Below are 57671 nucleotides of genomic sequence, written 5' to 3'. Positions count from 1 at the left end.
CAACTTGAAACCAATCGTAAGAAGAGGTGACAGAGTTGTTCCTGGACAAGTATTGTCTGAAGGATATGCTACTCAAAATGGAGAATTAGCTTTAGGTAGAAACTTAAAAGTTGCGTTCATGCCATGGAAAGGGTATAACTTCGAGGATGCGATTGTAATTTCTGAGAAAGTAGTTCGCGATGATATTTTTACTTCTATCCACGTTGATGATTATTCATTAGAGGTTAGAGATACTAAGTTAGGAAACGAAGAGTTAACAAACGATATTCCTAACGTTTCTGAAGAAGCTACTAAAGATTTAGATGAAAACGGTATGATCAGAATTGGAGCAGAGGTTAAACCTGGCGACATTTTGATCGGAAAAATTACACCAAAAGGAGAGTCAGATCCAACTCCAGAGGAGAAATTGCTTCGTGCAATCTTCGGAGATAAAGCTGGTGATGTAAAAGATGCTTCATTAAAAGCTTCTCCATCTTTACATGGTGTAGTTCTTGACAAAAAATTATTTGCAAGAGCCGTAAAAGATAAACGTAAACGTACTCAGGATAAAGATGCTTTAGGCGCTTTAGAAATGGAGTTCGAAACTAAATTTGTTGAATTAAAAGACAGATTGGTTGAGAAATTATTCTTGATCGTTAACGGAAAAACATCTCAAGGTGTAATGAATGATTTGGGTGAAGAAGTTTTACCAAAAGGTAAAAAATATACTCAAAAAATGCTTTACGCAGTAGAGGATTTTGCTCACTTAAGCAAAGGTCAGTGGGTTGCTGATGACGCTACTAATAAAATGGTTAATGATTTAATTCATAACTATAAAATTAAGCTGAATGACTTACAAGGAGCTTTAAGAAGAGAGAAATTCACTATTACAGTTGGAGATGAATTACCATCTGGAATCTTGAAATTGGCTAAAATCTACATCGCTAAAAAACGTAAGTTAAAAGTGGGTGATAAAATGGCGGGACGTCACGGTAACAAAGGTATTGTTGCTAGAATCGTTCGTCATGAAGATATGCCATTCTTAGAAGATGGAACACCAGTAGATATCGTATTGAATCCACTTGGGGTACCTTCACGTATGAACATTGGTCAGATTTATGAAACTGTATTAGGATGGGCTGGTATGAACTTGGGTAGAAAATTTGCTACTCCAATTTTTGACGGAGCTTCTCTTGATGAGATCAACGCTTTGACTGATGAGGCTGGAGTACCACGTTTTGGACATACTTACCTATTTGATGGTGGTACTGGAGAGCGTTTTGCACAAAAAGCGACTGTGGGTGTAATTTACATGCTTAAATTAGGACACATGGTTGATGATAAGATGCACGCACGTTCTATCGGACCATACTCATTGATTACGCAACAGCCACTTGGAGGTAAGGCTCAATTTGGAGGTCAGCGTTTTGGAGAGATGGAGGTTTGGGCACTTGAGGCTTATGGAGCTTCTAGTACTCTACGTGAGATCCTAACTGTTAAGTCTGATGACGTTATTGGTAGAGCTAAAACTTACGAGGCTATCGTTAAGGGGGAAACTATGCCAGAACCAGGTTTACCAGAATCATTCAATGTATTAATGCACGAATTGAAAGGTCTAGGATTAGATCTTCGTTTGGAAGAATAATAATAAAAAATGTAGAGACGCGATTAATCGCGTCTCTATATTCGTATTTATAATAAGTTTTTAAAGATTTATACCCGTAAACCGTTCCGATTTTTTATAATAATGCGAGGCATTTTATAACTAGCACTTCAAAATTCAGTTTTGAGGTTTAGAGAAGTAACCCGAGGTAGTAGCTGAATGATTAACTCTTTATTTTTAAAGAGTAGATTATAAATCTAAATTCAATTTTTTAATTGCAAAATAAATCAATAGTAAAAACTATGATGAATAACAGAAACAATAAAGACAAAAATCCAGTAAAAAGATTTAACAAAATCTCTATTGGATTGGCTTCACCAGAATCTATCTTGAAAGAATCAAGAGGAGAGGTTTTAAAGCCAGAAACAATCAACTATAGAACTCACAAACCAGAGCGTGACGGACTTTTCTGCGAAAGAATCTTTGGACCAGTAAAAGATTTCGAGTGTGCTTGTGGTAAGTATAAAAGAATTCGTTACAAAGGTATCATCTGTGACCGTTGTGGTGTTGAAGTTACGGAGAAAAAAGTGCGTCGTGATAGAGTAGGACACATCAACCTTGTTGTGCCAATTGCTCACATCTGGTACTTCCGTTCTCTTCCAAACAAAATTGGTTATATCCTTGGTCTTCCATCTAAGAAATTAGATATGATCATTTACTACGAAAGATACGTAGTAATTCAGCCAGGTATTGCTAAAAATGCAGATGGAGAATCATTACAAAGATTAGATTTCTTAACTGAAGAAGAATACTTAAACATTTTAGATACTCTTCCGCAAGAAAACCAATATTTAGACGATTTAGATCCTAATAAATTTGTTGCCAAAATGGGGGCAGAGTGTATTATGGATTTATTAGCTCGTATTGACCTAGATGCTTTATCTTATGAATTAAGACACAGTGCTAACAACGAGACTTCTAAACAAAGAAAAACTGAGGCTTTAAAAAGATTACAAGTTGTTGAATCTTTCCGTGAGTCTAACGAAAACCGCGAAAACCGTCCAGAATGGATGATCATGAAAGTGGTTCCAGTTATTCCACCAGAATTACGTCCGCTTGTGCCACTTGATGGAGGTCGTTTTGCAACTTCAGATTTGAACGATTTATATCGTCGTGTAATAATCCGTAACAACCGTTTGAAAAGATTAATGGAGATTAAAGCTCCTGAGGTTATCTTAAGAAACGAGAAACGTATGTTACAAGAATCTGTAGATTCATTATTTGATAACACACGTAAAGCTTCTGCTGTTAAAACAGAATCAAACAGACCATTAAAATCATTATCTGACTCATTAAAAGGTAAACAAGGACGTTTCCGTCAAAACCTTTTAGGAAAACGTGTGGATTATTCTGCTCGTTCGGTAATTGTTGTTGGTCCAGAGTTGAAATTATATGAGTGCGGATTGCCAAAAGATATGGCTTCTGAGTTATACAAACCATTCGTTATTCGTAAGTTGATCGAAAGAGGTATTGTAAAAACAGTAAAATCTGCTAAGAAAATCATTGATAAGAAAGAGCCTGTAGTTTGGGATATCCTTGAAAACGTAATTAAAGGACACCCAGTATTACTGAACCGTGCTCCTACTTTGCACAGACTTGGTATTCAAGCATTCCAACCAAAATTAATTGAAGGAAAAGCGATCCAGTTGCACCCATTAGTATGTACGGCATTCAACGCCGATTTCGATGGTGACCAGATGGCGGTTCACTTACCATTAGGACCAGAAGCTATTTTAGAGGCTCAATTATTAATGTTGGCTTCTCACAATATCTTGAACCCTGCAAATGGTGCTCCAATTACTGTACCTTCTCAGGACATGGTCTTGGGTCTATATTATATGACCAAAGAACGTATCTCAACAGAAGATCACAAAATTATCGGTCAGGATTTAACTTTCTATTCTGCTGAAGAAGTAAACATTGCATTAAACGAAGGAAGATTAGAATTGAATGCTCGTGTGAAAATCCGTGCAAAAGATTTTAATGATGCTGGAGAATTAGTGTACAAAATCATCCAAACAACTGCAGGACGTGTATTATTTAACGAAGTAGTACCTGAAGCAGCTGGATATATCAACGACGTATTGACTAAGAAAAACCTTAGAGATATTATCGGACACATTTTAAGTGTGACTGATGTACCAACAACGGCAGCTTTCTTGGATAATATGAAAGATATGGGGTATAAATTCGCATTTAGAGGAGGTTTATCATTCTCTTTAGGTGATATTAGAATTCCAGAACAAAAAACGAAGTTAATTGCAGATGCTAGAGAGCAAGTTGAAGGTATCTCAACTAACTATAACATGGGTCTTATCACAAATAACGAGCGTTACAACCAAGTTATTGACGTATGGACTTCAGCAAATGCTCAGTTAACAGAGTTAGCAATGAAAAATATTAGAGAAGACCAACAAGGTTTCAACTCTGTATATATGATGCTTGACTCTGGGGCGAGGGGTTCTAAGGAGCAGATTCGTCAGTTAACTGGTATGCGTGGTTTGATGGCTAAGCCTAAAAAATCTACTGCTGGTGGTGGTGAGATTATTGAAAACCCGATTCTTTCTAACTTTAAGGAAGGTCTTTCGATCCTTGAGTACTTCATTTCTACTCACGGTGCTCGTAAAGGTCTTGCGGATACGGCTCTTAAAACAGCCGATGCTGGTTACTTAACAAGAAGGCTTCACGACGTTTCTCAGGATGTTATTGTTAACATCGAGGATTGTGGAACTTTAAGAGGTGTTGAAGTTGCTGCTTTGAAGAAAAATGAGGAAATCGTTGAATCTTTAGGAGAGAGAATTTTAGGACGTGTTGCATTGCAAGACGTTATCAATCCTCTTACTAACGAAGTAATGGTTAAATCTGGAGAGCAAATTACGGAATCAATTATGAGAACTATCGAAGCTTCTCCAATTGAGAAAGTAGAAGTTAGATCTCCATTAACTTGTGAAGCTTTAAAAGGTATTTGTGCGAAATGTTATGGTAGAAACTTAGCTACTGGTAAGATGACACAAAGAGGTGAAGCTGTCGGAGTTATTGCAGCTCAGTCTATTGGAGAGCCAGGTACACAGTTAACACTTCGTACGTTCCACGTTGGAGGGGTTGCTGGAGGTATCTCTGAAGAGTCTAGTATTATTACAAGATTCAACGGTAGACTTGAAATTGAAGATTTAAAAACAGTTAAAGGTGAAGATAGTGAAGGTAACGAAGTTGATATCGTTGTATCACGTTCTACAGAGTTGAAATTAATTGACGAAGGAACCGGAATTGTTTTAAATACACATAACATTCCTTACGGATCTAGTATTTTTGTAAATGATGGAGATGTAGTTACTAAAGGAACTGTAATATGTAAGTGGGATCCATATAACGGTGTAATTGTTTCTGAATTTACTGGTAAGATTGCTTACGAAGATTTAGAACAAGGACAATCATATATGGTCGAAATCGATGAGCAGACTGGTTTCCAAGAAAAAGTAATTTCTGAGGCTAGAAACAAAAAATTAATCCCAACTTTATTAGTTTATGGTAAAGAAGGTGAATTGATTCGTTCATACAACTTACCAGTAGGTGCACACTTAATGGTTGAGAATGGTGAGAAAATTAAAGCAGGTAAAGTATTAGTAAAAATCCCTCGTCGTTCTTCTAAAGCGGGCGATATCACGGGAGGTTTACCAAGAATTACTGAGCTTCTAGAGGCTCGTAACCCTTCAAACCCAGCAGTTGTATCTGAAATTGATGGTGTTGTATCATTCGGTAAAATTAAGAGAGGTAACCGTGAGATTGTTATCGAATCTAAATTTGGTGAGGTTAAAAAGTATCTAGTGAAACTTTCAAGCCAAATCTTAGTACAAGAAAATGACTTCGTAAGAGCGGGAGTTCCATTGTCTGATGGTGCAATTACGCCAGATGATATCTTAAGAATTCAAGGTCCAGCTGCTGTTCAACAGTACTTGGTAAATGAAATCCAAGAGGTTTACCGTTTACAAGGGGTAAAAATCAATGACAAACACTTTGAGGTTGTAATTCGTCAAATGATGCGTAAAGTTAAAGTTGAAGATCCAGGAGATACTCTATTCTTAGAAGATCAATTAATCCACACTAAAGACTTTATTCTTCAAAATGATAAATTATATGGTATGAAAGTGGTTGAAGATGCTGGAGATTCTTCAGTATTGAAACCAGGTCAAATCATTACACCTCGTGAATTACGTGATGAAAATTCATTATTGAAACGTACAGATAAAAATCTTGTTGTAGCAAGAGATGTAATCACTGCAACTGCAACGCCAGTTCTACAAGGTATTACAAGAGCTTCGTTACAAACTAAATCATTCATTTCTGCGGCTTCATTCCAGGAGACAACGAAAGTACTTAACGAAGCTGCAGTAGCTGGTAAAGTAGATGATCTAGAAGGATTAAAAGAAAATGTAATTGTTGGACACAGAATTCCTGCGGGAACTGGTATGAGAGAATACGATAACACAATCGTAGGATCTAAAGACGATTACAACGAAATGATGGCTAATAAAGAAGAATACATTTATTAATTAGGAAACTATGAGTAATCCGAAACAACAACAAGAGCAAATTAACATTGAGTTAGACGAAACTATTGCAGAAGGAATTTATTCTAATCTAGCAATTATTAATCACTCATCGTCTGAGTTTGTTTTAGATTTTGTGAGTATTATGCCAGGTATTCCTAAAGCCAAGGTAAAGTCAAGAATTGTCTTGACACCACAACATGCTAAAAGATTATTGAGAGCAATAGGAGAAAATATCCATCGATTTGAAGCCGCTCACGGCGAAATCAAAGAAACGGAGCAAGCACCAATTCCGCTTAATTTTGGTCCAGCAGGACAAGCATAAATTTTAAAGCCCCTTTTTAAGGGGCTTTTTTTGGCTAATGAAAAAATGTAGTTTATCGGATTTAATTTACTTTAGTCGATAAAGTTTCTTTTTAGCTAAATGTATCATTAACTTGGTGTTGCCTAAAAAAGATTGAATTTTGAAATATAATGACTTAGTAAAGGTTAATTTAATTCAAATTATAAAAAAGCGCTAATTTAAAATTAGCGCTTTTTTTATTCTGATTTTTTTTATTCTTCTTCCCAACCTTTCGATGCAAAATGTACTCTATATAAGTAAAATAGTCTGTGAAAGATTTTAACTTAAAAAGATACATCATGAAAAAGAAATTCACCTTAGAGATAGCGACTCCTTGTTCTGAAAACTTTGATAAAATGATTCCAAATGAAAGAGGTTCATTTTGTAATTCCTGCATGAAAAATGTAATTGATTTAAGTAAAAAGACGAATTCTGAAGTTGCTAAATTCATTGCTGAAAATAAAGATCAATCGATTTGTGCCAGATTAAAAACAACTCAGTTGGCAGAAGAATTTCACTTTAATGAAACATCAAAAATCAATAACTTAAAATATGCAGCCGTGGCGGCGTCAATTTTGCTAGTATCAAATGTAACCGCACAAGAAAAAAACACAACTGAAAGTGAGATTAGGGCTCCAGAGCCAGTACATTATACAGTTGGAAAAGTTGCTTACGTTCAAAATACAGAAGAACAATCAATTTTTATAAAAGGAAAATTACTTGATGCCAAAACAAATAAACCTTTCGATAAAAAAATATATCAAAATCTAGCTATTGCTATTAATGGCTCAAAGAGTAATATAAAAATGAGTTCAAGAACAGGGGAGTTTTTAATTCCGATATTAATTGCGAAGGATTCTAAAGCATTTGAAGTCACAATCACGGCCAATGATTATTATCTTTCTAAAACAATTCCTTTTAATAGGAGTTCAGTGAAAGATAATGTATTACAGCAAAATATAATTATTTCAGCTGATGAACTTACTAGAATCTATATAGCAGGTGGCTTAGGTATTAATTATACCCGCTGATCATCAAATTTACATATTGGGGAATGTAAATTGAAAAGGCTGTCTAAATAAAATCGACAGCCTTTTATGTTTTAATCTAAAGTGAATTATTAATCGAACTCAGATGTAAAGTACAATTTCACAGTTGGATATTTACTTTGGGTCATTTGAATGGTAAAATCAGAATCTGCTAAGAATACTAATTGTCCGTATTTATCATGAGCCAAGAATTTTTGTTTGATACGTTTAAATTCTTTGAATTCTTCATTTTTAGCATCGTCTGGTTTTACCCAGCAAGCTTTATGAACAGGGAAGTTTTCATATGTACATTTAGCACCGTATTCGTGCTCCAAACGATATTGAATTACCTCATACTGAAGCGCTCCAACAGTTCCAATAACTTTACGGTTGTTCATTTCTAAAGTAAACAACTGAGCAACACCTTCGTCCATTAACTGATCAACTCCTTTTTCCAATTGCTTAGCTTTCATCGGATCGGCGTTGTTAATATATCTAAAGTGCTCTGGAGAGAAACTCGGAATTCCTTTAAAGCTCATGATTTCTCCTTCTGTTAAAGTATCTCCAATTTTAAAGTTTCCAGTATCGTGTAAACCAACAATATCGCCAGGATAAGAAATGTCTACGATTTCTTTTTTCTCAGCAAAGAAGGCATTTGGACTAGAGAATTTTAGATTTTTCTTTTGGCGAACATGGTAGTAAGGTTTATTTCTTTCGAAAGTTCCAGAAACGATTTTGATAAATGCTAAACGGTCGCGGTGTTTTGGATCCATATTGGCGTGGATTTTGAAAACAAATCCAGACATTTTTTCTTCTGTAGGCTCAACTGTACGAGTTTCAGAATCTTTTGCTCTTGGAGACGGAGCAATTGTGATGAAACAATCTAACAATTCGCGAACTCCAAAGTTATTCAAAGCAGAACCAAAGAATACTGGCTGGATTTTTCCATCCAAATAATCTTGGCGCTCAAATTTTGGGTAAACCTCATCAATCAACTCTAACTCTTCACGAAGTTTGTTAGCTGCTTTTTCTCCCACAATTTTATCTAGTTCTGGATTGTTTTGAACATCAGAAAAAGCAATGGTTTCTTCAATATTTTTACGGCTGTCTCCGCTGAAAAGGTTAATGTTTTCTTCCCATAAATTGTAAATTCCTTGGAAATCATAACCCATTCCGATTGGGAAACTTAGTGGTGTAACTTTCAATCCTAATTTTTGTTCTACCTCATCCATTAGATCGAAAGCATCTTTACCTTCACGGTCTAATTTGTTGATGAAAACAATCATCGGAATGTTACGCATTCTGCAAACAGCAACCAGTTTTTCTGTTTGTTCCTCAACTCCTTTTGCAACGTCAATTACAACAATTACGCTATCAACTGCGGTTAAAGTTCTAAAGGTGTCTTCGGCAAAATCCTTGTGTCCAGGAGTATCAAGGATATTGATTTTTTTGTCTTTATAATTAAAAGCAAGCACAGAAGTCGAAACCGAGATACCTCTCTGACGCTCGATTTCCATAAAGTCACTCGTTGCTCCTTTTTTAATTTTATTGTTTTTTACAGCTCCTGCTTCCTGAATAGCACCTCCAAACAACAATAATTTTTCAGTTAAAGTTGTTTTACCGGCATCAGGGTGCGAGATAATTCCAAATGTTCTTCTGCGTTGTATTTCTTTTAAAAAGCTCATATTTCGTATAAATAGGTTGCAAAAGTACTATTAAATACGGCTTTATAAAAATATTCAGTTCGTAAATTTGGAAGTCTTTATTTCTAAATGGATTTTAAAGAAAAAAATAAGGCTGTTTTGCAACAGCCTTAAATAGTCATTTTTAAAATTACTGATTAATTGACCAAATTGAATATCCTTTTGGAGGACATTGTATTTTTACCCATTTGTCTGCCTGAGTAGTTGGGTACCAAGATGAGTTTCCTGTGAAATCTTTAATTTGAGTATTAGCCCAATTCGTCTGAATCCATCTTTCTTGCCAAACATCTGAGTTATTGATGTAAACTACTAATCCAGGATTTCCGTTATAACCGTTTCTTCTTGCCACATATTCGTCATTATCAGAATATAAAATAGAAGTCGTTCCCGTTGCTTTATTATTGTGAATCCAAATCAGATTATTAAGTTTGTTTTTGTCCAGCCATTCTTCATAATCTCTGTAGAAAATTGTTGGATAACCTTCATGAGTTAATATATAAGAGTAAGCTAACATTTTGCTCCAGATTTCATCGGTATCATGATTGGTCACAAAAGTTACGGCTTTGTATGGATTGCGTTTCCACATCATATCATCATTCAAAAGAGCAAGATTGTTTCCGTCAAAAGCATCATTCATCTTGTAATAGCAGGCAAAATCAAAAACAGAACTGTTGGCAGCATTTGCCCAATCATTCAAGACGTTTACATTCGAATCCCATAATTCTCCAACAGAAAATCCACCAACATTAGCATTCCATGAATTCACAACCCAAGCACCAAAACCTTTTACGTAGTCAAATCTCCAGCCATCAAATTTCATAGTGTTTTTATAATATTTACCAACTCCGTCGGTTCTCAGCCACAACCAGTTTTGAACATTTGGTGCAGCGTGGCATAAATCTGGAAAGCCTCCAAAAGATCCTTCGTCATTGTTTCCGTAACTGTTTTTATAAAAATCATTATAGTTACGCGGAAATTTACCAGAAGCAACTCCTGTAAAATTTGTCCACGTATTTGTTCCTGTAAACGGATTTGCTTCAGATTGCCCGCCACTGTTATGGTTGATTACGATATCTGCGTAAACTTTGATATTTTCGTTGTGAGCAGCCGTAATTAAATTTACTAATTCAGTTTTTGATCCAAATCTGGTTTCAATGCTTCCGTTCTGATTGTAATCTCCAAAATCAAAGTAATCTGTTGGATCATATCCCATAGAAAAAGCTCCGTTTTGTGCTTTTGAAGCAGGCGGAAGCCAAATAGAACCAATCCCAGCGTTGCCCCATGCTGTAACTTTACTACTTACGGTATTCCACCAAGTTCCCCCTGCAGGAACATCCCAATAGAAAGCCTGCATCATAACACCGCCTCCTGGATTGTCTACATATTTTCCTGTTGTAGAACTAGAAGTACCAGTGCTAAAAGGTTTTCCGTCATGATGCGTAACATCAATAATCTTAAATTGTTTGCTTTCTGCTTTGGAATCTGATTCACTAATTTCATTTTGTGAGCACGAATAAAGTAGCGCTGAAAATGCCGTAATAAGACATAGTTTTAAAATAGGTTTTTTCATAATAGATGTGGTTAAGTTAAATAGTGAGTTTGTAATTATTTAATTTTAGGGCTTTAAAAAGTATAAAATGCTAATTTTTCATCCTCTAAAATGATAATTACGCATCTAAAGTAAATGATTTTTGATTTAATTTTAATTTGTAAGAAAACAACTCTTCACGAAAACGTTGTAGTGTTGAGAACTTTTTTTAGAGCGCTTATAATTAAGCGTTTATTTGCTATTAAAATTCAAATTTTAGAAGGATTTATAAAGATGCTTTTCTTTCTATTGAGAAAATTGAAATAACCGATTTGATATACTGCTATAGAACTATCCTATAATTTTTTGTTAATAGTATATCGGATAGTTGGATTATGTAATTGAATTGTTATTTTTGTTCGTTATAAGTTACGAATGAACTATACTTTAATTATTTATGTTTAAGTTCAACATCAATAATTTTAGAAGGATTATCTAAAACAGGCTTTACATTCAAATAAAAATTAAAATAATGTTATTAAAAAAATTACAGCTAAAAACAATTGATTTCAAGTTTGCACTAACAATTTGTTTTTTTCTTTTTTTAACTCCAATAATTACAGCGCAAGAAGTTATTCCTGATGTTGTTGCTCAAAAACCAATAGAAACTCCTTCTGGCGGAAAATTGAAAATTGATGGGATTATTGCGACAGTAGGAGATTATATTGTTTTAGATTCTGATATTGATAAAGGATTTTTAGAAATTACGGCACAAGGCGGATCTATAAAAGATATTACAAGATGCCAGATGCTTGGTAAACTTTTAGAAGACAAATTATATGCTCACCAAGCCATTCAAGATAGTATTATTGTGAGTGATGCCGAAGTTAGAAGCATGATGGAAGAGCGTCTAAACTACATGACACAGCAAGTTGGAGATATCAATAAAGTAGTTGAGTATTATAAAAAAGGCTCTGTAGAAGAATTTAAAACGTATTTTGCAGACATCTTAAAGGAGCAAAAATTGGCTTCGGAGATGAGGGATAAGATCGTTAAAGATGTTGAGATTACTCCAGAAGAGGTTCGTAATTTCTTTAAGAAAATTCCGAAAGATGAATTGCCGACTTTTGGAGCTGAAATGGAAGTAGCACAAATTGTGGTTGAGCCTAAAATTTCTAAAGAAGACAAACAAAAAGTAATTGATAGATTAAACGCTATAAGACAAGATGTTCTTGAAGGTTCTAGCTTTGCAACAAAAGCCGTTTTGTACTCTCAAGATCCGGGATCATCACCAAATGGAGGATATTACAAAATGACAAGAAAAACTCCTTTTGTAAAAGAGTTTAAGGATGTCGCTTTTAGTTTGCAAGCGGGAGAAATTTCGCAACCATTTGAAACAACTTTTGGATATCATATTATTATGGTAGAAAAAATTAAAGGACAGGAAGTTGAGTTGCGTCATATTTTGATTGCTCCAACAGTTTCAGAAGCAGCTCTAAAAGAAGCTAAAGAAAGAATTACGACTATCAGAAATAAAATTGTTAATAAAGAAGTAACTTTTGCAGAAGCTGCAAGAACAGAATCTGATGAAAAGGAAACTAGAACAAATGGTGGAACATTGGTAAACCCTACGACGCAAGATACTCGTTTTGAGTTAACTAAAATGGATCCAACTTTGTATAGCCAAGTTTCAAATTTAAAAGGAGATGAAGTTTCTCAACCACTTTTAAATACAGATGATAAGGGTAAAAAAACATATAAGTTAATTACAGTTACAAACAGAATTGACGAGCACACTGCAGATTATGCTAAAGATTATACTAAAATTAAAGAATTAGCATTAAAAGAAAAGCAGATTAATGCCATCGCAAAATGGTTTGATGCTAAAATTAAAGATACTTATATTAAAATTATTGGAGAGTATAAAGACTGTACTTTTGCTAATAACTGGTTGAAAAAATAAGTTTTAATAAATAAATAAAAAGAGTTAGTTTTATGATTTCATAGAATTAACTCTTTTTAATTTTAAATACATTCATAAATGTCTGACGTAACAGCAATTCACAATTTAGTTCAAAAAAGAAACGAATTAAAAAAAGAGATAGCGAAAATCATTGTAGGGCAGGACGCCGTTGTAGACCAAATTTTACTTTGTATATTTTCTGGAGGCCACGCGCTTTTAATTGGAGTTCCAGGCTTGGCAAAAACCTTAATGATAAATACTTTGTCTCAGGCTTTAGGGCTAGATTTTAAAAGAATTCAGTTTACGCCAGATTTGATGCCTTCTGATATTTTAGGAAGTGAAATTTTGGATGAAAATAGAAACTTCAAATTTATTAAAGGACCAATTTTCTCTAATATTATTCTAGCTGACGAGATAAACAGAACGCCACCAAAAACTCAAGCCGCGTTATTAGAAGCAATGCAAGAGAGATCGGTAACTATTGCAGGACAGCATCATAAATTAGATTTACCTTATTTTGTTTTGGCTACTCAAAATCCTATAGAGCAAGAAGGAACTTACCCGTTGCCAGAAGCTCAGTTAGACCGTTTTATGTTTGCGATTAAATTAGAATATCCAACTTTTGAAGAGGAAGTTCAAGTAGTAAAAAGAACTACTTCTGATGTTAAGACCGAAATTAATCCGCTGTTTAATGCGCAGGAAATTATCGATTTTCAGCATTTAATCCGTAGAATTCCAGTTGCAGATAATGTTATTGAGTATGCTGTAACATTAGTAAGCAAGACACGTCCAGACAATAGTTTGACTAATGATCTCGTAAAGAATTATTTAGACTGGGGGGCAGGGCCAAGAGCTTCGCAAAATTTAATTTTAGCTGCAAAAGCACATGCTGCATTCAACGGAAAATTTTCACCAGATATTGAAGATGTTCAAGCTGTTGCAACAGGTATCTTGAGGCATAGAATTATTAAAAATTATAAAGCTGATGCAGAAGGGATAACTGAAGAAGTTATTATTAAAAAACTAATGTAAGTTTCTAAAATTAGATATTAAAAAATCCTGATAGTAACTATCAGGATTTTTTGTTTTTGGCTAGAATTTAAAATCGATTGATGATCGTTCAAAAAGACATCAAAAAGATCAACTATAACGTTATAATTGCTTATTTAGAAAGGTTCTTCTTGAAAAAAGAGGTAAAAACTTACTTACTTTCTAACATCGAATTTCGACTTTGTTAAAGAAAAGATCTTTAAATGTTAATAATTCATTATTTTAATATAAAACTGATTTTTTGGCAAAAACAAGCAGTGAAAATCGTTTTTTAGCAATAATAATTTTTGAAAAGCCTTGTTCTATTAAATTTTTTTTAATTATCGTGTTTAATGCTTAAATTTGCCTCAAAAAAATAAATCCGCTTTTATTATGAATATTTATCAGGATTACCTTCAAGAAATTGAAGAAAGAAAAAATCAAGGGTTACACCCTAAACCAATCGATGGAGCTGAATTATTAAGCGAAATCATTGCCCAAATTAAAGATGTTGATAACGCATACCGCGAAGATTCTCTTAAGTTTTTTATTTACAATACTTTACCAGGTACTACAAGTGCTGCCGGTGAAAAAGCTAAGTTCCTAAAAGAAATTATTTTAGGTCAATCTGTAGTTAAAGAAATTACTCCAGTTTTTGCTTTTGAATTATTATCACACATGAAGGGTGGACCTTCAATTGAAGTGTTGTTAGATTTGGCTTTAGGAAATGATTCTGCAATTGCTAAACAAGCAGGAGATGTTCTTAAAACACAAGTTTTCCTTTACGATGCTGATACAGATCGTTTGAAAGAAGCTTTCAAAAATGATAATGCAATTGCTAAAGAAATTTTAGAAAGTTATGCGCAAGCTGAATTCTTTACTAAACTTCCAGAAGTAGCTGAAGAAATTAAAGTTGTTACTTATATTGCTGGAGAAGGTGATATCTCTACAGATTTATTATCTCCAGGAAATCAAGCTCACTCACGTTCAGATCGTGAGTTGCACGGAAAATGTATGATTACTCCAGAAGCGCAAAAGGAAATTCAAGCGCTTCAAGCAAAACATCCAGATGCTAGTGTGATGTTAATTGCTGAAAAAGGTACAATGGGAGTTGGTTCTTCTCGTATGTCAGGAGTGAACAACGTAGCACTCTGGACTGGAAAACAAGCTAGCCCATACGTTCCATTCGTAAATATTGCACCAATTGTTGGAGGTACAAATGGTATTTCTCCAATTTTCCTTACTACAGTTGATGTAACTGGAGGTATTGGAATTGACCTTAAAAACTGGGTTAAAAAATTAGATGCAGACGGAAAACCAGTATTGAATGAAAACAACGAGCCAATTCTTGAGCAAGCTTATTCGGTTGCTACAGGAACGGTTTTAACGATCAATACACAAACTAAAAAATTATACAACGGTGATGAGGAATTAATCGACATTTCTAGATCATTTACTCCTCAAAAGAAAGAATTTATTAGAGCTGGAGGATCGTATGCAATTGTATTCGGTAAAAAACTTCAGACTTTCGCAGCTAAAGTATTAGATATTCAAGCTCCTGCAGTATTTGCTCCATCTAAAGAAATTTCTAACGAGGGACAAGGTTTGACTGCAGTTGAAAAAATCTTCAACAAAAATGCTGTTGGTATTGCTCCAGGGAAAGTGTTGCATGCTGGATCTGATGTTCGTGTAGAAGTAAACATTGTAGGTTCTCAAGATACTACAGGTCTTATGACTGCTCAAGAGCTAGAGTCTATGGCGGCTACGGTTATTTCTCCAATTGTTGATGGTGCTTACCAATCTGGTTGTCATACTGCTTCTGTTTGGGATAAAAAAGCTCAGGCTAATATTCCTAAATTAATGAAGTTTATGAACAACTTTGGTCTTATCACGGCTCGTGACCCGAAAGGTGTTTATCACTCAATGACAGACGTAATTCATAAAGTACTTAATGATATTACTGTAGACGAATGGGCAATCATTATTGGTGGTGACTCTCATACAAGAATGTCTAAAGGTGTTGCATTTGGTGCTGACTCAGGAACTGTTGCTCTTGCATTGGCTACAGGAGAGGCATCTATGCCAATTCCGGAATCTGTAAAAGTGACTTTCAAAGGAGATATGAAAGGGTATATGGATTTCCGTGATGTGGTTCACGCTACTCAAGCTCAAATGCTTAAGCAATTTAATGGTGAGAACGTTTTCCAAGGAAGAATTATCGAGGTTCACATCGGAACTCTTACAGCTGACCAAGCGTTTACATTTACAGACTGGACTGCAGAGATGAAAGCTAAAGCTTCTATCTGTATTTCAGAAGACGACACTTTGATCGAATCATTGGAAATTGCTAAAGGCAGAATCCAGATCATGATTGATAAAGGAATGGACAACGAAAGACAAGTTCTTCAAGGATTAATCAATAAAGCAGATAAGAGAATTGCAGAAATTAAATCCGGCGAAAAACCAGCTTTAACTCCAGATGCAAATGCTAAATATTATGCTGAAGTTGTAGTTGACTTGGATCAAATTGCTGAGCCAATGATCGCTGACCCAGACGTTAATAATAAAGACGTTTCTAAACGTTATACTCACGATACTATTAGACCATTATCTTTCTATGGTGGAGAGAAAAAAGTAGATCTTGGATTTATTGGTTCTTGTATGGTTCACAAAGGAGATATGAAAATCTTGGCTCAAATGTTGAAAAACGTTGAAGCACAAACAGGAAAAGTGGAATTTAATGCACCTCTTGTAGTTGCTCCTCCAACTTACAACATTGTTGATGAATTAAAAGCTGAAGGTGACTGGGAAGTTTTACAAAAATACTCAGGTTTCGAATTTGACGATAATGCTCCTAAATCGGCAGCACGTACAGAGTACGAAAACATGTTGTACTTAGAGCGCCCAGGATGTAACCTTTGTATGGGTAACCAAGAAAAAGCTGCTAAAGGAGATACGGTAATGGCAACATCTACTCGTCTTTTCCAAGGTAGAGTTGTAGAAGATGCTGAAGGTAAAAAAGGAGAATCATTGCTTTCTTCTACTCCGGTTGTTGTTCTTTCAACAATCTTAGGTAGAACTCCGACAATTGAAGAATATACTGCAGCAGTAGATGGTATTAACTTAACTAAGTTTGCTCCATCTAACAAACAGTTAGTTATGTAATCAAACGATTATTTAATAATATTTTAAAAGCCTGAGTCATAAAACTCGGGCTTTTTTAGTAATAATTGTTCTATTTTTTGTAACTTGTCATGTTCAAAAAAGAATAATAAAAACAAAAAAATCTATGGCTTTTGATATCGAAATGATTAAAAAAGTGTACGAAAACATGCCGGCGCGAGTTGATAAAGCGCGTGAAATTGTTGGACGTCCGCTTACTTTAACAGAGAAAATTTTATACAATCACCTTTGGGATGGAAATCCCACTAAGGCGTTTGGAAGAGGAATTGATTATGTTGACTTTGCACCAGATCGCGTAGCGTGTCAAGATGCAACAGCGCAAATGGCCTTATTGCAGTTTATGCATGCAGGTAAATCTAAAGTGGCAGTACCTACAACGGTTCATTGTGATCATTTGATTCAGGCAAAAGTTGATGCTGCAACAGATTTGGCTAGAGCAAAAACTCAAAGTAATGAGGTTTTTGATTTCTTGTCGTCAGTTTCTAATAAATATGGAATTGGTTTCTGGAAACCAGGTGCTGGAATTATCCACCAAGTAGTGCTTGAAAATTATGCTTTCCCAGGTGGAATGATGATTGGTACCGATTCTCACACTGTAAATGCAGGTGGTTTAGGAATGGTCGCTATTGGTGTTGGTGGAGCAGATGCTGTAGATGTTATGTCTGGAATGGCTTGGGAACTTAAATTTCCTAAACTAATTGGAGTTAAATTAACTGGTAAATTATCAGGCTGGACAGCTCCAAAAGATGTTATTCTTAAAGTTGCTGGTATACTTACTGTAAAAGGTGGTACTGGAGCAATTGTAGAATATTTTGGGGAAGGTGCAAAAGCAATGTCTTGTACTGGTAAAGGTACTATTTGTAACATGGGAGCTGAAATTGGAGCTACAACTTCGACTTTTGGTTATGATGATTCAATGGGGCGTTACCTTCGTTCTACAAATAGAGCAGATGTTGCAGATGCAGCAGATAAAATCGCTCCTTACTTAACTGGAGATCCAGAAGTATATGCTAATCCAGAAAAATATTTTGATCAAGTAATTGAAATCAACTTATCTACTTTAGAGCCACATTTAAATGGTCCTTTTACACCAGATTTGGCTACTCCGATTTCTAAAATGAAAGAAGAAGCAATCAAAAATAACTGGCCATTACAAGTTCAGTATGGTTTGATCGGATCTTGTACAAACTCATCTTACGAGGATATTTCTCGTGCTGCTTCTTTGGCAAAACAAGTGGCTGCAAAAAACTTAAAAACGAAAGCGAAATTCACGATAACTCCAGGTTCTGAAGTAGTGCGTTCTACAATAGAAAGAGACGGATTTATCGATACTTTTAATAAAATCAATGCCACAGTATTTGCAAATGCATGCGGGCCATGTATTGGTATGTGGGATAGAGAAGGGGCAGAAAAAGAAGAAAGAAACACTATTGTGCACTCTTTCAACCGTAACTTCTCAAAACGTGCCGATGGTAACCCAAATACTTTAGCTTTTGTGGGTTCTCCTGAATTGGTGACGGCTTTGGCTATTGCAGGTGATTTAGGTTTTAATCCGTTAACAGATACATTAATCAACGAAGATGGTGAAGAGGTAATGCTTGAGGAGCCAACAGGTGATGAACTTCCTGCTAAAGGTTTCTACGCTGAAGATCCAGGATTCCAAGCTCCAGCTGAAGACGGATCAAATGTTCAAGTAGTGGTGAATCCAACTTCAGAGCGTTTACAGTTATTAGCTCCTTTTGATGCTTGGGATGGAAAAAATATTACAGGTGCTAAATTACTTATCAAGGCATTTGGTAAATGTACGACTGACCATATTTCTATGGCTGGACCTTGGTTGCGTTTCCGCGGACATTTAGATAACATTTCAAACAATATGCTGATAGGAGCTGTAAATGCTTACAACCAAAAAACAAACTCAGTTAAAAATCAATTGACGGGACAGTATGATGCTGTGCCAGCAGTTGCACGTGCTTACAAAGCAGCTGGAGTTCCATCTATTGTGGTGGGAGATCATAACTATGGTGAAGGTTCTTCTCGTGAGCATGCAGCTATGGAACCACGTTTCTTAGGTGTTAAAGCGGTATTGGTAAAATCTTTTGCTCGTATCCATGAAACGAACCTTAAAAAACAAGGTCTTTTAGGGTTGACTTTTGCAAATGAAGCAGATTATGATAAAATCCAAGAAGATGATACTATTAACTTCTTAGATTTAACAGAATTTGCTCCTGGCAAACCTCTAACATTAGAATTTGTTCACGCAGATGGTACAAAAGATATTATCTTGGCAAACCATACATACAACGAAGGTCAGATTGGTTGGTTTGTTGCAGGTTCTGCATTGAATTTAATTGCTGCTGGAAAAGCTTAATGTTTCATTCGATTATAGTGATAAAAAACGCTCTGTGAAAACAGAGCGTTTTTTTATTATTAATTAACTTTAATTGAATTTTCTTCTAAAGTTTTAACCCGATTTGGTTTTGTTTTTTTAAATTCATCTATTGAAATGCTATAAGTATTTGCAGAAGGAGTTTTAGAATAATCAGTATGGTTATAGCCTCCAATTATATAAAGTTTATCATTATAAAAATGCATAGCAGGAAATTTTAATTCCAACTCAATCTTGTATTCTGCCAGCTGTCTTGTTTTTAATTGATAGGTATAAAGTGCTCCATCTTCGAAAAAATAAATGATATTGTTGTGATAAGTTATTGCCGGTCTTTCTAATCCCGAAAATAATTCGCCTTCAATCTGCCATTTTTGTGTAACTAGATTAAAAGTTTCAATTTCAGGAAGAGAATGTCCATTATATCCTCCAATAAGATATATTTTATCATCAATTAAAATTCCTGTGGTTTCTTTTGCAATTGGCATATTGTCCAGTTCGTACCAATAGCCAGAGCCAATGTTGTATAAGTGTGCTTTGTTGGTAAAAGTTTTTTTGCCGCTCTCAGTCATTTTTACAGAACCACCCATTATAATAATGTTGTCTTTGTAGGTAAAGGAAGCAAAATCTGCAGCTTGATGCGGATTAGTATTGTCGATTTTTATAGTTTGATTGCTGAGATTTAAAACTTCAATCTGATCTTGCAGGTATTCAAATTTTCCATTTGCAGAAATTCTTTTTCCGCCTAAAACGTAAACTGAGTTTTCATATAAATGCACATTGTGATGTGCTCTTTTTATAAATTTTATAGGAGAGTCTTCCCAAGAATCAGCAGTAATGTCATATATTAAAAAATTTCCTTTATAAAATTGAAAAGTCGAATTTCGGCTTAATTCATCTTGAAAATCTTTTAATGTAGGGTCGACTTTTTCTGCGGTAACTTTTTTCCACGAATCAACTTCACGTGATCCATTTCCTCCTATAATATAAATTTTGTCGTTCTTTAAAAATGATCCAAAAGAGAAGATAGGAAATTTTATAGGAGCTAATTTCTTAAAAGCCAGTTTAGATTGTAGTTTTAATTGATGATTGGCATTAATTGTCAATTCAGATAAGTTTTCAACTTGATTGACTAGAAAAATAGTAAATTTTGCTTTCCTTAGATCTTCTAAACGAATTTTTAAGTTAGTAAAACCAATATGAGAGAATTCTAAAATTTCTTCATCTTTAAATTGTGGAATCAGTTTTAAAGAGAATTTTCCGTTTCGATCTGTTATAGTTCCCATTTTGCTTGATAATGCAAATACATTGGTGTTTTCAATAGGAATGCTATCTTTTTTAGAAATTACTTCACCGCTTATATTTTGTGAAATAGAAAAGAAAGGAATTAAGATAAAAAACAAAAGTATTTTTTTTGTCATTTCTTTGGTTTTATCATTAAAAAACTTTTTAAAAATAGATCAATATGTAAAAAACTGCTTTTCAAAAAGTTGGCTCAATTTCTATGCCGAGGCTGTTAACATGAGGTAAATTAATTGTTAAAAATACAGGTTTTTTTACTTTAAAAAGTTAAATTCGCTTTTTAGGCAATATATTTGTCTTTTTTGAGTTGGTATTAATGTATAATATAGAAAAAGTTGTAAAAACTTTAAAAAAGAGAGTATGGTTTACAGGTTAATAATGGTATTGTTTTTTTTCAGTGTTGGAGCATTTGCGCAAGATAATTTTATTAAGCACAAAATTTCACAAGGAGATAATCTTTCTGTTATTGCTAAAAAATATGGGGTAAAAGTAAAAGATATTGCAGATGCGAATCCAAATGCTCCTAAAATATTAAAACTAAACTCTACACTTTTAATTCCAAACAAAAATAAAAACACTGCAAAGACAAAAACTAAAAGTGTTGAAGTCGCAGATAATAATACCTCTTCTATACCTGCTTCTGGCACTCACGAAGTAGCTTCAAAAGAAACGCTTTGGGGAATTTCTAAAAAGTATAATGTTTCTGTCGATGAATTAAAGAAAGCAAATCCATCGCTGGAAACCGAAGGTTTAAAAATAGGACAACAAATAAATATTCCTTCAAATAGCGTAGCTTCAAATATTAATTCGCCAAGCGAAACCCCAGTTAATTCAGAAGTAGTTTCGACAGATGTGGAGTTTTTTAGAGAAGTTAAATCAAAAGAAACAAAATACGGGATATCTAAAGAATACGGCATTACAGTTGCAGAGTTGGAACGTCAGAATCCATCAATTAAAGGTAAAGTGCCTGTTGGATATTTGTTGAAAATTCGTATTCCAAAGGAAAAAGCAGATGCGATTCAGGCTGCAAAGGCTTTACAAGAAACTAATTTACAGACAGATGCTTCATCGGGTCAAATAGCAGAAACATCACCTGAAATTAAAAAAGATTCTTCCTATGTTAGAACAGGAAATTATTCAGAATTGATCGATAGGCTTATAGCAAGTGCAACTGAAAATATCGGGACGCGTTATCGTTCAGGCGGAACAACAAAAGCTGGTTTTGACTGTTCAGGATTGATGTTTTGCACTTTTGGAAATTTTGATATCAAACTGCCAAGAAGTTCGATAGAACAATCTAGAATAGGAACAAAAGTAGCTTCGGACGAAGCGCAAAAAGGAGATTTAATTTTCTTTAGAACAAACGGTAGACGCCATATAAACCACGTAGGTATGGTTGTTGAAAATGTTGATGGTGAGATTAAATTTGTACATTCATCTACTCATGGCGGTGTGATGATTTCTTCAACAAAAGAACCATATTATACAAGAGCTTTTTCTCAAGTAAACCGCATTTTGAATTAAACTGAAAGAAAAGCATTTTTCAATATTTCTAATCTAAAAGGTTTGTTCCAGAAATCAGTCACGTATTTATTTTCTGTTACCTTTTTGATTTCATCACTATCTAAAGTAGAAGAAAGCACAAAAATTTCAATTTTTTCTTTTACTTCTTCAGGAAGTCTATCAAACTCTTCCAAAAATTCAAAACCATTCATAACAGGCATTTGAATGTCTAAAAGAATGATCAATGGATTTTGATTTTGGTTTTTTACAATCCAGTTCATACCTTCTTTTCCATTATTAGCAATATAAACAGGATTAATATCAAGCCCTTTTTTCAATAGCTTTTTAGTGACAAATTGATCTATCAAATTGTCTTCTATAATTATAAATTGAGATTTATACGGCATACGAATTTGGTATTGTTACTATAAATTTACTTCCAACACTACTTTCTGAAAAAACAGAAATATCTCCTCTAATATTTTCAACTGCTTCTTTTACGATATATAAACCTAAGCCAGAACCTTTGTTTTTGTTTGTTCCAAAATACATATCAAAAATATTAGCTTTATAATCGTCATGAATTCCGATTCCGTTATCTGTCACTTCAAGCTTGTTTAAGCCTTCACTGAAATAAGTTTTTATCGTAATAAACATTTCTGGCTTATTGCAATCTGCATACTTAATAGCATTTGAAAGCAGATTGTTGATAATAATTTTTAAACGAAGACCATCACTTTCAATATGATCGATCAATAGTTCTTGTGTGAATTTAATTCTATTCGCATTTTCAATATGCATTAATTGTAGAATAGCTTCATTGCACAATTCTTTCAGGCTCACAGGCTCCATTATTATTTGTTTTCTTTTGTTTTTGGAGTAATCAATGATATCGCTAATAAACTGATCTTGTCTTGCTAGGCTCTGATGCATCATTTGCAAATAATTTCGAACTTGTTCCACATCATCTTCTAATGCTGTTATCTCGATAAGGCCTTTTAATGATGTAATAGGAGATCTTAAATCGTGTGATGCGCTGTAAACAAATCGGTCCAATTCGCGATTTACGATAACAAGATTTTCGTTTTTCACTTCAATTTCTTTTTTCGAAACCAATAGCCTTTTTACCATTATAGAATAATAAAGACAAACACTGCAAACTATAACCAGAATGAAAAAGATATTTGTAATAATTAATAAATCCTTTATTTTTCGAGTTCCTTCCCCTAATGTGTTTGAAAAATTACGTTCGTTAATTGTTAATCGATCGCTTATTGCGCTTATTTCTTTTAAATATTTTTTCTGATCTTCGGCGGTTAATATATTGTGTTCGATTTTGGCGTTAATCTGCTGGCCAATTACAAACAAATCAAAAATTAATTTATCTCCTTGTCCCCATTCATTTATGGCTTTAGCCAAAAAGTCTACATTTTTAAAATTTTCAAATAGCCATATAATATCATCTAAATCATCTTCATTGTTTCGCCCAGTTAAAAATCCTTTTCTGGCAATTTCGTTGTCTCCGGCTTTCAAGAGCGTAACCCTTGCAATACCATCTCCTTGAGGAACTTTTAATTCTTCAAGATATAATTTCCATTGAGCGTGGTTTTTGGTAAATAAATAGGTTATTAAATGTCTAGATGCATCTTTTTGCCCTTTCGAATAATGCGATTCTCCATTTACGTAAGCTCTATTGGCTGATAAGATTTTAATAGTGAAAAAATTGATGCATATTAATAATGCACATGAAATGAATACTATTAAAATAAGAATGAAAACATTTGGAAAACGAAAATTTTTTAAAGCTTGCAATTTAGACATAATCTTAAAATTAGTAGGTTGATAAAATGTGCCTGTTTTGCGTGTTTTGCAAGTATGAATAAAAAGTTATGGAGGAATTTAATTCATATTTTCGTTAAACACTTGTTAATGTATTTTGCTATTTATAAAGGATTGCAAAATCATTCTCTCAAATATAATAAAATTTATCTTATGATTTTAGCAAAAAAGATACTATCTAAACAAAAATATTTTTATTTCAATTGTTTTTGTTTAAGTGTTTGTTGGTTAATTTGTTGTGTTTTTTTTAGTGGTATTTTTGTCTTATTTTAAAACTAAGGAAATGAGTTCTTAATTCCATTTTAGAAGAAAAAATAAAATATAGAGTGAGTTAAAATGGAAAATAAAAAACCTTGTTTTTGTTTAAGGTTTTGTTATTTGTGAACTTGAATCGTTTGATTAAAATTTAGCATAAATAATCAATCTTCTAAAGGCGTAAATAGACGGTACTCTAGGAAAATAAGCGTATATTCTTTTTTTGAATTCGGTTGTCAATGCTATAAATTCTTGTTTTCCTAATCTTTCTTGATAAACTGTCAGCGCAGAACCTGAAATGAAGTCGAAAAAATCATCCTTTTTATGAGAAATTATAGGGTAAACTTTTTCATATAAAACCAAATCTGTACCGCCATTTTCGAACAGGATTTTTGCATATTCATCTAAAGTCAATACTGGAGAAGGGCGCGACCAATTTTTCAGATACGTTGCAAAAGGTTCTTCTTGAACAAGTTTTAAAAGTATTTTGTTCAAAATATTTTCATTTTGCTGTGGCATCTGAACCGCAAGCTGTCCACCTGGGTTTATATGAGAGATAATTTTTGGAAAAAGTTCGTTATGATTATCAACCCATTGCAAAGCAGCATTGGAAAAAATCAAATCCCATTTGGTTTCATCTTCAATCTGCTCTAAAATTGTTTTTTCTTTAAATTCAAGATTTTCTTGTATAAGAGCTTTTGCTAGCATTTCGGCAGAATTATCAATACCAAGAACAAACGGATTAGTTAGTTTTTGATGCAATTTTTGGGTAAGTTCACCCGTTCCGCATCCGAGATCTAAGACTTTTAGATTAGGTTTATCAATAATATGACTTGTTAGATCATCAAAAGGTTTAGAACGTTCTTCTTTAAATTCGTTGTATTTTTTTGGATCCCAAGTCATGATATTGTTTTTCTTTTAAAATTAAGGAAAATTTCTTTTGCTTCAAAAGAAAGATATAGTTCATCTCATTTAGCTTGAAAGCTAATATGTTTATTAAGAATCTCTAGTCAAGTTCATGCCAAAAATGACCACAACCATTTTTGCATTCTGTATTTCTTCTTTCTGTATCTGTAATTTTAAAAATCCAAAGTAAAGAGACTATTACTTTTTTATTTTCATTTTTGGGCAATGAAGCCAATTTATTGAAAGCAATTTTAGTGGAAAAACTTTTTAAGATTACAATTGGCGTATAAGTTGGTTTTAGAGGAATAGTATTTATTGCTCTTTGATAAGTTTCTGAATTATAATCGGTTTTATTTGGAATAGAGTTTAAAATATAAACTTGAAGTGTTCTAAAAATCTCGTCAAAACTATGCTTAGCCAAAAGTAGTTCTAAACCAATATTGAAATCCATTTTGTCTTGAGCAATTTTATTGATTATTTCTTCCATTTTTTCCGAGTTCTTTATTTTTCATTAGGCAATTCCTAGAAAATGAAATATATAAAAGTTAAAAATTATTTTAAAGTTCCCTGATAAGTTTTTCTGTAATAGAAATGGATAGATTACAGGTAATCTAAGGTTAATTTATTGCTGTTTTTAAATGCGATAGACATTGGATCAGGAAAAATGTTGTATTTATTTAAATTAATATCATCACAAATGTTTTTAACCAATGTTGCAGGGGAGATTTTATCAAGTTCTACATCTGCGGACATTTTTGAGTCAATATATCCAGGATATATTCCAAAAACTTTAATGTTGTATTGATCTAAATCTTCTCTTATCGATTGAGTAAAAACATGTGTTGCCATTTTGAAACATCTCGCATTAATAACTCGTCAATGAAAGCTTTGCCTATGTCGCCACCAGCTCCCGTTAAAAGCACAACAGCATTCTTAAATGAATTCATAATATTTTACTTTAAAATAATTGAGTAAAAATACTACAAAAAATAACTATGCTCGAGGTTTTAGGGAAAATTATATAAAAGAATTGTAAATGCTGAAATCTCAAATATAAAATCTCAATATTAATGAATCGGAAAAAAGTATATCTTTAGCCAACCTAAAACCAATAAAAATGCAAGAAAACAACCAAGAACATTTTAAAAGAGAACTCGGACTCTTAGACGGAACCATGCTTGTGGTTGGCTCTATGATCGGATCCGGGATATTTATTGTAAGCGCCGATATCGCCAGACAAGTAGGTTCAGCAGGATGGCTTACCTTAATTTGGCTTTTGTCAGGATTTATTACAGTTGTCGCAGCTGTTAGTTACGGCGAATTGAGCGCCATGTTTCCAAAAGCAGGTGGGCAATATGTTTACCTGAAAGAAGCTTACAACAAACTGATTGCCTTTTTGTATGGCTGGAGTTTTTTCGCAGTTATTCAGACTGGAACGATTGCAGCTGTAGGAGTGGCTTTTTCTAAATTTGCTGCTTATTTGTATGAACCTCTGAGTGATGAAAATATTCTTTACGAACTTGGAGCTTTTAAACTGAATGCTGCTCAGCTCGTTTCGATTTTGACCATTATCATCTTAACTTTTATAAATAGTCGTGGTGTAAAAAACGGAAAAATTCTGCAGACCGTTTTAACAATAATTAAAATTTTATCGCTACTTGGCTTAGTCGTTTTTGGATTAACGCTTGCTGCAAAAGCTTCAATTTGGGATGCAAACTGGGCTGACGGATGGAGCACAAGAACATTTGACAAAGAAAGCGGATCATGGTTGCCAATTAGCGGAACTGCTTTGATTTCTGGAATTTCCGCAGCAATGGTTGGATCATTATTCTCTAGCGATGCTTGGAACGGTGTGACTTTTATTGCAGGCGAAATTAAAAATCCGAAGCGAAATGTCGGTCTAAGTTTGTTTCTAGGAACTTTTATAGTAACCTCTCTTTATGTTGTGACAAATCTTATGTATTTGGCTGTCGTTCCGTTTGATGAAATAGCAACAGCAAAATTTGATCGTGTTGCAGTTGTGGCATCAGATTATATTTTTGGAAATATCGGAGCACTGATTATCGCAATTATGATTATGATTTCGACTTTTGCCTGCAACAACGGATTAATTATGGCGGGCGCGAGGGTATATTATACGATGGCTAAAGATGGTTTATTTTTCAAAAAAGCAGCTGTTTTAAATAGTTCGAGTGTTCCTGCTTGGGCACTTTGGGCGCAGTGTATTTGGGCTTCGGCTTTGTGCTTGACGGGGAAATACGGCGACTTGCTTGATTTTGTAATTATCATTGTATTGATTTTTTACATCCTGACCATCTACGGAATTTTTATTCTAAGAAAAAAGATGCCAGATGCAGAAAGACCTTATAAAGCATTTGGATATCCATTTTTACCAATGTTGTATATTGTTGTAGCATCAGCGATTTGCATTTCGTTATTAATTACAAAATTCTCAACCTGTGGCTGGGGAGTATTAATTATGTTAACTGGAATTCCTGTTTATTATTTAACAAAACCAGCTGAATAATATTTTAGTTTCAATTGAAACAAAAAAAGCATCTTGATTTTCAAGATGCTTTTTTTATGTCTTATAGGTTTTAAGAATTAGATAAATCATTGGTAATTCTTTCTTCGGTAGGTCTTAAATAAATAAGATAAACAATGAGAAGTATTCCGAATAGGATAAATTCGGGTTTTATAAATAATATCAAAAAGGCGGCGCCTTCAAGAACGGCCCATCGCATAATAGAAGCAGTTTGGTAAACAGGAAGTTTGTCTTCGAGTTTTAGTTTCGGGTCAATCTGTTTTAATTGTGCCTTAAATAATATGCTGCTTAACACAAAGGCAAGAACTGGAATAATAAGATATAATATTGAATTAGAATCAATAGCAGGAATATTTAGTGTTTCTAATGAAATATCTCCTACAATGAAATACGCGATAATTGTTCCGGCGCAAATGCCAAAATGGATGATTTGTAAAGTTCTGATTTTTTCATTCATAATTTGGTTTAGATTTGAGGTTGATTATGCAAGTTAATGCTAATTATTTTTAAATAAACAAATTAAGGTCTTGATTTTAGCAAATGATATAAGTGCAAACAAAAAAAAGACACTAAAATTAGTGTCTTTTAAATGTAAATAATCGTTGTAAACTCGAGTTATAGTGTAACTGGTTCATCAACAGATTTTATAGTTGAATTAATAATAGACAAAGTAAGTGGATCGTTTTCTCCAGAGAAGAAAGCTTCCAGAATTTCCTGGAATATCGGATTTGCATTTTCTACTAAAGAAAACAAAGTCATGCAAGAACGCAATTTTCGGGCATCTAAATCACCAAAAATTCCATCAGCCGATTTCATTTTAAAGGTTAATAGCAATTCTGAAATTTCAATTAAATGTTTTCCTAAAATAGGATGTTCCAAATAATCTGAAGCTTCTTTTAAATCATTAATGGCATAAAGATTTGCTGTATCGCTTTTACCCAATCCTTTAATTTGAGGAAAAATAAACCACATCCAGTGCGTCTCTTTTTTCCCTTTTCCTATTTCAGAAAGAGCAGTAAGATAAAGTTTGTTTTGTGCATCTAGGAAGCGCGCTAAATCGTTGTTTGAATAAGCCATTGCGGTATTATATTTTTTTAAAAGGTTGCAAAAATAGTAAAAAAGGAAGGTTCAGCCTAATAAAACGTTCATACAATCAGTATTTTAACTTTTTTCGACAGAATTTTCTTCGTCAAGATTGAGCTAATAAATCAGCTAGTTTTTAGTTCTGAATGCATTACGTATTACGCTGCGTTTGCCTAAAAGTTAAATTTATTCTAGGTAAAACTTTTCGTGCTGTTTTGGGCACATGATGCTGCCAAAAACTATTGGTAGTCCCCGCCATGAGTAAGAAAGAACCATGATGAAGCGGAATTTCAACTAGCGGAATATCCTTTCTGAATTTATGGCGAAGTTTAAACATTCGGGTTTCTCCAAAAGTAACTGAAGCTATAATCGGATCTTTACCGCACTTGTCTTCTCGGTCGCTGTGCCAGCCTACGCCATCTTTTCCGTTTCGGTATAAATTTAACAGAAGACTGTTAAAATCGAGCTGAGTTTCTTTCTCCACACGACTTCTGATTTTTAATAATTCATAGGTCCAGTCAGGTCCGTTTGGATCTGCTCCTTCGTTGTCTTTATCTTCGTACCACGCAATCATTCTAGGAACGGTATAGGTTTTATCATAAATTTCCATTTCATATTCTCTCCATTTGGTTTTGCGTAGTATTCTTTCATAAAAAGAATCCGATTCTTCTTTGCTAAAAAAGTTCTCAATCAGAATTAGTTCGCAATCCGGAAGATCAAATATTTTTTTACCTCCATGTCCAGTGGTAAATAATTCGGTGTCGGTAAATAGTGTCATAATTTTGATTTTTTACAGCTCTATTTTTTTCTAATTTGATTTTAGACTAAGAAATGCTTTTTAAAGAATACTTTTCTAGGATGCTTTTCTGCATAAGAAAAAATCAACTGTTCAATATATTGATTGCTTTTATAAGGTGTGACATAGTTTTTTACTTCTGAAGGTTCGTGAATCGAAACATCTGAAGGAAGATATCCCATACCATAAAAATGCCCGTTTTCAATCCAAATGCAGCTGCGTTCTTCTTTTGATTTTCCTTTGTCAATTATGGCAAAAGAAGGTCTGTTGTTTAAGAGATAATCAATCGCATTGTCGACTTGTGCATTATGCATTATAGCATCGGGTAGACTTTGTAAATTATTATTGTAGAAAAATTCTCCTTCCTCAGATTTTGAATATTTGCAGAAACGATGATCAATTTCAAAACGTTCGGCAAGGTCTCGAAGTAAATTGATGCCTTCATGCAAACTGCTAAATTCATGAATGCAGACTTGAAACTTGCTTACTTTACCTATGGCAAGATATTTATAGCCATTTCGGGCTTCATATTGGTAAATGCCAAATTTGGCTTCAAATCGTTTTAAAGCTCTATTATAAGTAGGCCAAAGTTTTTTGATTTCTGTACATTCTAAAAGAAGTGCCATTAATTCGGTAGCGCAGACTTCAAAAGAAATTCCGTGAATATCTCTTAAAAAATGCTGTCTCTGCGGATTGATATTGTTCCCTGTAAAATGTGATGTTACTCGTTTTTTTAAATTAATTGCCTTTCCAACATAAATCACTTTTTTCGCCTGATTATAAAAATAATAAACGCCTGGTTTGTCTGGCAGATTATTAAAATCATCTGGCGGAAGATTAGGAGGCAGGCGCTGATCTTGTGCTGTTTTTTTGATCATTTTTTCAATTTCCCCAGCATCATCCCATTCCAATAAAAGAGAAAATAATAGGGCAGTAGCATCTGCATCTCCACCGGCACGGTGTCTATTTTCTAAATTGATATTCAAAGAATTGCAAAGATTTCCTAAACTATAAGATCCTAAACCAGGTTTGATTTTTCTGGCAGCGCGAACCGTACAAAGTTTTTTGGCCGACCATTTAAAACCTGCTTGCTCTAATTGATGATGAACGAATGAATAATCGAAATTGACATTATGAGCAACGAAAATACGATCAGTAAGCATTTCGAGAACTTTCTCAGAAATGTCATCAAAGATTGGTGCATTGGCTACCATTTCGTTATTAATGCCCGTTAATCCAAAAATAGAAGGAGGAATGTCCTGTTCAGGATTTACCAGTGTTTCATAACGATCCAGTACATTTTTACCATCATGAATAATGATCGCAATTTCTGTAATGCGACTTCCACTGGCATTTCCGCCTGTGGTTTCAATATCGACTATAGCATATTCTGTATTTTTCATCTTTATATAACGTAAGTTCTTCTTTAGTTATTTAATTTTTTAACATACATTAGAGTCTGGCTCATTTTTATTCTTTGTTTTTTAATCTCGCAAAGGCGCAGAGTCGCAAAGTTTTATTTAAAAACTTAAAAAGAAAAAACTTTGCGTCTTCGCGCCTTTGCGAGCAATTTTTTTCATCGCTTAAGAATTAAACTTCATTCGATGTCTCGGAAGATTAATTTCATGTCCCTGCGGATAAGGCGCTCGATGTGTCAAACTAACATCTTCCTTTATCTGACTTTGTGTTCTGTACTGATCTTTAGAATCCATGTAACGCGGATCTGGAATAAAAGGCATTTTGGCCATTTTGAGAATCGTGATGGTAGGAAAGTGGTAATCAACCTCAACATTTCCTAACAAAAGATAACAGCCTCCGCCCTGAAATGGATATTTTTCTAAACTATCAGGAAAATGAGCTGTATCAAAATAAGTGCCTTCGTGATCAATCCAAGTTCCAAAATACATGGTTCCTTTTTTGGTCGGAACGTGCTTTCTGGAAATGAGATAAGCCAGCATTCTAACTTGTTTTTTATGATATTTCACTAAATCTTTTGCCATGATATCTCCGCGGTGTTTGGTCTGTAAAAGATCAAAAACAGTGCATGAAACTGGAAAACTTAAAAGTTCAATTTCGTCAAAAGCATCTTCAAAAACAGAGCGTTCCAATGTTGGAAGTTTATATTCTTTGACGGGTTCCTGTAAAAGTTTTAGATTTCTATTTTCGGGCTTAAAATTGTTTAAAAGTAAACTAGCACTAATTAAAAGCTGGTTTTTTGTTTTTCCTGTAAAACGAAATGCACCAATGAAAATCAGAACTTTAACGCCTTCAATTCCTATTGGAATCCGATTTATGAAATCTTCCAAAGAAAGATATTCGCCATTTTTTTCTCTTTCCGATTCGATTAAATGTGCAATTTTGGATTCCAGACTTTGGATGAGCATAAAACCAAGATAAATATCAGTGCCATACAAAGTGGTCTGATATTCGCTTTTATTCACACACGGATTATGAATTGTTCCGCCAGACATGCGCGCTTCGTGTACATAAACTTCGGTTCTGTAAAATCCGCCTTGATTGTTGATAACCGCCGTCATAAATTCAACAGGAAAATTAACTTTCAGATACAAGCTCTGATAGCTTTCAACCGCATAAGAGGCCGAATGTGCTTTGCAAAAAGAATATCCTGCGAAAGATTCGATCTGACGATAAATTTCCTGGCTTAACGTCAATGGATGTCCTTTTTGAGCACAACTGGCAAAGAAATTATCTTTTACTTTCTGTAAAGCTTCAAGAGATCTCCCTTTTCCAGACATGGCGCGGCGGAGAATATCGCCGTCAGGAGCGGGAAGTCCGCCGTAATGTTGGGCGATTTTAATCACATCTTCCTGATATACCATAATACCATACGTTTCGCCAAGATGTTCTCTGAAAACTTCATGAAAATATTCAAACTGGGTTGGATTATTATGACGAAAAATATACTCTTTCATCATTCCTGATTGTGCAACTCCAGGACGAATAATGGAAGATGCAGCGACAAGAATTTTATAATTGTCACAATTCAGTCGGCGTAATAATCCACGCATAGCAGGGCTTTCGATATAAAAACAGCCAATTGTATCTCCTTTTGCTAAATAAGAATTGCAAACGGCTTCATCTTTAGAAATTGAAGTGTCACGGATATTCACTTTTATTCCTCGGTTTTTGGCAATCAATTTTACGCTGTCATCAATATGTCCGATACCGCGTTGACTTAGAATATCAAATTTGTCAAAACCAATTTCTTCTGCAATATGCATATCAAAAAGTACAATTGGAAAGCCTTTTGGAGGCATTTCCAGAGGCGTGTAATTCGTGATTGGTTCTTCAGAAATCAAAATTCCACACGCATGCATACTGCGTTGATTGGGATATTTTCCCATCATTTGTCCGTATTCTTGAACCAATTTTACAATTTTATTGGTTGGATGAAGTTCTTCTGGATTTTTTGCCAGAAGATCTAATTCTTCTTTAGGAAGACCAAAAACTTTTCCGACTTCCCTAAAAATAGAACGGTATTTGAACTCGACGTTTGTACCGCAAAAAGCAACATGATCTTTACCGTATTTTTCGAAGATATATTCCAAAATGGTATTACGTTCCTGCCAACTCCAATCGATATCAAAATCCGGCGGTGTTTTTCGGTTGAGGTTTAGAAAACGTTCAAAATACAAATCAAGTTCGATAGGGCAGATATCTGTAATTCCCAAACAATAAGCGATGATACTGTTGGCACCGCTTCCACGACCAATGTGCATAAAACCTTGGCTATTGCTATATTGAATAATATCCCAAGTAATTAAAAAATAACCGCTGAATTCTAATTCGTCAATTACTTTTAATTCTTTTTCTACGCGAGCTTTTGCTTCAATATTTTTGTTTCCGTAACGTTTTTCAAATCCTTCCCATGCCAATTCGGTCAGTTTTTCTAAATCTTGCTGACGGTTTTCAGTATAGAACTTTTTATTTCTTTTAACTGAAAAGTCATATTGAAAATTACAATCGTCAATAATGCGCTGTGTATTTAAAATAATTTCAGGATATTTTTCATAAAAAGGCAGAACTGATTCTACAGGTTTCATTACATCAGAAACTTTGCAGTAATCTGCTTCTGTAAGTTTCGATAGAATAATATTCGTATCAATAGCACGAAGCACTTTATGCAGATTGTATTCTTTTTTATTTCTAAAAGTTACAGGCTGTAAAATCACCATTTTGGAGATTTTATTTTTATGTTTTGAAGTCAGAAGACTTGAAACTTCTTCAGGACGAACTCCGATAAATTCATTTTTATGAAGTGTTTCTGGAGCATTCTCCAAAGTATAAATCACAAAAACCGATTTGAATTCAGGAGCTCGTAAAGGCAGAATTTCTCCGCTGAAATTATATTCCGTTAAAAAACGATTCATTTCAGCTAGTCCTTCTGAATTTTTAGCCAGACCAATATATCGGAATTCATGATTGCATCGAAATTCCATTCCAATCAAAGGTTTGATTCCTTCTGCTTGGCAAGCTTTTATAAAATCATAAATTCCTGTTACAGTATTAATATCCGTTAATGCCAGTGCTTTTATACCATACAAAACAGCTTCGTCAATCAATTCCTTAAGCGGAATCGTGCCGTAGCGTAATGAATGATAAGAATGACAATTGAGATACATTATTTCTTGCGTTTTAAAATTTCGTCTTTAGTATTGGGTTTAAAGTGCGCCCCGGCACAGCGCATTACGGCATCAAAACCATAACGGCTTTTCATTTTATCCATAGCAGCATAAAGCGAAAGCATTTCCTGAGTGTCTTCAAAAAGATCAATTTGATACGTTCCGCGCACCAATCCGCTAAAGCGAACACCAATCAAGCGCAGACGCATACGACGCTGATAGACTTTCTCAAAAAGTTCTATTACATTTTTGGTCAGAACATGATCTGCAGAAGTATAGGCAACTCGACATTGTTTGGTTTCGGTATCAAAATTGGCATAACGAATTTTGACCGTAACAGTCGAAGTTAGCCATTGTTCGGCACGAAGCTGAAACGCCAGCTTTTCGACCATTCCTAATAATATTCTTCTCAGTTTTGCAAGATCAATGGTGTCTTGCGAAAAAGTCGTTTCGGTCGAAATTGATTTTCTTTCTGTATAAGGTTCAACAGGAGTGTGATCGATTCCGTGGGCTTTTTTCCAAAGTTCTAAACCATTTTTGCCAATCATCTGCTGTAATACCTCAGCGGGCATTTCTGCCAAAGTCTGAATTTTACGAACACCAATTCGAGACAAAAGCTGAAAAGTTACGGCACCCACCATTGGGATTTTTTGAATCGAAAGCGGATTCAAAAAGTTCTGCACTTCTTGTTCTGGAATTTGAAGATTGCCAACAGGTTTGCCTTCGCCTGTAGCGATTTTAGAAACCGTTTTATTGATGGATAATGAAAAACTAATGGGCAGCCCAGTTTCTTTAATCACTTTTTGCGCCAATTCATTGGTCCATTTATAACTGCCATGAAATTTGTCCATTCCAGTAATGTCCATATAAAATTCATCAATGCTGGCTTTTTCTAAAACGGGTGCTTTTTCCTGAAGAATTTCGGTTACATCATGAGACAGTTGAGAATACAATTCCATGTCGCCTTTCATGACTTTTGCATCTGGACAAAGTTTCAATGCCATACGAATTGGCATCGCAGAACGCACTCCATATTTGCGCGCTTCATACGAACAAGATGCCACAACACCACGGTCTCCGCCACCTATAATAAGCGGAATCCCATTGAGTTCAGAGTTGGTGCGTCTTTCGCAGGATACAAAAAAAGTATCCAAATCCATATGTACAATTGCCCGTGCCATTTTTCCTTTTGTTTTTGTATGAAACAAAATTAGTACAGATTAGAACATTTTATGTATATTTGCTGTTCCAAATTATAACAAATTTATTATGTCCTTATTTTCAGACAACATCAGAGCATTAAGGGTTAAGCATAAAATATCACAAGAGAAATTAGCTGAAAACCTTAGCATTACCAGAGGAAGATACGTGAAATACGAAGATGGAACTTCGGAAGCGCCGTATGATATTCTAAAGAAGATTGCATTATATTTTCATATGAGTATTGACTTGATATTATCTGTCGATATACGTAAAATTGATGTGCAAAATTTGATAAAACTAGAAGGCAATCGACTTATTTTACCGATTCAAGTGGATAGTTTTGGAGAAAATTATATCGAAATTGTATCTCAAAAAGCAAAAGCAGGTTATCTAAATGGATATGCTGATCCAGAATATATTGAAAGTTTACAGCAGATTACACTTCCGTTTTTAGGGCCTGGAAAACATCGCGGATTTCCCGTTGAAGGGGATTCAATGCCTCCACACGAAGATGGCTCTATTATTATTGGTCGTTACGTAGAAAAGCTGGGAGAGGTGATGGACGGCAAAACCTATATTCTTATTACTAAGAATGAAGGAATGGTGTATAAGCGTCTCAATAAAAACAAAAAAAACTCTTTGGTTTTAGAATCTGACAACAGCTTTTATCCAAATTATGAAGTGAAAGCTTCTGATATTTTGGAAATATGGGAATACGAATGTAATATCGGCCGCTCTGATAAAAAACAAGAAACGACAGAAACGGGTGCAATGAAAGATTTGCTTTTAGAATTGAAAAGAGAAGTTCGAGAGATTAAGAATAATACTTCGAATACTTAGGTTATAGCCACAGATTTTACAGATTAAAGAGATTTTTATTCGCCACGAATTCACGAATTTTAATTTAAAATAATTCGTGAATTCGTGGCGAATAAATTTATACAAAGCCATTCAAAAATCCTTTTAATCTGTGAATCCCGATAGCTATCGGGAGTGGCTTTAAAAAACCTTAGCAAATCCTAAACCATATTGTTGACCATTATAAAAAGGCATTATCATAGAAGTAGATTTATTTTCGGCTGATGATTTAAATAACTTTTTAGTAATATACGGATTGATCCAATACGCAATTTTAGTACTTAAAATCCCGATTCCAGCTCCAGCAGCAACATCAGTCAGCCAGTGGCGATTATTGTAAATTCTGAAAAGTCCGGTTCCAGTTGCAACGGCATAACCTGCAATTCCGTACCAAATCGATTTATCTTTATATTCTTGATATAAAAATTCGGCTCCTGCAAAAGCAGTTGCAGTATGTCCAGAAGGGAAGGAGTTGTTCGAACTTCCATCAGGTCTTTCTTCATGCACAATCGATTTTAAGCTTAAAACCGTCGTTGCCATAATAATATACGAAGTTGCAAATATGACCGAACGATTACGCATGTTATTTTTTCCCTCTACTCCAAAAGCATTCAAAGCATAAACAGATGCTGCAGGTGCATATTGAGAGAAGTCATCAATTGTGATTTTTTCGTCAATATCTTCTTTAACTTCGTCCCTTATTTGGTGATTAAAACTTAAAAGTTGATCATTTCCAATTCCAATTACGCCGTACCCAATCAAAACTGATGGAATAATTAGTTGTTTGTAATTGAATTTCAAATTATTTGACGTGCTGTCAATTTTTGTAATAGAATCATTTTGCTGCGCATTAGCAGAAAAGAATCCGAATAGAAATAGAAGGAAAATCGCTTTGTAGAACATTTTTTGGGTTGTTATATTTTACAAATTAACGAATGTTTTGAACCTAGTATTTTGTACTTAATTGAACCTTAAGTGAATATTAATTAAAGGCAAAATTCAATTATAAATATATAATATTTTTTTAAATTTTATAAGAATTATTTTATTTTTTTTAGACTTTTAATGTAAACCAAAACGTACTTCCTAATCCTAAATTACTTTCTACACCAACGCTCCCATTTTGTGCTTCAATAAACTCTTTGCTAATTGCTAATCCCAATCCTGTTCCAGATTTTTGACTTCCTGGAACTTGAAAATATTTATCGAAAACCCTGTCTTTATATCTTGCATCAATTCCTTTTCCAGTGTCGATAACCTGAAAAACCATTTGATTATTTTCTTCTTTTAATTTAATGAGAACCGTACTTTTTTCAGACGAATATCTAATGGCATTCGATAAATAGTTAATCAAAACCCAGCCTGTTTTTTCTGCATCGGCTTTTACATTTTTGAGGTTTTCGTCGGCATCAACAACCAACTGAATCTGTTTTTGATCGGCTTGGACTTTTACAGCTTCTACAGCATATTTCACAATTTCGTGCGGATTGCTTTTGCCAATATTCAGCTGAATATTTCCAGTTTCCAATTGGGATAAATTGAGTAATTCGCCTGTAATTTTCAACAATCGCTGACTGTCATCTTTTATGCTTTCAACCAATTGTTTCTGGTCGTCGTTCATATCACCCGTTTTTCCATTTTCAAGCAATTGTAGACTTAGTTTTATTGAAGCAATTGGTGTTTTTAATTCGTGCGAAACTGTAGCAATGAAATTCGTTTTAGCAAAATCCAATTCCTTAAAAAGCGTAATATTTCGCAGGATAATCACATCACCAATATTAATTTCTTTTTCTTCGCCAGTTGGCGTTATGGTTATGTTGTGAATCTCTTTTTCGAAATAACTTTCTTTTCCATGAGCAAAAATTTTGAGAGGCTGTTTTTTCGGAGTTTCACTTTCTTTCAGAATCAAAGAACGAATCAAATCATTAGAAACGGCTAATTCTGAAGCAAGTTTTCCAATAATATCTTCCGATTTAAGACCAATAATTTTCAGCGCTTCATCATTCACAAACAAAACAATTCCTTCATTATCCAAACCAATAATCGGGTCGTTCATATTATTGATCAGAGTTTCCAGTCGTTTCTTTTCAAAAAGAAGCTTATAAACATTGCTGTCATGATATTCTTCGAGTTTTTGAGCCATCGTATTGAACGATTTTGCCAAATCTCCAAATTCGCTATGACTAGTAAAATGAACACGCTCTGAATAGTTTTTATTGGCAATTTCCTTAATACTCAGCGTTAATTCCCTTATTGGATTCGCAATATTATTAGGCAGATTTACCAATAAATTAAACGCAATCAGAAAGCATAAACTTCCTACAATGGCAATTGATAAATTGGCCGTTTCAGCTGAATGTTTAGCAATGTCACTTTTCTGTTTTATAGCATCCAGATTTAGCTTCATAATCGCAAAAATATCTTGACGAATCTGTGTTTTTACAGTTTCGTCGTTGTTGTTTTTGTCTAAAAGGGCAAAACTGGCCTTAAGCTTTTCAGTAGCTTGTTTTTCGCCTGGTTCCGTAATATTTTGAGTCTGCTTTTCGAGATTTTCTTCAAAACTTCGAATCGTTTCTTTTGAACCCGATTTCATTTCGTCCAAAGCCAAAATCATATTTCTGGAATATTCCAGCGTATTGTAATTGGATTTCAAAATATTCTCAGTGTCCTGCTTAATCAAAAAAACAGAATAAGCACTCACTAACGAGAGAATGATGATCATTAAAAATAATAATCCAACACCCAGATTCAATTTGGTTTTAATTCTCATATTTTATTTTTTGTGTAAAACGCTGTTTGTGAAATGTAAAATGTGAGATGTGAAATGAAAAATAACATCTAACATTTTACAAATAACATTTCACGATAATATTACAAGATCAACATTTGACAAAGACAATTTGTTTAGCAAACGTCTAAAAATTGTTGTAGACAAAATTACTTTAAACAAATTAAAATGTGGTTTTCCAATACACACAGTTGTAATTTGTTTTTCTTCTACCGTTGTCAAAATAGCATCTGTAATATTTGAATTTTCCAATTTAATAACCTCAGCGCCCAATTGCACAGCGAGTTTAAAGTTATTAATTAAATGTCTTTGTTTGTCGAGTGCAATTCTGTTACTGCTTTCTTTTGGCGTTTCGACATACAAAACATACCACGATCCGTTGTAATAACTGGCTAATCTTGCTGCTTTTCTAATAATGATTTTAGCCGTTTTTTCATTACTGCTAATGCAAGCCAACAATTTTTCATGTCGTAAAGCATGTAAATTCGGAACTTCGCTTTCTACTTTTCGAACCACCTGACTTGCTACTTCCTTTAAAGCCAATTCGCGCAACTGCAGAATCTGTTCCGATTTAAAAAAGTTCGCTAAAGCAGTCGGAATTTTATCTGCCGTATAAATTTTTCCTTCTTTTAGTCGGGCAATCAAATCTTCTGATGTTAAATCGATATTTACGACCTCATCAGCCAATCGTAAAACATTATCAGGAATTCGTTCCTGAACATCAATATTTGTAATTCGTTTTACATCTTCGTTTAAACTTTCAATATGCTGAATATTCACGGCTGAAATTACATTAATTCCAGCGTCTAAAATCTCCAGAACATCCTGCCAACGTTTTTCGTTTTTGCTTCCTTCAACGTTGGTATGCGCCAATTCATCAACAATAACCACTTCTGGTCTAAGGTTGATGATTGCTTGAACGTCGAGTTCTTCGAGTTCTTTTCCTTTATAAAAAATAGTCCGCCTTGGAATAATCGGAAGACCAGCTAACAATTCATGCGTTTCCTTCCGCATGTGCGTTTCGATGTAGCCAATTTTTACATCGATTCCGTTTTTCAATAACGAATGCGCTTCCTGAAGCATACGAAAAGTTTTCCCCACACCGGCACTCATCCCAATGTAGATTTTAAATTTTCCTTTCCGAGATTTCTGAATCAAATCCAGAAAGTGCTGTGCGTTATTTTCTTTTTCTTCTTTCATTTTTTTTTGCCGCGAAGGCGCTAAGTCACAAAGTTTTTATTTTTTTTTAGCCACGAATTCACGAATTTTTATTTGAATTAATTCGTGAATTCGTGGTGAATAAATTAACACAAAGAAAAATCCTTTTAATCTGTGTAATCTGTGGCAAGAATATTTTCTAGAAACTAATTGCCAGTGAAGTTGTCACAAACGTATTCGTATCTGTTGGCAGATTATTTTTTGTAAAAATTTCATCTTTACTCGAAAGATTTCTTGCTTCAATTCTAAACATAACATTATCAGTTACTAAGTAATCAAAGTTAGCTGAAAATCCGTAAGTTTTAAATCCGTTTGAAGTTTCAGTTGAGATGATAACACCTTTTTCGTCGCTGTAATATTCGCCTCGTGCTGCAAGCTGAATTTTATCAGTCGGTTTGTATTGCAGAATCAAAACTGGCGAAAACCAAATATCATATTTATCGCTTCCTTTAGCTGATTGTTGTGAACCAATATCAAAGCCAGTTGTCAGATTTACTTTTTCAGCCACTTTAAACTGTCCATAGAAATTATTAAAATAACGCCATTTTTTGTCAATATCTGGCTGTTCGTTTCCAACATAAGTACTCCAATTCAAAACAACCCGATCAGATGGTTTGTAAGTAACTTGCGTTCCAAAAGCTGGTGTTTGATTGCCATCAATTTTCTGAATTCTCTGCCAGCCGTTTAAATACATGGCTGCTAAATACCACTTTCCTGATTCAGAAGTATAACCAATTTTCACTCCTGCTTCATAATAAGGCGAATTCTCAGCCAAAATGCTTCGGGTTAAAGTCTGACAGTCTTTTCCAATGGCACTTTCAAAACCAATATGCGAAGGCATAATTCCAGCATCAATCCATAAATCATGTTTTTGCGAAATCTTCACACCAACATTTGCCTCATAAACATTCTGCAGTAAATCCTGCTCAGCCGACATATTATATTGCGCATAAGTTCCTGCCATCAGCGCTAAATTTGCTCGAACATTTCCTTTAGAATAATTTACTTTCGCCAAACCCAAATTCAGGTTCACTTCATTGCTTCGATTATAATTATAAAAAAAACTCGGTTTTGTATGATTGTCTGGTTTCCCAAAATCGTAACTGTAATAAAGGTCTACATATCCAGAAAATGTAAACGGACTTTTAGATTCTTCTTGTGCGTGTAAATTGCTAAAACCAAAAGCGATTAAAGCAGTAAGTATTATTTTTTTCATATGTCATTGCGAGGAACGAAGCAATCTCGTCCTCTTAATTAAATTATTAGTAGATTTTTTTAGGAGCTATTTCCCGCTATCCGTTCCAATCTTTTGTGCCGAACCCCGGCACAAAAGGATTTCCACTACTATCGGGGCTAGGGCATTTGGGGTAAAAAAGGCGTTTTTGTTTCCTGCAAGGTTTTCAAAACCTTGTAGGTATTTAATTTTAAAGGTTAGTTTGTCGATTCCAGTTTTTTTCACAGTTTGTCATTTCGACGAAGGAGAAATCTTCGCAAGTAGCTCCGCAAAGAATATCAATCTGTGTCGATTTAGCAACGAAGATTTCGTCTTCGTCGAAATGAGAAATTATACATGTTGCTTCATGATAATGCTTGATGCAGATTTTTTACACCTACAAGGTTTTGAAAACCTTGCAGGAGAAAAACTTAGAATCTTAAAGCTTCAGCGAAGCTGATCCAGTGCCACATTCAACTCCAGAACATTTACTGTTTCAGGTCCAACAACGGCAGTATTAATTTTAGATTCAACCAAAGCTTTTACTTTAGCTTCGTCTAGTTTTCTTTCTTTTGCAATGCGTTTCACCTGAATCAAAGCGCCTTGTGGAGAAACATTCGGATCTAAACCACTTCCTGAAGCCGTAATCATATCGGCAGGAATTTCAGATTTTTTCAAATAAGGATGAACTAATAAAAGTGTATCGATTCTTTTTTGAACCAAAGCTAAATACTCAGCATTGCTAGGACCTTTGTTGCTCCCTGCACTTCCTGCAGCATTGTAATCTACAGCCGAAGGTCTTCCCCAGAAATAATTTGATTTATCAAACTTTTGCCCGATTTTTTGATAACCAACGACTTTTCCATTAACCGAAATAGTTTCTCCTTTTCCTTGATTTGGAGCAATTTGTGCGATTCCGTAAATCGCAAGCGGATACATAACTGCGAATAGGATTAAAGTAACTGCAGTAAGTTTTAATATAGAAAATATTGTTTTCATTTTTTTGAAGATTCTAAGGGACTAAGTTGCTAAGGTTCTAAGTTTTTTTTCGGAAGCTTAGCAAATCGAAGTCATGTTTTTAATTTGATTTTTTAAAGATTCTTGAATTTTACGATTCTAAGAGAAAAACCTTAGTTCCTTAGAATCTTAGCACCTCAGAACCTTACATAAAAAGTGCAACAATCACGTCAATCAGTTTGATTCCAATAAAAGGAACAATTAAACCGCCAAGGCCATAAATCAAAAGATTACGTTTTAGAATTGCACTCGCACCAATCGGACGATATTCAACACCTTTCAACGCAAGCGGAATCAAAATCGGAATGATAATCGCATTGAAAATAACAGCCGATAAAATAGCACTTTCAGGACTATGCAAGTGCATAATATTTAAACCTTGAAGCGCAGGAATCGCAGTAATAAAAAGAGCAGGAACAATAGCAAAATATTTCGCAACGTCATTTGCAATAGAAAAAGTAGTTAAAGTACCTCTAGTCATTAAAAGCTGTTTTCCAATTTCAACAATCTCGATTAGTTTAGTTGGGTCATTATCAAGATCGACCATGTTTCCAGCCTCTTTTGCCGCTTGAGTTCCGCTGTTCATGGCAACACCCACATTGGCTTGAGCAAGGGCAGGAGCGTCGTTTGTTCCGTCTCCCATCATGGCAACTAAACGTCCTTCAGCTTGCTCTTTTCTGATGTAGTTCATTTTATCCTCAGGCTTGGCTTCGGCAATAAAATCATCAACACCAGCTTTCTCAGCAATAAACTTAGCCGTTAGAGGATTATCACCAGTAACCATAACCGTTTTGATTCCCATTCGGCGTAAGCGCTCGAAACGTTCTTTCATTCCGGTTTTTATAATATCTTGTAATTCAATAACACCTTGAATTTCGTTGTTTTTAATGACTACTAAAGGCGTTCCTCCGTTAGATGAAATAGAAATTACTTGTTGCGCTGTATCTTCAGGAAAAGTATTTCCGGCTTGTTGTGCAATATTTTTCGCAGCATCTTGTGCACCTTTTCTAATATTAGTTCCATCTTTTAATACTACTCCAGAAGTTCTGGTTTCAGCAGTAAATTTGATAGTGTGTGCGATGTCAGAAGTAGTTTGTAAAAACGAGGCTTTTGTTTCACTTTTCACATCAATCATTTCACTTAACTCGAGAATACTTTTTCCTTCAGGTGTATCATCGGCAAGCGAACTCAAAACTGCTGATTTAACGAAATCATCAAAAGAAATTCCTTTTGTTGGGTAAAAATTGGTTGCTTTTCTGTTTCCAATTGTGATGGTTCCCGTTTTATCCAAAAGTAAAACATCAATATCTCCAGCAGTTTCAACCGCTTTACCAGATTTTGTAATAACGTTGGCACGCAAAGCTCTGTCCATTCCCGCAATACCAATCGCAGAAAGTAAACCTCCAATCGTAGTTGGAATCAAACAAACGAACAAAGCAATGAAAGCTGCAATCGTGATGGGCGCGTTGGCATAGTCGGCAAACGGTTTTAGCGTAACGCACACAATAACGAAGATTAAAGTAAAGGCCGCTAATAAAATAGTCAAAGCAATTTCGTTTGGCGTTTTTTGACGGCTTGCACCTTCAACCAAAGCAATCATTTTGTCTAAGAAACTTTCGCCAGGTTCAGAAGTTACTCGCACTTTAATTTTATCAGACAACACTTTTGTTCCTCCCGTAACCGAAGATTTATCTCCGCCAGCTTCGCGAATTACAGGAGCACTTTCTCCTGTAATGGCGCTTTCGTCAATTGTTGCCAGACCTTCAATAATTTCTCCGTCAGCAGCAATTAAATCACCCGTTTCACAAATGAAAATATCGTCTTTTTTTAAGGTCGAAGAACTTACATTTTTGATTTCTCCATTTGGCAAAATCTGTCTGGCAGGAGTTTCTTCACGGGTTTTTCTTAAACTGTCCGCTTGTGCTTTTCCGCGTGCTTCAGCAATGGCTTCAGCGAAATTGGCAAATAAAAGTGTTGCCAGTAATATTAGAAAAACAATCAAATTGTAAATAAAACTTCCCTGATCGTTTGCACCCATTAAGATCGAAATGCAGACTGCAAACATAATCGCAGTTCCAATTTCTACGGTAAACATTACCGGATTTTTGATCATCATTTTTGGATTCAGCTTCACAAAAGACTGCACTAGGGCTTCTTTTACCTGTTTGCTCTCAAACAATGATGCGGATTTATTAGTTGTCATTTTCTTGTAAAAAGTTAAATGTTATTTATTAAATGTTATGCTAAAAACACACTGATTGTAGAATATAGCCAGTGGTTTCAACCACTGGAACGCAGCGTATATCAAATTTTGTGTCCCCACAATTCGTTTCCCGTGGTTGAAACCACGGGCTATGTTAAAATTTGAATGGTAAAATCATTATTCTAACTATGTGTGAAAACGAGTTTTCTTTTTACTCTTTTTATAGTTTCAATATCTATGTTTCTATGTGTTTAGAATATTTTTAGCATTTTTATTTTAGTGTAAAGAATTCTGCTAAAGGTCCAAGTGCCAGCGCTGGAAAGAAAGATAAAGCCGCAATAATGGCAATCACAGCAAAAGTCATAATTCCGAAAATTGAAGTATCAGTTTTCAAAGTTCCTGCACTCTCTGGAATGTATTTTTTACCCGCCAATAAACCTGCAATTGCCAGAGGTCCGATGATTGGAATGAAACGGCTTAACAGTAAAACAATTCCTGTTGTGATATTCCAAAACGGATTATTGTCGCCTAAACCTTCAAAACCAGAACCGTTGTTGGCAGCGCTTGAAGTATATTCGTATAACATTTCTGAGAATCCGTGATTACCAGGATTGTTTAACCAACCTGTAGCATTTCCGCTAAACCAATAACCCATCGCAGTATCATGTGCTGCAAAATAAGAAGCCAAAGCTGTTCCTGCTAAAATCAGTAAAGGATGAAGAATGGCAATAAAAGCAGCAATTTTAACTTCCCGCGCTTCGATTTTCTTTCCTAAAAATTCTGGAGTTCTACCAACCATTAATCCAGATATAAACACGGCTAGAATTATGAAAATGTAATAGTTCAGAATACCAACACCACATCCGCCATAAAAGGCATTTACCATCATAGATAATAATTGCATTGCTCCAGAAACTGGCATTGCGCTATCGTGCATACTGTTAACAGATCCTGTAGAAATCACTGTTGTAGCAATACTCCAGAACCCTGAAATAGCTGGTCCAAATCGAACTTCTTTCCCTTCCATAGCTCCAGTTGTCTGTGCGATTCCCATTTTTGCAATAGCAGGATTTCCGTTGATTTCGCTTGAGATTGTCGGAATTACAAGAAGTAAAAATCCAACGGTCATGACACCAAAAATAATGTAAGCGAATTTTCTTTTGTTTAAGAAAAATCCAAGTGCAAAAATCATCGCAAACGGAACAATCATTTGTGCCCAAAGTTCAACAGCATTAGTAAAATAAGTTGGATTTTCTAAAGGATGAGCAGAGTTAGCTCCGAAGAATCCACCGCCGTTTGTACCTATATGTTTAATGGCAATAAAAGCAGCAGCTGGTCCGCGAGAAACCTCAACATGATCGCCTTGCAAAGTTGTAATGGCATCTTTTCCTTCAAAAGTCATTGGAGTTCCGCTGAAAACTAGAGCAATAGCAACGATTGCTGAAAGAGGTAATAAAATACGAGTACAGCTTTTTACAAAATAATTGTAGAAATTCCCCAGTTTGTCAGTGGTTCTTTCTTTCATTGCAGTAAAAACCATTGCAGCAGCAGCAATCCCGACACCAGCCGAAACGAATTGTAAAAACATCAATATCATTTGAGATAGATAAGAAACGCCACTTTCGCCAGAATAATGCTGTAAGTTGCAGTTAACAACAAATGAAATAGTGGTGTTAAATGCCAAATCAGGAGACATCGATGGATTATTATCTGGATTTAGTGGTAAAGAACCCTGAAAAAGCAGAACAAAAAAGCAAAGAAAAAACCAAACCATATTGATGCTTAAAAGTGCTTTTAAGTGCTGTTTCCAGTTCATTTCTTCGGCTGGATTAATACCGCTGATTTTAAAAATAAGTTTTTCAATTGGATTGAAAATTGGGTCAAGAAGTGTTTTATTTCCCGTAAAAACTTTAGCAATATATTTCCCTACCGGAATAGCTAAAATAATGGTAAGGATAAAAATACCTATGACACCTAGCATTTCTGTGTTCATATTTTATTTGTTAGAAATTATTTAATTTTTAGATTCTTATAAAAACAGGATAAGTACAATAAAGGCTAATGTCCAGACAGCACATGCATACAATAGAGATGTCTTTTTATTTTTATAATTTGACTTTTTCATTTTAAAATTTTTCGGGTTTGATTAATACATAAATCAAATACACGAAAACGGCGATTGAAACAATAAATAGTGCAGTCATGATTTAGATTTTTTCAAAGAATTCAATAGAGAGAAAACAAATCGCAAACAGTAAAACAGCTAAAGCGAGAAGGAGGATTGTGACCATGATTATTTTAGATTTAAGATTGTAGACTTTAGATTTTTTCGATTAAACGGTTAACCGATTAAAAGTTATACTCCAGAAGCATTAACTTGTTTGGTATATTCTGCTTTAAGCGTTTGAGGAAAAAGATGTGAGATATTACAGTGGCGCATTTCCATAAAAGAGGAAACTGAAAAAACATATACATTAGAAATGGCATTTTTAGTTTCAATACTTCCGGTGATGAATAGACGTTCTGCAAGAGCCAGACATTTTTTCGCTCTTACGATATTGCCAGATATAATTGATTTTTTGGTTATCTCAGCAAACCGTTCGGCTTGTTTGTAGATTGAGGTTACTTGATTTTTCATTTGGAATGAATTTTTAATGTTCTTCCTCTTTATGCCAAAAGATGTTCCGAAAAAGCCAAATTGATTGTAAAGTGTTGTAAACAAAAGAAATGTAGTTTTGTGCCAAAAATTAGGCATAAAAAAAGCCTATCATTTTGATAAGCTTTTCTCGTTTTGATATAGTATTTGCGAGCTCCAGAGGAGCGAAATGTTTATAGAAAATAAATAATAGTCACGGTTATTAGAGCCCCAGCGGGGTGAAATATTTTTGAACTGTGTTGATGTCACTCCGCTGGAGCTTTTTATCATTGGCAACAAATCATCTATAAATATTTTGCTTCTCCGAAGCTTTTAAAAATTGATATTGAAATTGCCATTGATATTGGAATTTAATTTTTTTCAATCCCATATTCTTCCAACTTTCTATACAAAGTAGCAATTCCAATTTCCAATAATCTAGCTGTTTCAGCCTTATTTCCTTTTGTATAATTTAAAACCTTTTGAATATGGAGTTTCTCAACACTTTGCATGGAGAAAGCCGACATTGGTTTCGAATTATTTTCAGTCTGATGCTGCATTTCATAAGGAAGAACATCTGAAGTTAAAATATCTCCATTGCTCAAAATAACCGATCTTTCAATAACATTTTTGAGTTCGCGGATATTTCCTGGCCAAGAATAGTTTTCTAATTTCAGAAGAAAATCATCAGCAATCTGTAAATCTTTTTTATTCGTTTTTTCTGAAAATTGCTTCACGTAATAATTAGCCAAAAGCGGAATATCTTTAATTCTTTCTCGTAAAGAAGGCAATTTGATTTCGAAAATATTCAAACGGAAATATAAATCAGAGCGGAAACGATGTTCGTCACTTTCTGTTTTTAAATCACGGTTTGTAGCCGCTATTAATCTGAAATTTGATTTTTTTGGAGTCGTATCACCAACGGGAATATATTCGCTGGTTTCTAAAACACGCAATAATTTCGCTTGAAGATCAATAGGCATTTCACCAATTTCATCCAGAAACAACGTTCCGCCATTTGCTTCTTCAATAAAACCTTTTTTATCTTTTACAGCTCCTGTAAAAGCGCCTTGCTTATGACCGAAAAGTTCGCTTTCTAAAATTTCTTTTGTGAAAGTACTGCAGTTCAGAGCCACAAAAGATTTTCCTGCACGATTACTATTTTCATGAATTGCTTGTGCAAAAACTTCTTTTCCAGTTCCAGTTTCTCCAGTAAGCAATACAGTCGAATCGGTTTTGGCTACTTTTTGAGCCAAATCAATAACTTGTTCAATTCCTTTTGATTTTCCGATTATGGTATTGAAAGAATACTTATCATTAATTCTTTTTTCAAGCTGCTGGACTTTTTTCTGCAATTGTACTTTTTCTACCGCTTTATAAAGAAGCGGAATAATTTTATCGTTATCGTCGCCTTTTACAATATAATCAAAAGCGCCATTTTTCATTGCCTGAACGCCATCTGGAATATTTCCAAAAGCCGTCAGCAGAATTACTTCTGTTAAAGGAAAACTGTTTTTTATGTTTTGAAGAAAATCAACGCCGTTTCCGTCAGGAAGTTTCACATCGCACAAAACGACATCAATTTCGGTTTGTTCCAGTTTTTTGAAACCAGATTTTAAATCTTTGGCTTCAAAAACTTCAAATCCTTCCGATTTTATAATTCGCGCAAGTAGACTTCTAAGTTTTTCTTCGTCGTCTATAATTAAAATTTTGTGTGTCATTTTGCAGATAAGCTAAAACCGAATTGGTGTTTTGATGTACAAATTTAGGTTTAAAATTGGTTCTCTTTTTTATTTCAAAACAAATTATTTTTAAGGAGAGAATTAGTTTTAAAATATTTTTTCAAAAAGAAATGTACTTTTAGATTGTAAAAGAACCACTAAAATTTATGTCAAAACAAATCCTCCTTATAATAGCTTGCGTAATCTTCGGAAGCTATACTAGTTTTTCAAACGGAATTATTCAAAAAGATTCTTCAAAACCGAAAACTATTTCATTCAAAATAAAACTAAAATCGGCTGATAAATTCAAAATTGCCGTTTCTCCTTTAAAATACAACAAACATTTAGCGTATAGTTTTACGCTCGATGACGGTTACAGATCATCATATTTAACCGCTTTTCCATTATTGAATGGAGGAAAAATCAGCAATTCATCAATAAACGAATGGAAAATTGATCAAGGCGGAGACGGAACAATTTCAGAAGGGCTTTTTTATTCAGATGGGATGGGCAATAAAATTCCGTTTAAATTGGCATTAGCGATCAATGGAGGTTCAATACGTGACTTGCCAGAAAATCGCGGACATCTTTCGTGGAAAGAAGTAAAAGAAATGTACAATGCTGGTTGGGATATTTTGAATCATGGATTTCATCACGCTACCAAACATGGTACAAACTACAAAACAGAAGTAACCGAAAATACAACTTCAATACAGCAAAATCTAGATTTTAAAATGTCTCATTTTGTGGTTCCTGGTGGAGAAGGTGATGAAAAATATTATTTGGAATATGAAAAAGAGGCACTTAATAACGGACATTTTTCTGTAGCATCTTATTATGGTGTTGGCCCAGTTTTTAAAGTAGATTCAAAAGTAGATTTAGATAAAATGATTTCTGCTCGAACTTTTGTGCAGAGTTCAAAAGACACTACAAGTTTTAAAACCATGGATAACTATTTAAAAACGATAGATTCTATTGTAAAACAAAAAGATCCTGTTTGGTTTAACGAATTCACGCACGGAACTGGAAATACAAATTTGTGGAATCTAAGTATGCGTTTTCCTGATTTCAAATATTATATGACTACGCTTGCTGATAAATACGGATTAAAAGGAAATGACTCAATTTGGATGGCACCGTGGCAGGAAGTTTATGAATATATTTGGTTAAGAGACAGAATTAAAGTCGATTTTCAGCAGAAAAATAAGGAAGTAACGGTTACAATTCAGCTTCCAGAAATTCCAGAAAGTTTTAGAAATCGAGATATTTCATTAAATGTAGAAACGTCATCAAAATTTGAAATCGAATCAAATAAAGATTTGAAAATAAAAGATGACGGAAAAACAACTCGCAAACAGATTTTCATTCAATTAAAATAAAATTTTTTAGCCACAGATTAAAAAGATTATTTGGATTTTTAATTTTAGCGAAAGCAAAAAAATCATTTTAATCTTTTTAATCTGTGGCAAAAAAATAATTCGTGGAAATTCGTGGAATTCGTGGCAAAAAAAACTAATCAATCTCTTTCTCGTTATCCTTTATAAAAGTGTCAATATTCATTAAAAGAGGATCAATCACAATTCGTTGAGGTTTGTTTTTGATTTTAATTTTTCCTTCAATTAAATTGTTTTTGATTGGAAATGTGTAGCGAAATAACTTTCCGTTTTCATCATAAATTCCAATATCGATTGTTTTATCATTGTCGATTTGTTTCCGAACTCCTGTAGCATTTTCAATATATTTTTTCGAATCTGCTTTAAAGGAGATTTCATAAAAAACATTCTTTTTTACACTCTCAACTTCAGAAATTTTTGAAGAATAGGTTATAATCTTTTTAAACATTTCATCCAGTTTTGAGTGGAGTTTAGAATCTGAGACCGCATAAATCTCTTTCAATAAATTTTCAGAATCCGGAATTGTGTTAGGATATTTATAATGGTTCAGGAAATTTTTTAAAGCTAGATTCACTTTTTCTTCACCAGTTAAAATTCTCAGCTGATGCATAACCAGCATTCCTTTATCATAAGGCAAATGAGGCGTTTCGTAGTTTGTTTTATATAAAGGAGTTTCGGGTTCATAACTTCGACTACTTAAATACAAATCCAGATGAATTTTTAAAGTTTCTAAAGCTTTTTCTAAGCCATGTTCTTTTTCATATAACATCAATTCGGTGTATTGTGCTAGAGTTTCGGTCAAAATCCAGCTTCCTTCTTTTTGCTCGGGACTAATTTGTGAATTTCCCCACCATTCGTGCGACAATTCATGTGCCGTCAATTGATTGATAATATCTTCTTTATCTCGATTATTCAAGTTGCTGTAAAATCCAAAATTCTCTTTCATAAAAACAGTCGACGGATATGAAGTCGCCGCAAATCCATCCGCGAAAGCAGAAACTTCAGCATAACGAATCGTTTTGTAGGGATATTTTCCAAAATTGTTTTGACAATAATCTAAAGTGTTTTTTACATCTTGAATCAGTTTTGCAACGTTTCTCGAATGTCTTTTATCATAAAAAACTTCAATAGAAATGCCTTTATAATTTGTTTTTTGAATTTCATATTCGGCAGAAGAAAAAGCAAATCGAAACGGAATCTTCCCATTAGATTTATAATGAAAATAATATCGGTCGTCTTTTTTCCAATTCCCAACTAAATCTCCAACACCAATTGCTGTTTGATTTTTAGAAGTCGAAACCACAACATCATAATCAATAAAATCATTTGATGTTTTCGATTTGTCTTCCAATTTTTTAAGCGGCGGTTGTGGTTTCAAATGCCTTTTTGCTCGCTCTTTTTCACTGCTGATTTCATTGGATTCTTGATAACCAAAACTTGGAAAGTAACGGCTTATTCGCATAAACGAACCATTTTCAATTACAGAATTAAATGCAGTATGACCTTTAAACGGCGACCAAGTTGAGGTAAAAGAAAAACTCATTTTTATTTTCTGGTGAGGTTCTAAAGTCTTATCCAATCGATACCAATAATGCTGAAATTTAGAAACATCATCGAGATTTTTCGCATTCTCAATTTCGATAGAAGTCAGTTTTGCATTTCGATCTATATATAGGAGTAAACTATCAATAGGTTTTTTAGAATTATTCACCAATTCGTAAGTACCTTTTACTTCATATAGATTTTCTTCAGGAAACAAATCAACTTTACTTTTGACCGAAATAATCGTTGGCTGTGCAAGATTTGTATATTTTTTAAACTGCTTTTCATATTGCTCGCCCCAATTATTCTGATCATCTTTCGTCAAATACGGATATTCGATATTGGTTTTATAAAAAAGATAACTTCCAAAACCTATAAAAAGAATAATTCCCAAAACAAAAGTTATTTTCTGAATAGTATTGAATGAATGTCTGCGGATGGTTTTTAGAAGAGTAGAATTTCGTTTCCATAAAATTCCAGTCAAAGTCAGCAGTATTAAAGCCAGACCGAAATTGTACAACATCGAAATATGAAACGGAAAAGTATAGCTTCCAAAACCATTCAAATCAAAATATTCCCTTTTAAAAGAATCTCCAAATCGAAGTAGCGGATATGAAATTCCTAATTGTTCCCCAATTCCTGTACAAAACAAAATCACAATAAAAGCAGAAACTGCCAAGCCTAAATATTTGTTTTTAATGAAAGTCTGAATGGCAATCACTAAAATGGAAATCAAAAACAATGGAAATCCGATATAATAAAACATCGAAAAGTAAAGTCCAGCTTCAATTGGTGCATTTGCATGTATGATTTGAAAACCAATTCCAATAAAAATACTGATTCCTATTAATATTATCGGAATCAAAAAAAGTGTTGTCAGTTTTGAAAGTAAAACAACAAACTGAGAATAAGGCGCGGTATTTTCTAGCATTTCAAATCTTGAATTTTCGCTTCGATTCAATAACTCACTGCTATAAAAAAGAGTAACCAGAATCAATATGAAAGGCAAACGATCCATTATAGTGGAAATCATCAAAGCCGTATCAGTAATTTTTTCTGCCAATCTGATTCCACCGTCAATTTCATCTGAAATCTCAATCATTAATAATCCCGAAAACAGAAGAACAATCAGTACAAACGGAATCCCTTTTAAAACCAAATAAATATCCATTTTCAAATTGCTTTTAAAAACAGCCCAATTATGTTTTGAGGTTTTAAATTGCTGTTTCGGAATTGTCACAGAATATGTTTTTGTGTCTTTTGTATTGATTCTAACCGATTTTACTTTTTTAGTTTTTGCTTTTCGAAAAGAAAACAATTTATAAGAAGTAAAAATTAGCAGAAAAGAAACAGAAATCCACAAGATTCGATTCAATAAAAAGTTTCCTGAGAGTGTAAGTAGTTGCGTGTTTTTTTCTATCGATGTCCAATATCTCGTTTGTTCCAAAAAAGCAGCCAAACCAAACGGATCTATTTTTGCTGCCAAAGACATCGCTTTCGCGGAAGACGGAGAAGCATTTGCAAATAAAGGTGAATTAGAAAAAATAGAACCTGCTATATATAATATGTAGATGAATAATCCTCCAACATAAACAAAAAGTTTGCTTCGCGTAAGCCAAGCCATCGTTGCAAGAATCGAAAGACATAAAAATATGTTGGGAACAACGATAACAAGAAAAGGCCAGAAGTAATTTAGAATTTCAAAAGGACCAATTTCACTTTTAGTAATCCACGACATTTGATGTCCGATAATCATTCCGATGATGAACATTGCAAAAGAAGAAACCGATATTATGAAAGCCGTAATAAATTTACTTCCTAGATAATAAAATTTAGAAATAGGAGTAGAGAAAATTATTGAATCAAATTTGGTTTCGTATTCTTTTAAAAAATGTTGTGCAACTTGAAGTGTGATTGAGAAAATTGTCATCAGCGATAGCAAACCAATCGCATAAGTCAAGGTAAATGGACTATTTTTATAAGCGCCCGAAAACGAAAAGTTTGCAAAAGCACTCACAAGAAAGCCAAGAATCAGATATATAATATAGGTAGCATAAAAAGTCCAGTTTCTGGTATTGTTATGCCATTCAAATTGAATTAATTTAGAAAGCATAACATTATTTTTTAAGTTGGTTTTGAGATAAAATAGTAAAGTATACATCGCTCAAATCTGGAGAAGTCAATTCAAATCCAGAATCTGGCTGTTGTTGGGAGAAAGCATGAATGTTGATTTTGCCCGAATTCAGATGAGAAGAAATAATATTGAAATGTTCTTGATGTTCTTTCAGTTCATTTTTATGAATCGCTTTTGTCCAGATTTTTCCTTTCAAAGAATCAACCGCTTCATTTGGGTTTCCTTCCAAAATCAACTTTCCGTTAGAAATAATTGCCATTTTGGTGCACAGATCACGAACATCTTCTACAATATGCGTTGATAGAACCACAATAATGGTTTCACCAATTTCACTCAAGAGGTTATTGAAACGGTTTCTTTCCTCGGGATCAAGCCCTGCCGTCGGTTCATCAACAATAATAATCTTCGGATTTCCCAATAAAGCTTGTGCAATTCCAAAGCGCTGACGCATTCCGCCCGAAAACGAATGAACCGTTTTGTCTTTGTGTTGCAATAAATTAGTTTGTTGCAGCAAATACAAAATTTGGTCTTGACGTTCTTTCTTATTGATAATTCCTTTCAAAATTGCCAAATGATCCAATAAACGATAAGCAGAAATCTTAGGATAAACGCCAAATTCCTGTGGAAGATATCCGAGATTTTCTCTTATAAACATTGGGTTTTCGAGAATATTAATTCCGTTAAATTCGATAATTCCAGATGTTGGTTCCTGCAAAGCAGCAATAGTTCGCATTAAAGTCGATTTTCCTGCGCCGTTCGGCCCCAGTAAACCAAACATACCGTTAGAAATTTCAAGCGATAAATGGTCAATCGCTTGCGTGCCGTTCTCATAGGTTTTGCTGAGATTTTTGATTGATAAACTGTTCATTTTTTGATTGATTTTTGATGATTATATAAATGATGATTTGAAATTTTTGGGCAATAAAAATTCTGTCGGCCTCAAAAAGCCGATTTTTAGGTTCAGAAAATTTGATTTATAAGAAAACTACTCGCTTACATATTCTAAAATATCGCCAGGCTGGCAGTCTAGGATTTTGCAAATAGCTTCAAGAGTATCAAATCGAATACCTTTTGCTTTTCCGGTTTTTAGAATCGATAAATTAGCAGGCGTTATATCTAATTTCTCTGCCAATTCTTTACTTTGCATCTTGCGTTTGGCAAGCATTACATCAACATTTACAATTATTGGCATAGCTATATAAATAAGTCTTGTTCGTTTTGAAGGTTTAAACCCTGTTTAAAAATTGCTGCTAGAAAATAAGCAAAAGCGCCAAGCATTCCGTGCAATATGATAAAAAGTGCCACTTCATTATCTAAAGGAACAAAGAAGAAAGCAAAAAATATAACAATACTCGGAATGAATAAATTGGATAAATAAAAGCGTTTTAAGTGCAAAACTCCATTTTGAGTAAATAATTTTGGCTGAAAGAAAATCTTAAAAACATTACTACTCAGTAAAAAGAAAAGTCCGTAAAGACTTAGCGGAGCCAAAAAATCAAAAAGAATATACGGCAGATTGTAATCGCCCAACATCACAGGATGCGTAGTAAACGGATAACAAACCTGAAAATACTTTCCGTTATCTTTAAATGTTAGAAATAACCCTGTAACTAAAGTAAAAACCGAGTAAGCGGCCAAGAAAAAATAAACTACAGCCAAGAATCGAGTAAAATAAAACAATATTCTAGAAACAATATGAGTAGTCTTCATACAATGAAAAATTAAATTGATATTGCAAATGTATAATTAATTATTGTAAAACAATAATTAATTATTAAAAAATAGTTATTTGGAAAGAATTTGGAATATTATAATTCTATTAACATTAGAAAATAAAAGGCATTCGCATAAATGAGTTAATTTTGCATTTTAGCCTTAAATTATATGAAAAACCCAATTTCAGTCTCAATATTAGAGCTTGCAATTATCACCCAAGATAGTAACGCAACAGAAACATTCCAAAAAACAAAAGACATAGCACAATTAGCCGATAAACTAGGATACAAGAGAATCTGGTTGGCAGAACACCATAATATGGCACATGTTGCAAGTACAGCAACCGTTGTTTTAATTGGTTACGTAGCAAGCCAAACCGAAAATATCCGCGTAGGTTCTGGCGGAATCATGCTTCCAAATCATTCTCCTTTAGTAGTGGCAGAACAATTCGGAACTTTAGAAACCCTTTATCCAAACAGAATCGATTTAGGTTTAGGAAGAGCGCCGGGAACAGATCAGCCAACTGCCGAAGCAATTCGAAAAGACTTTTTTGAGCAAGCGCAACGATTTCCTCAAAACGTAAGCAAACTTCAAGAATATTTTTCATCTGAAAATGCTAATGGAAAAGTTCGTGCATTTCCAGCCGAAGGACTAAATGTGCCAATCTGGATTTTAGGATCAAGTATGGATAGTGCAGCTTTGGCGGCGGCTTATGGATTGCCTTATGCTTTTGCTGGACACTTCGCGCCAAAACTAATGATTCAAGCATTTGAGTTTTATAGAGAAAATTTCCAGCCATCAGAGTATTTAGACAAACCGAAAACAATGGCATGTGTAAATATCATCGCAGCAGATACCAATGAAGAAGCGGAATTGCTATCGACGAGTTTGTATCAAATGTTCCTAAATCTAATTAGAAATGATCGTAAAGGATTGCAACCTCCAGTTTCATCGCTCGATGATATCATGAATGAAGCAGAACGTTTCCATGTAAATCAAATGACAGCAGGAACCTTCACAGGAAACAAAGAACAGCTAGTAACCGATTTGAAAAAGTTTGTTGACTATGCCCGAATCGACGAGCTAATGGTTACAAGTCCAATCTTCGATCATCAAGCAAAACTAAAAAGCATTCAAATTACAAAAGAAGTAATAGATGCTTTGAATGAATAATACATATTAATATAGTTTATAAGTTATACTTATATATATAAGAGTAAATCTCGGTTACAACCCGACAGGTTTTGAAAACCTGTCGGGTTTATTTGTATAGGTATGTTTGCAATCAAATTCCCGTTTTTCAGTAGAGACGCACTGCAGTGCGTCTTATGCTCGACATATATAAGGGTAGTTTTTGAAATTAGGTTTTTTTCAGGAGCTTTTTCCCGCTATGCGCTTCAATCTTTTTGGGCCGAACCCCGGCCCAAAAAGGATTTCCGCTCCTATCGGGGCTAAGAAAGCGGTTTCAGGAGAGGCGTTTGGGGAAATGGAAGATTCCGTAATCATGAAAAAAATTTTGAAAAAGGCGCCAAATGCTGAAAATCCGATAAAAACTGATGTCGGAAAGTATGGCAAAATAAGAAAATGCCAGACATACAAAGAAAAACCTTACGCGATGTAAAAAATACCCGAAATGTAAACTCCGTGTTATGAGAGGGTTATGAATTAGCGGGAAAAAAGATTGAAAAAAGTCTGGGAAAAGTGTTGGAAAAGCGGAAAAAGTGCCTACTTTTGCACCCGCAACAGCGAAAACGTTCACAGAAATACTGCCAGGAAACTTAATCGAATCGAAAAGAGATTTTCGA

At 34.2% G+C, this 57671-nt stretch carries 43 protein-coding genes (1 of these 43 running past the window's edge); 14 read left to right on the top strand and 29 right to left on the bottom strand.

From position 1 onward, the window contains the following. The 4 genes from rpoB to DMB71_RS04755 form a co-directional block, all read left to right on the top strand. Nucleotides 1-1624: the 3' portion of a DNA-directed RNA polymerase subunit beta gene (gene rpoB, locus DMB71_RS04770; protein WP_111364128.1), read on the top strand. It extends 2189 nt beyond the left edge of the window; 1624 of the gene's 3813 nt are visible here — the last part of the coding sequence; its start codon lies beyond the left edge, outside the window; its stop codon occupies nucleotides 1622-1624. Between the two features lie 260 nt (nucleotides 1625-1884). After that, the gene (gene rpoC / locus DMB71_RS04765) at nucleotides 1885-6192 is read left to right on the top strand and encodes a DNA-directed RNA polymerase subunit beta' (protein WP_111364126.1); all 4308 of its coding nucleotides are present in this window, start codon (nucleotides 1885-1887) and stop codon (nucleotides 6190-6192) included. Nucleotides 6193-6202: 10 nt separating this feature from the next. After that, nucleotides 6203-6514 (top strand): DUF3467 domain-containing protein, encoded by a 312-nt coding sequence (locus tag DMB71_RS04760; protein ID WP_012024017.1) that lies wholly within the window; start codon nucleotides 6203-6205, stop codon nucleotides 6512-6514. Between the two features lie 317 nt (nucleotides 6515-6831). Continuing rightward, the gene (locus tag DMB71_RS04755) at nucleotides 6832-7563 is read left to right on the top strand and encodes a hypothetical protein (RefSeq protein WP_111364124.1); all 732 of its coding nucleotides are present in this window, start codon (nucleotides 6832-6834) and stop codon (nucleotides 7561-7563) included. A gap of 89 nt (nucleotides 7564-7652) precedes the next feature. Here the strand turns inward: DMB71_RS04755 and DMB71_RS04750 are convergent, their stop codons facing one another. Together DMB71_RS04750 and DMB71_RS04745 are read right to left on the bottom strand one after the other, a co-directional pair. Further along, on the bottom strand, nucleotides 7653-9245 hold the full coding sequence (locus DMB71_RS04750) for a peptide chain release factor 3 (RefSeq protein ID WP_091492772.1): 1593 nt from the start codon (nucleotides 9243-9245) through the stop codon (nucleotides 7653-7655). Nucleotides 9246-9393: 148 nt separating this feature from the next. After that, nucleotides 9394-10833, bottom strand: coding sequence for an alpha-amylase (locus tag DMB71_RS04745; protein ID WP_111364122.1), 1440 nt, complete (start codon nucleotides 10831-10833; stop codon nucleotides 9394-9396). Between the two features lie 490 nt (nucleotides 10834-11323). Between DMB71_RS04745 and DMB71_RS04740 the strand changes: the two genes are divergently transcribed. The 4 genes from DMB71_RS04740 to DMB71_RS04725 all read left to right on the top strand — a co-directional run bounded on the left by DMB71_RS04740 (nucleotide 11324) and on the right by DMB71_RS04725 (nucleotide 19337). Continuing rightward, on the top strand, nucleotides 11324-12754 hold the full coding sequence (locus DMB71_RS04740) for a peptidylprolyl isomerase (protein WP_111364120.1): 1431 nt from the start codon (nucleotides 11324-11326) through the stop codon (nucleotides 12752-12754). Nucleotides 12755-12832: 78 nt separating this feature from the next. Then, nucleotides 12833-13786 (top strand): AAA family ATPase, encoded by a 954-nt coding sequence (locus DMB71_RS04735; RefSeq protein ID WP_111364118.1) that lies wholly within the window; start codon nucleotides 12833-12835, stop codon nucleotides 13784-13786. A gap of 390 nt (nucleotides 13787-14176) precedes the next feature. Next, nucleotides 14177-16948 (top strand): bifunctional aconitate hydratase 2/2-methylisocitrate dehydratase, encoded by a 2772-nt coding sequence (locus DMB71_RS04730; protein WP_111364116.1) that lies wholly within the window; start codon nucleotides 14177-14179, stop codon nucleotides 16946-16948. Between the two features lie 124 nt (nucleotides 16949-17072). Continuing rightward, nucleotides 17073-19337 (top strand): aconitate hydratase, encoded by a 2265-nt coding sequence (locus DMB71_RS04725; protein ID WP_111364114.1) that lies wholly within the window; start codon nucleotides 17073-17075, stop codon nucleotides 19335-19337. 59 nt (nucleotides 19338-19396) lie between these two features. On the opposite strand, the gene DMB71_RS04720 is transcribed toward DMB71_RS04725, so the two are convergent. Beyond that, entirely contained in the window at nucleotides 19397-20773 is a 1377-nt protein-coding gene (locus tag DMB71_RS04720; RefSeq protein WP_111364112.1) for a Kelch repeat-containing protein, read from the bottom strand. Between the two features lie 241 nt (nucleotides 20774-21014). On the opposite strand from DMB71_RS04720, the gene DMB71_RS04715 reads away from it, so the two are divergent. Beyond that, nucleotides 21015-22178: a C40 family peptidase gene (locus tag DMB71_RS04715; protein WP_111364110.1), complete on the top strand. Its 1164-nt coding sequence runs from the start codon at nucleotides 21015-21017 to the stop codon at nucleotides 22176-22178. On the opposite strand, the gene DMB71_RS04710 is transcribed toward DMB71_RS04715, so the two are convergent. The 6 genes from DMB71_RS04710 to DMB71_RS22220 form a co-directional block, all read right to left on the bottom strand. Beyond that, complete coding sequence (locus DMB71_RS04710) at nucleotides 22175-22564, bottom strand: response regulator (protein ID WP_111364109.1); 390 nt, start codon at nucleotides 22562-22564, stop codon at nucleotides 22175-22177. The two genes, DMB71_RS04715 and DMB71_RS04710, sit on opposite strands and share 4 nt — an antisense overlap. Next, nucleotides 22554-23978 (bottom strand): sensor histidine kinase, encoded by a 1425-nt coding sequence (locus tag DMB71_RS04705; protein ID WP_111364107.1) that lies wholly within the window; start codon nucleotides 23976-23978, stop codon nucleotides 22554-22556. Before DMB71_RS04705 ends, DMB71_RS04710 begins: the two co-directional genes overlap by 11 nt. Before the next feature lie 417 nt (nucleotides 23979-24395). Further along, a complete protein-coding gene (locus tag DMB71_RS04700; protein ID WP_111364105.1) occupies nucleotides 24396-25154 on the bottom strand; it encodes a methyltransferase domain-containing protein in 759 nt (252 codons plus the stop codon). Nucleotides 25155-25257: 103 nt separating this feature from the next. Continuing rightward, on the bottom strand, nucleotides 25258-25644 hold the full coding sequence (locus DMB71_RS04695; RefSeq protein ID WP_111364104.1) for a DUF5958 family protein: 387 nt from the start codon (nucleotides 25642-25644) through the stop codon (nucleotides 25258-25260). Nucleotides 25645-25757: 113 nt separating this feature from the next. Next, nucleotides 25758-26006, bottom strand: a complete 249-nt coding sequence (locus tag DMB71_RS04690) for a Rossmann-fold NAD(P)-binding domain-containing protein (protein ID WP_111364102.1) — start codon at nucleotides 26004-26006, stop codon at nucleotides 25758-25760. After that, the gene (locus DMB71_RS22220) at nucleotides 25976-26104 is read right to left on the bottom strand and encodes a hypothetical protein (protein WP_262510403.1); all 129 of its coding nucleotides are present in this window, start codon (nucleotides 26102-26104) and stop codon (nucleotides 25976-25978) included. Before DMB71_RS22220 ends, DMB71_RS04690 begins: the two co-directional genes overlap by 31 nt. A 170-nt stretch (nucleotides 26105-26274) precedes the next feature. On the opposite strand from DMB71_RS22220, the gene DMB71_RS04685 reads away from it, so the two are divergent. Further along, a complete protein-coding gene (locus DMB71_RS04685; RefSeq protein WP_111364101.1) occupies nucleotides 26275-27684 on the top strand; it encodes an APC family permease in 1410 nt (469 codons plus the stop codon). Between the two features lie 70 nt (nucleotides 27685-27754). Here the strand turns inward: DMB71_RS04685 and DMB71_RS04680 are convergent, their stop codons facing one another. The 6 genes from DMB71_RS04680 to dinB all read right to left on the bottom strand — a co-directional run bounded on the left by DMB71_RS04680 (nucleotide 27755) and on the right by dinB (nucleotide 35405). Then, a complete protein-coding gene (locus DMB71_RS04680) occupies nucleotides 27755-28159 on the bottom strand; it encodes an MFS transporter (RefSeq protein ID WP_111364099.1) in 405 nt (134 codons plus the stop codon). A 158-nt stretch (nucleotides 28160-28317) separates the two neighbouring features. Then, on the bottom strand, nucleotides 28318-28779 hold the full coding sequence (locus DMB71_RS04675; RefSeq protein WP_111364098.1) for a DUF1810 domain-containing protein: 462 nt from the start codon (nucleotides 28777-28779) through the stop codon (nucleotides 28318-28320). 157 nt (nucleotides 28780-28936) lie between these two features. After that, nucleotides 28937-29563, bottom strand: a complete 627-nt coding sequence (locus tag DMB71_RS04670; protein ID WP_111364096.1) for an alpha-ketoglutarate-dependent dioxygenase AlkB family protein — start codon at nucleotides 29561-29563, stop codon at nucleotides 28937-28939. 41 nt (nucleotides 29564-29604) lie between these two features. Continuing rightward, complete coding sequence (locus DMB71_RS04665) at nucleotides 29605-30984, bottom strand: exonuclease domain-containing protein (protein WP_111364095.1); 1380 nt, start codon at nucleotides 30982-30984, stop codon at nucleotides 29605-29607. Nucleotides 30985-31164: 180 nt separating this feature from the next. Further along, nucleotides 31165-34224, bottom strand: a complete 3060-nt coding sequence (locus DMB71_RS04660) for a DNA polymerase III subunit alpha (RefSeq protein ID WP_111364093.1) — start codon at nucleotides 34222-34224, stop codon at nucleotides 31165-31167. Then, nucleotides 34224-35405, bottom strand: coding sequence for a DNA polymerase IV (dinB, locus tag DMB71_RS04655; RefSeq protein ID WP_111364266.1), 1182 nt, complete (start codon nucleotides 35403-35405; stop codon nucleotides 34224-34226). The genes DMB71_RS04660 and dinB overlap by 1 nt, the downstream gene beginning before the upstream one ends. 88 nt (nucleotides 35406-35493) lie before the next feature. Between dinB and DMB71_RS04650 the strand changes: the two genes are divergently transcribed. Next, on the top strand, nucleotides 35494-36267 hold the full coding sequence (locus DMB71_RS04650) for an XRE family transcriptional regulator (RefSeq protein ID WP_111364091.1): 774 nt from the start codon (nucleotides 35494-35496) through the stop codon (nucleotides 36265-36267). A gap of 159 nt (nucleotides 36268-36426) precedes the next feature. Here DMB71_RS04650 and DMB71_RS04645 read toward each other — a convergent pair whose 3' ends face one another. The 10 genes from DMB71_RS04645 to DMB71_RS04600 form a co-directional block, all read right to left on the bottom strand. After that, nucleotides 36427-37188 (bottom strand): phosphatase PAP2 family protein, encoded by a 762-nt coding sequence (locus DMB71_RS04645; RefSeq protein WP_111364090.1) that lies wholly within the window; start codon nucleotides 37186-37188, stop codon nucleotides 36427-36429. A gap of 151 nt (nucleotides 37189-37339) precedes the next feature. Beyond that, nucleotides 37340-39055, bottom strand: coding sequence for an ATP-binding protein (locus DMB71_RS04640; RefSeq protein ID WP_111364088.1), 1716 nt, complete (start codon nucleotides 39053-39055; stop codon nucleotides 37340-37342). A 90-nt stretch (nucleotides 39056-39145) separates the two neighbouring features. Next, nucleotides 39146-40273, bottom strand: coding sequence for a sensor protein KdpD (locus DMB71_RS04635; RefSeq protein ID WP_111364086.1), 1128 nt, complete (start codon nucleotides 40271-40273; stop codon nucleotides 39146-39148). Nucleotides 40274-40430: 157 nt separating this feature from the next. Continuing rightward, nucleotides 40431-41507, bottom strand: a complete 1077-nt coding sequence (locus DMB71_RS04630; protein ID WP_111364085.1) for a porin — start codon at nucleotides 41505-41507, stop codon at nucleotides 40431-40433. Nucleotides 41508-41951: 444 nt separating this feature from the next. Beyond that, entirely contained in the window at nucleotides 41952-42503 is a 552-nt protein-coding gene (locus tag DMB71_RS04625) for a K(+)-transporting ATPase subunit C (protein ID WP_111364083.1), read from the bottom strand. A gap of 163 nt (nucleotides 42504-42666) precedes the next feature. Continuing rightward, the gene (gene kdpB / locus DMB71_RS04620; protein ID WP_111364082.1) at nucleotides 42667-44724 is read right to left on the bottom strand and encodes a potassium-transporting ATPase subunit KdpB; all 2058 of its coding nucleotides are present in this window, start codon (nucleotides 44722-44724) and stop codon (nucleotides 42667-42669) included. Nucleotides 44725-44995: 271 nt separating this feature from the next. Continuing rightward, nucleotides 44996-46717 carry a potassium-transporting ATPase subunit KdpA gene (gene kdpA / locus DMB71_RS04615; protein WP_111364080.1) on the bottom strand — a complete coding sequence of 574 codons (1722 nt, stop codon included), beginning with the start codon at nucleotides 46715-46717 and terminating at the stop codon, nucleotides 44996-44998. 133 nt (nucleotides 46718-46850) lie between these two features. Further along, nucleotides 46851-46928, bottom strand: coding sequence for a K(+)-transporting ATPase subunit F (gene kdpF / locus DMB71_RS04610; RefSeq protein ID WP_073418200.1), 78 nt, complete (start codon nucleotides 46926-46928; stop codon nucleotides 46851-46853). A gap of 152 nt (nucleotides 46929-47080) precedes the next feature. After that, the gene (locus DMB71_RS04605; RefSeq protein ID WP_111364264.1) at nucleotides 47081-47362 is read right to left on the bottom strand and encodes a DUF7674 family protein; all 282 of its coding nucleotides are present in this window, start codon (nucleotides 47360-47362) and stop codon (nucleotides 47081-47083) included. A 368-nt stretch (nucleotides 47363-47730) separates the two neighbouring features. Next, nucleotides 47731-49080, bottom strand: coding sequence for a sigma-54-dependent transcriptional regulator (locus tag DMB71_RS04600; RefSeq protein WP_111364079.1), 1350 nt, complete (start codon nucleotides 49078-49080; stop codon nucleotides 47731-47733). 167 nt (nucleotides 49081-49247) lie between these two features. Here DMB71_RS04600 and DMB71_RS04595 point away from each other — a divergent pair, with 167 nt between their 5' ends. Then, entirely contained in the window at nucleotides 49248-50459 is a 1212-nt protein-coding gene (locus DMB71_RS04595) for a polysaccharide deacetylase family protein (RefSeq protein WP_111364077.1), read from the top strand. Between the two features lie 133 nt (nucleotides 50460-50592). Here DMB71_RS04595 and DMB71_RS04590 read toward each other — a convergent pair whose 3' ends face one another. The 4 genes from DMB71_RS04590 to DMB71_RS04575 form a co-directional block, all read right to left on the bottom strand. Next, entirely contained in the window at nucleotides 50593-54129 is a 3537-nt protein-coding gene (locus DMB71_RS04590; RefSeq protein WP_239452925.1) for an ABC transporter permease/M1 family aminopeptidase, read from the bottom strand. Nucleotides 54130-54133: 4 nt separating this feature from the next. Then, nucleotides 54134-55018 carry an ABC transporter ATP-binding protein gene (locus DMB71_RS04585; protein ID WP_111364074.1) on the bottom strand — a complete coding sequence of 295 codons (885 nt, stop codon included), beginning with the start codon at nucleotides 55016-55018 and terminating at the stop codon, nucleotides 54134-54136. A 117-nt stretch (nucleotides 55019-55135) separates the two neighbouring features. Further along, entirely contained in the window at nucleotides 55136-55342 is a 207-nt protein-coding gene (locus DMB71_RS04580) for a helix-turn-helix domain-containing protein (RefSeq protein WP_008466864.1), read from the bottom strand. Between the two features lie 2 nt (nucleotides 55343-55344). Further along, nucleotides 55345-55860 (bottom strand): DUF2975 domain-containing protein, encoded by a 516-nt coding sequence (locus tag DMB71_RS04575; protein WP_091135678.1) that lies wholly within the window; start codon nucleotides 55858-55860, stop codon nucleotides 55345-55347. 174 nt (nucleotides 55861-56034) lie between these two features. On the opposite strand from DMB71_RS04575, the gene DMB71_RS04570 reads away from it, so the two are divergent. Both DMB71_RS04570 and DMB71_RS04565 read left to right on the top strand, forming a co-directional pair. After that, a complete protein-coding gene (locus DMB71_RS04570; RefSeq protein WP_111364072.1) occupies nucleotides 56035-57039 on the top strand; it encodes an LLM class flavin-dependent oxidoreductase in 1005 nt (334 codons plus the stop codon). 181 nt (nucleotides 57040-57220) lie between these two features. After that, nucleotides 57221-57487: a hypothetical protein gene (locus DMB71_RS04565; RefSeq protein ID WP_162614779.1), complete on the top strand. Its 267-nt coding sequence runs from the start codon at nucleotides 57221-57223 to the stop codon at nucleotides 57485-57487. Nucleotides 57488-57671: the final 184 nt, after the last annotated feature.

It is taken from the genome of Flavobacterium tistrianum (assembly GCF_003254545.1).
In the GTDB taxonomy this organism is placed as follows: Bacteria; Bacteroidota; Bacteroidia; order Flavobacteriales; family Flavobacteriaceae; genus Flavobacterium; species Flavobacterium tistrianum.
The sequence above is the reverse complement of the archived record's forward strand: the minus strand, read 5'-3'. Positions and strand labels throughout refer to the sequence as shown.

Excerpts from the sequence above, each read along its gene's own strand:
- DMB71_RS04670 (WP_111364096.1), bottom strand. The coding sequence starts at position 29,563 with ATGACACTATTTACCGACACCGAATTATTTACCACTGGACATGGAGGT.
- DMB71_RS04725 (WP_111364114.1), top strand. The coding sequence starts at position 17,073 with ATGGCTTTTGATATCGAAATGATTAAAAAAGTGTACGAAAACATGCCG.
- DMB71_RS04675 (WP_111364098.1), bottom strand. The coding sequence starts at position 28,779 with ATGGCTTATTCAAACAACGATTTAGCGCGCTTCCTAGATGCACAAAAC.
- DMB71_RS04570 (WP_111364072.1), top strand. The coding sequence starts at position 56,035 with ATGAAAAACCCAATTTCAGTCTCAATATTAGAGCTTGCAATTATCACC.
- rpoC (WP_111364126.1), top strand. The coding sequence starts at position 1,885 with ATGATGAATAACAGAAACAATAAAGACAAAAATCCAGTAAAAAGATTT.
- kdpF (WP_073418200.1), bottom strand. The coding sequence starts at position 46,928 with ATGACTGCACTATTTATTGTTTCAATCGCCGTTTTCGTGTATTTGATT.
- kdpB (WP_111364082.1), bottom strand. The coding sequence starts at position 44,724 with ATGACAACTAATAAATCCGCATCATTGTTTGAGAGCAAACAGGTAAAA.
- DMB71_RS04635 (WP_111364086.1), bottom strand. The coding sequence starts at position 40,273 with ATGAAAGAAGAAAAAGAAAATAACGCACAGCACTTTCTGGATTTGATT.
- DMB71_RS04740 (WP_111364120.1), top strand. The coding sequence starts at position 11,324 with ATGTTATTAAAAAAATTACAGCTAAAAACAATTGATTTCAAGTTTGCA.
- DMB71_RS04690 (WP_111364102.1), bottom strand. The coding sequence starts at position 26,006 with ATGGCAACACATGTTTTTACTCAATCGATAAGAGAAGATTTAGATCAA.
- DMB71_RS04710 (WP_111364109.1), bottom strand. The coding sequence starts at position 22,564 with ATGCCGTATAAATCTCAATTTATAATTATAGAAGACAATTTGATAGAT.
- DMB71_RS04745 (WP_111364122.1), bottom strand. The coding sequence starts at position 10,833 with ATGAAAAAACCTATTTTAAAACTATGTCTTATTACGGCATTTTCAGCG.
- dinB (WP_111364266.1), bottom strand. The coding sequence starts at position 35,405 with ATGGCACGGGCAATTGTACATATGGATTTGGATACTTTTTTTGTATCC.
- DMB71_RS04700 (WP_111364105.1), bottom strand. The coding sequence starts at position 25,154 with ATGACTTGGGATCCAAAAAAATACAACGAATTTAAAGAAGAACGTTCT.
- DMB71_RS04600 (WP_111364079.1), bottom strand. The coding sequence starts at position 49,080 with ATGACACACAAAATTTTAATTATAGACGACGAAGAAAAACTTAGAAGT.
- DMB71_RS04630 (WP_111364085.1), bottom strand. The coding sequence starts at position 41,507 with ATGAAAAAAATAATACTTACTGCTTTAATCGCTTTTGGTTTTAGCAAT.
- DMB71_RS04695 (WP_111364104.1), bottom strand. The coding sequence starts at position 25,644 with ATGGAAGAAATAATCAATAAAATTGCTCAAGACAAAATGGATTTCAAT.
- DMB71_RS04625 (WP_111364083.1), bottom strand. The coding sequence starts at position 42,503 with ATGAAAACAATATTTTCTATATTAAAACTTACTGCAGTTACTTTAATC.
- DMB71_RS04735 (WP_111364118.1), top strand. The coding sequence starts at position 12,833 with ATGTCTGACGTAACAGCAATTCACAATTTAGTTCAAAAAAGAAACGAA.
- DMB71_RS04715 (WP_111364110.1), top strand. The coding sequence starts at position 21,015 with ATGGTTTACAGGTTAATAATGGTATTGTTTTTTTTCAGTGTTGGAGCA.
- DMB71_RS04645 (WP_111364090.1), bottom strand. The coding sequence starts at position 37,188 with ATGTTCTACAAAGCGATTTTCCTTCTATTTCTATTCGGATTCTTTTCT.
- DMB71_RS04750 (WP_091492772.1), bottom strand. The coding sequence starts at position 9,245 with ATGAGCTTTTTAAAAGAAATACAACGCAGAAGAACATTTGGAATTATC.
- DMB71_RS04575 (WP_091135678.1), bottom strand. The coding sequence starts at position 55,860 with ATGAAGACTACTCATATTGTTTCTAGAATATTGTTTTATTTTACTCGA.
- DMB71_RS04685 (WP_111364101.1), top strand. The coding sequence starts at position 26,275 with ATGCAAGAAAACAACCAAGAACATTTTAAAAGAGAACTCGGACTCTTA.
- DMB71_RS22220 (WP_262510403.1), bottom strand. The coding sequence starts at position 26,104 with ATGAATTCATTTAAGAATGCTGTTGTGCTTTTAACGGGAGCTGGTGGC.
- kdpA (WP_111364080.1), bottom strand. The coding sequence starts at position 46,717 with ATGAACACAGAAATGCTAGGTGTCATAGGTATTTTTATCCTTACCATT.
- DMB71_RS04660 (WP_111364093.1), bottom strand. The coding sequence starts at position 34,224 with ATGTATCTCAATTGTCATTCTTATCATTCATTACGCTACGGCACGATT.
- DMB71_RS04665 (WP_111364095.1), bottom strand. The coding sequence starts at position 30,984 with ATGAAAAATACAGAATATGCTATAGTCGATATTGAAACCACAGGCGGA.
- DMB71_RS04605 (WP_111364264.1), bottom strand. The coding sequence starts at position 47,362 with ATGAAAAATCAAGTAACCTCAATCTACAAACAAGCCGAACGGTTTGCT.
- DMB71_RS04705 (WP_111364107.1), bottom strand. The coding sequence starts at position 23,978 with ATGTCTAAATTGCAAGCTTTAAAAAATTTTCGTTTTCCAAATGTTTTC.
- DMB71_RS04640 (WP_111364088.1), bottom strand. The coding sequence starts at position 39,055 with ATGAGAATTAAAACCAAATTGAATCTGGGTGTTGGATTATTATTTTTA.
- DMB71_RS04730 (WP_111364116.1), top strand. The coding sequence starts at position 14,177 with ATGAATATTTATCAGGATTACCTTCAAGAAATTGAAGAAAGAAAAAAT.
- DMB71_RS04650 (WP_111364091.1), top strand. The coding sequence starts at position 35,494 with ATGTCCTTATTTTCAGACAACATCAGAGCATTAAGGGTTAAGCATAAA.
- DMB71_RS04680 (WP_111364099.1), bottom strand. The coding sequence starts at position 28,159 with ATGAATGAAAAAATCAGAACTTTACAAATCATCCATTTTGGCATTTGC.
- DMB71_RS04755 (WP_111364124.1), top strand. The coding sequence starts at position 6,832 with ATGAAAAAGAAATTCACCTTAGAGATAGCGACTCCTTGTTCTGAAAAC.
- DMB71_RS04720 (WP_111364112.1), bottom strand. The coding sequence starts at position 20,773 with ATGACAAAAAAAATACTTTTGTTTTTTATCTTAATTCCTTTCTTTTCT.
- DMB71_RS04590 (WP_239452925.1), bottom strand. The coding sequence starts at position 54,129 with ATGCTTTCTAAATTAATTCAATTTGAATGGCATAACAATACCAGAAAC.
- DMB71_RS04595 (WP_111364077.1), top strand. The coding sequence starts at position 49,248 with ATGTCAAAACAAATCCTCCTTATAATAGCTTGCGTAATCTTCGGAAGC.
- DMB71_RS04585 (WP_111364074.1), bottom strand. The coding sequence starts at position 55,018 with ATGAACAGTTTATCAATCAAAAATCTCAGCAAAACCTATGAGAACGGC.
- DMB71_RS04580 (WP_008466864.1), bottom strand. The coding sequence starts at position 55,342 with ATGCCAATAATTGTAAATGTTGATGTAATGCTTGCCAAACGCAAGATG.
- DMB71_RS04760 (WP_012024017.1), top strand. The coding sequence starts at position 6,203 with ATGAGTAATCCGAAACAACAACAAGAGCAAATTAACATTGAGTTAGAC.